Origin of the sequence: Candidatus Vagococcus giribetii (assembly GCF_017316185.1) — a bacterium.
Lineage (GTDB): Bacteria > Bacillota > Bacilli > Lactobacillales > Vagococcaceae > Vagococcus > Vagococcus giribetii.
Map to the genome: position 1 here is coordinate 57672 of NZ_JAFLVX010000018.1, position 57671 is coordinate 115342.

60 protein-coding genes and 1 riboswitch (1 of these 61 only partly in view) are annotated in these 57671 nt (G+C 34.5%); of the genes, 48 read left to right on the plus strand and 12 right to left on the minus strand.

Translation table 11 applies throughout. The features are described from left to right. Positions 1-35: 35 nt before the first annotated feature. Together DOK76_RS06905 and DOK76_RS06910 are read left to right on the plus strand one after the other, a co-directional pair. Positions 36-938: a DUF4238 domain-containing protein gene (locus DOK76_RS06905; RefSeq protein WP_206966139.1), complete on the plus strand. Its 903-nt coding sequence runs from the start codon at positions 36-38 to the stop codon at positions 936-938. 127 nt (positions 939-1065) lie between these two features. After that, entirely contained in the window at positions 1066-1521 is a 456-nt protein-coding gene (locus DOK76_RS06910) for a GNAT family N-acetyltransferase (RefSeq protein ID WP_206966141.1), read from the plus strand. 436 nt (positions 1522-1957) lie between these two features. Here DOK76_RS06910 and DOK76_RS06915 read toward each other — a convergent pair whose 3' ends face one another. From DOK76_RS06915 to DOK76_RS06925, 3 genes are read right to left on the minus strand one after another with little or no spacing between them, the layout of a single operon-like run. Continuing rightward, the gene (locus DOK76_RS06915; protein ID WP_206966154.1) at positions 1958-3163 is read right to left on the minus strand and encodes a hypothetical protein; all 1206 of its coding nucleotides are present in this window, start codon (positions 3161-3163) and stop codon (positions 1958-1960) included. Positions 3164-3177: 14 nt separating this feature from the next. Next, a complete protein-coding gene (locus DOK76_RS06920; protein ID WP_206966156.1) occupies positions 3178-4065 on the minus strand; it encodes an ATP-binding cassette domain-containing protein in 888 nt (295 codons plus the stop codon). After that, entirely contained in the window at positions 4062-4442 is a 381-nt protein-coding gene (locus DOK76_RS06925) for a GntR family transcriptional regulator (RefSeq protein ID WP_206966158.1), read from the minus strand. Before DOK76_RS06925 ends, DOK76_RS06920 begins: the two co-directional genes overlap by 4 nt. Positions 4443-4621: 179 nt before the next feature. On the opposite strand from DOK76_RS06925, the gene DOK76_RS06930 reads away from it, so the two are divergent. The 3 genes from DOK76_RS06930 (at position 4622) to DOK76_RS06940 (ending at position 7589) form a co-directional block, all read left to right on the plus strand. After that, positions 4622-6058, plus strand: coding sequence for an NCS2 family permease (locus DOK76_RS06930; protein WP_206966160.1), 1437 nt, complete (start codon positions 4622-4624; stop codon positions 6056-6058). A 112-nt stretch (positions 6059-6170) separates the two neighbouring features. Next, entirely contained in the window at positions 6171-6377 is a 207-nt protein-coding gene (locus DOK76_RS06935) for a hypothetical protein (RefSeq protein WP_206966162.1), read from the plus strand. A 3-nt stretch (positions 6378-6380) separates the two neighbouring features. Next, the gene (locus tag DOK76_RS06940) at positions 6381-7589 is read left to right on the plus strand and encodes a multidrug efflux MFS transporter (protein WP_206966164.1); all 1209 of its coding nucleotides are present in this window, start codon (positions 6381-6383) and stop codon (positions 7587-7589) included. Positions 7590-7626: 37 nt separating this feature from the next. On the opposite strand, the gene DOK76_RS06945 is transcribed toward DOK76_RS06940, so the two are convergent. Then, positions 7627-7815, minus strand: a complete 189-nt coding sequence (locus tag DOK76_RS06945; RefSeq protein ID WP_206966166.1) for a YjzD family protein — start codon at positions 7813-7815, stop codon at positions 7627-7629. A gap of 136 nt (positions 7816-7951) precedes the next feature. Here DOK76_RS06945 and dnaE point away from each other — a divergent pair, with 136 nt between their 5' ends. The 8 genes from dnaE to fur all read left to right on the plus strand — a co-directional run bounded on the left by dnaE (position 7952) and on the right by fur (position 18164). Continuing rightward, positions 7952-11281: a DNA polymerase III subunit alpha gene (gene dnaE, locus DOK76_RS06950; protein WP_206966168.1), complete on the plus strand. Its 3330-nt coding sequence runs from the start codon at positions 7952-7954 to the stop codon at positions 11279-11281. A gap of 203 nt (positions 11282-11484) precedes the next feature. Further along, complete coding sequence (gene pfkA / locus DOK76_RS06955; protein WP_206966170.1) at positions 11485-12447, plus strand: 6-phosphofructokinase; 963 nt, start codon at positions 11485-11487, stop codon at positions 12445-12447. A gap of 53 nt (positions 12448-12500) precedes the next feature. Next, a complete protein-coding gene (pyk, locus tag DOK76_RS06960; protein ID WP_206966172.1) occupies positions 12501-14255 on the plus strand; it encodes a pyruvate kinase in 1755 nt (584 codons plus the stop codon). Positions 14256-14380: 125 nt separating this feature from the next. Then, the gene (locus DOK76_RS06965) at positions 14381-15565 is read left to right on the plus strand and encodes an MFS transporter (protein WP_206966174.1); all 1185 of its coding nucleotides are present in this window, start codon (positions 14381-14383) and stop codon (positions 15563-15565) included. A gap of 38 nt (positions 15566-15603) precedes the next feature. Then, a complete protein-coding gene (locus tag DOK76_RS06970; RefSeq protein WP_206966176.1) occupies positions 15604-16320 on the plus strand; it encodes an AzlC family ABC transporter permease in 717 nt (238 codons plus the stop codon). Next, positions 16307-16642, plus strand: coding sequence for an AzlD domain-containing protein (locus DOK76_RS06975; RefSeq protein WP_242542238.1), 336 nt, complete (start codon positions 16307-16309; stop codon positions 16640-16642). The genes DOK76_RS06970 and DOK76_RS06975 overlap by 14 nt, the downstream gene beginning before the upstream one ends. Positions 16643-16735: 93 nt before the next feature. Further along, the gene (locus DOK76_RS06980; RefSeq protein WP_206966179.1) at positions 16736-17596 is read left to right on the plus strand and encodes a CvfB family protein; all 861 of its coding nucleotides are present in this window, start codon (positions 16736-16738) and stop codon (positions 17594-17596) included. Between the two features lie 118 nt (positions 17597-17714). Further along, positions 17715-18164, plus strand: a complete 450-nt coding sequence (gene fur / locus DOK76_RS06985; RefSeq protein ID WP_206966181.1) for a ferric iron uptake transcriptional regulator — start codon at positions 17715-17717, stop codon at positions 18162-18164. Positions 18165-18172: 8 nt separating this feature from the next. Here fur and DOK76_RS06990 read toward each other — a convergent pair whose 3' ends face one another. Both DOK76_RS06990 and DOK76_RS06995 read right to left on the minus strand, forming a co-directional pair. Next, positions 18173-18745, minus strand: a complete 573-nt coding sequence (locus DOK76_RS06990; protein ID WP_206966183.1) for a DNA-3-methyladenine glycosylase I — start codon at positions 18743-18745, stop codon at positions 18173-18175. A 12-nt stretch (positions 18746-18757) separates the two neighbouring features. After that, positions 18758-19471: a hypothetical protein gene (locus tag DOK76_RS06995; protein WP_206966185.1), complete on the minus strand. Its 714-nt coding sequence runs from the start codon at positions 19469-19471 to the stop codon at positions 18758-18760. 193 nt (positions 19472-19664) lie between these two features. Here DOK76_RS06995 and xerD point away from each other — a divergent pair, with 193 nt between their 5' ends. From xerD to DOK76_RS07025, 6 genes are all read left to right on the plus strand, one after another. After that, on the plus strand, positions 19665-20561 hold the full coding sequence (xerD, locus tag DOK76_RS07000; RefSeq protein WP_206966187.1) for a site-specific tyrosine recombinase XerD: 897 nt from the start codon (positions 19665-19667) through the stop codon (positions 20559-20561). 20 nt (positions 20562-20581) lie between these two features. Next, on the plus strand, positions 20582-21325 hold the full coding sequence (locus tag DOK76_RS07005) for a segregation/condensation protein A (protein ID WP_206966189.1): 744 nt from the start codon (positions 20582-20584) through the stop codon (positions 21323-21325). A 15-nt stretch (positions 21326-21340) separates the two neighbouring features. Beyond that, positions 21341-21943: an SMC-Scp complex subunit ScpB gene (gene scpB, locus DOK76_RS07010; protein WP_206966191.1), complete on the plus strand. Its 603-nt coding sequence runs from the start codon at positions 21341-21343 to the stop codon at positions 21941-21943. Beyond that, positions 21944-22663, plus strand: coding sequence for a pseudouridine synthase (locus DOK76_RS07015; RefSeq protein WP_206966193.1), 720 nt, complete (start codon positions 21944-21946; stop codon positions 22661-22663). 59 nt (positions 22664-22722) lie between these two features. After that, positions 22723-22849: riboswitch (FMN riboswitch) on the plus strand. A 129-nt stretch (positions 22850-22978) separates the two neighbouring features. Further along, on the plus strand, positions 22979-23548 hold the full coding sequence (locus tag DOK76_RS07020; RefSeq protein WP_206966195.1) for an ECF transporter S component: 570 nt from the start codon (positions 22979-22981) through the stop codon (positions 23546-23548). Positions 23549-23812: 264 nt separating this feature from the next. Beyond that, positions 23813-25681: an acyltransferase family protein gene (locus DOK76_RS07025; protein ID WP_206966197.1), complete on the plus strand. Its 1869-nt coding sequence runs from the start codon at positions 23813-23815 to the stop codon at positions 25679-25681. Between the two features lie 79 nt (positions 25682-25760). Here DOK76_RS07025 and DOK76_RS07030 read toward each other — a convergent pair whose 3' ends face one another. Continuing rightward, positions 25761-25967, minus strand: a complete 207-nt coding sequence (locus DOK76_RS07030; protein ID WP_206966199.1) for a ferredoxin — start codon at positions 25965-25967, stop codon at positions 25761-25763. A 78-nt stretch (positions 25968-26045) separates the two neighbouring features. Here DOK76_RS07030 and DOK76_RS07035 point away from each other — a divergent pair, with 78 nt between their 5' ends. The 11 genes from DOK76_RS07035 (at position 26046) to DOK76_RS07085 (ending at position 36469) form a co-directional block, all read left to right on the plus strand. Continuing rightward, complete coding sequence (locus tag DOK76_RS07035) at positions 26046-27047, plus strand: helix-turn-helix domain-containing protein (protein WP_206966202.1); 1002 nt, start codon at positions 26046-26048, stop codon at positions 27045-27047. Further along, positions 27040-28479, plus strand: a complete 1440-nt coding sequence (locus DOK76_RS07040) for a RecQ family ATP-dependent DNA helicase (RefSeq protein WP_206966204.1) — start codon at positions 27040-27042, stop codon at positions 28477-28479. Before DOK76_RS07035 ends, DOK76_RS07040 begins: the two co-directional genes overlap by 8 nt. 59 nt (positions 28480-28538) lie before the next feature. After that, positions 28539-29180, plus strand: a complete 642-nt coding sequence (locus DOK76_RS07045) for a LysM peptidoglycan-binding domain-containing protein (protein WP_206966206.1) — start codon at positions 28539-28541, stop codon at positions 29178-29180. Positions 29181-29233: 53 nt separating this feature from the next. Beyond that, on the plus strand, positions 29234-29905 hold the full coding sequence (gene cmk / locus DOK76_RS07050; protein WP_206966208.1) for a (d)CMP kinase: 672 nt from the start codon (positions 29234-29236) through the stop codon (positions 29903-29905). 102 nt (positions 29906-30007) lie between these two features. Then, entirely contained in the window at positions 30008-31189 is a 1182-nt protein-coding gene (gene rpsA / locus DOK76_RS07055; protein WP_206966209.1) for a 30S ribosomal protein S1, read from the plus strand. 132 nt (positions 31190-31321) lie between these two features. Then, entirely contained in the window at positions 31322-32632 is a 1311-nt protein-coding gene (gene der, locus DOK76_RS07060) for a ribosome biogenesis GTPase Der (RefSeq protein ID WP_206966211.1), read from the plus strand. A 240-nt stretch (positions 32633-32872) separates the two neighbouring features. After that, entirely contained in the window at positions 32873-33148 is a 276-nt protein-coding gene (gene hbs, locus DOK76_RS07065; protein ID WP_086343077.1) for a non-specific DNA-binding protein Hbs, read from the plus strand. Between the two features lie 154 nt (positions 33149-33302). Next, positions 33303-33545 (plus strand): GlsB/YeaQ/YmgE family stress response membrane protein, encoded by a 243-nt coding sequence (locus DOK76_RS07070; RefSeq protein ID WP_206966213.1) that lies wholly within the window; start codon positions 33303-33305, stop codon positions 33543-33545. 56 nt (positions 33546-33601) lie between these two features. Continuing rightward, on the plus strand, positions 33602-34648 hold the full coding sequence (locus DOK76_RS07075; RefSeq protein ID WP_206966215.1) for a hypothetical protein: 1047 nt from the start codon (positions 33602-33604) through the stop codon (positions 34646-34648). 14 nt (positions 34649-34662) lie between these two features. Further along, the gene (locus tag DOK76_RS07080) at positions 34663-35916 is read left to right on the plus strand and encodes a tetratricopeptide repeat protein (RefSeq protein WP_206966217.1); all 1254 of its coding nucleotides are present in this window, start codon (positions 34663-34665) and stop codon (positions 35914-35916) included. Between the two features lie 4 nt (positions 35917-35920). Then, complete coding sequence (locus DOK76_RS07085) at positions 35921-36469, plus strand: YpiB family protein (protein WP_206966219.1); 549 nt, start codon at positions 35921-35923, stop codon at positions 36467-36469. Positions 36470-36491: 22 nt separating this feature from the next. Here DOK76_RS07085 and DOK76_RS07090 read toward each other — a convergent pair whose 3' ends face one another. Continuing rightward, entirely contained in the window at positions 36492-37490 is a 999-nt protein-coding gene (locus tag DOK76_RS07090; RefSeq protein WP_242542239.1) for a D-2-hydroxyacid dehydrogenase, read from the minus strand. A 99-nt stretch (positions 37491-37589) separates the two neighbouring features. Continuing rightward, entirely contained in the window at positions 37590-38489 is a 900-nt protein-coding gene (locus DOK76_RS07095) for a LysR family transcriptional regulator (RefSeq protein ID WP_206966221.1), read from the minus strand. A gap of 203 nt (positions 38490-38692) precedes the next feature. Here DOK76_RS07095 and lpdA point away from each other — a divergent pair, with 203 nt between their 5' ends. The 8 genes from lpdA to DOK76_RS07135 are packed head-to-tail and all read left to right on the plus strand — an operon-like array spanning position 38693 to position 47233. Beyond that, positions 38693-40099, plus strand: coding sequence for a dihydrolipoyl dehydrogenase (gene lpdA / locus DOK76_RS07100; RefSeq protein ID WP_206966223.1), 1407 nt, complete (start codon positions 38693-38695; stop codon positions 40097-40099). A 28-nt stretch (positions 40100-40127) separates the two neighbouring features. Continuing rightward, the gene (locus DOK76_RS07105) at positions 40128-41171 is read left to right on the plus strand and encodes a PTS sugar transporter subunit IIC (RefSeq protein WP_206966225.1); all 1044 of its coding nucleotides are present in this window, start codon (positions 40128-40130) and stop codon (positions 41169-41171) included. Between the two features lie 19 nt (positions 41172-41190). Continuing rightward, positions 41191-42294 carry a pyruvate dehydrogenase (acetyl-transferring) E1 component subunit alpha gene (gene pdhA / locus DOK76_RS07110; protein ID WP_206966227.1) on the plus strand — a complete coding sequence of 368 codons (1104 nt, stop codon included), beginning with the start codon at positions 41191-41193 and terminating at the stop codon, positions 42292-42294. A 2-nt stretch (positions 42295-42296) separates the two neighbouring features. Continuing rightward, the gene (locus DOK76_RS07115; protein ID WP_206966229.1) at positions 42297-43274 is read left to right on the plus strand and encodes an alpha-ketoacid dehydrogenase subunit beta; all 978 of its coding nucleotides are present in this window, start codon (positions 42297-42299) and stop codon (positions 43272-43274) included. Between the two features lie 19 nt (positions 43275-43293). Beyond that, positions 43294-44880, plus strand: coding sequence for a 2-oxo acid dehydrogenase subunit E2 (locus DOK76_RS07120; RefSeq protein ID WP_206966231.1), 1587 nt, complete (start codon positions 43294-43296; stop codon positions 44878-44880). A gap of 17 nt (positions 44881-44897) precedes the next feature. After that, positions 44898-45809, plus strand: coding sequence for a phosphate acyltransferase (locus DOK76_RS07125; protein ID WP_206966233.1), 912 nt, complete (start codon positions 44898-44900; stop codon positions 45807-45809). 12 nt (positions 45810-45821) lie between these two features. Then, positions 45822-46883, plus strand: coding sequence for a butyrate kinase (buk, locus tag DOK76_RS07130; protein ID WP_206966235.1), 1062 nt, complete (start codon positions 45822-45824; stop codon positions 46881-46883). A gap of 29 nt (positions 46884-46912) precedes the next feature. Continuing rightward, a complete protein-coding gene (locus DOK76_RS07135; RefSeq protein WP_206966237.1) occupies positions 46913-47233 on the plus strand; it encodes a hypothetical protein in 321 nt (106 codons plus the stop codon). A gap of 1 nt (position 47234) precedes the next feature. Here the strand turns inward: DOK76_RS07135 and DOK76_RS07140 are convergent, their stop codons facing one another. Then, the gene (locus tag DOK76_RS07140; protein WP_206966239.1) at positions 47235-48125 is read right to left on the minus strand and encodes a YitT family protein; all 891 of its coding nucleotides are present in this window, start codon (positions 48123-48125) and stop codon (positions 47235-47237) included. Positions 48126-48247: 122 nt separating this feature from the next. Here DOK76_RS07140 and DOK76_RS07145 point away from each other — a divergent pair, with 122 nt between their 5' ends. The 8 genes from DOK76_RS07145 (at position 48248) to DOK76_RS07180 (ending at position 55005) form a co-directional block, all read left to right on the plus strand. After that, positions 48248-48595, plus strand: coding sequence for a nucleotide pyrophosphohydrolase (locus DOK76_RS07145; protein ID WP_206966241.1), 348 nt, complete (start codon positions 48248-48250; stop codon positions 48593-48595). After that, positions 48588-49379, plus strand: a complete 792-nt coding sequence (gene dapB, locus DOK76_RS07150) for a 4-hydroxy-tetrahydrodipicolinate reductase (protein ID WP_206966243.1) — start codon at positions 48588-48590, stop codon at positions 49377-49379. The genes DOK76_RS07145 and dapB overlap by 8 nt, the downstream gene beginning before the upstream one ends. Further along, complete coding sequence (locus DOK76_RS07155) at positions 49376-50584, plus strand: CCA tRNA nucleotidyltransferase (protein WP_206966245.1); 1209 nt, start codon at positions 49376-49378, stop codon at positions 50582-50584. The genes dapB and DOK76_RS07155 overlap by 4 nt, the downstream gene beginning before the upstream one ends. A gap of 1 nt (position 50585) precedes the next feature. Further along, the gene (locus tag DOK76_RS07160) at positions 50586-50945 is read left to right on the plus strand and encodes a thioesterase family protein (protein ID WP_206966247.1); all 360 of its coding nucleotides are present in this window, start codon (positions 50586-50588) and stop codon (positions 50943-50945) included. A gap of 97 nt (positions 50946-51042) precedes the next feature. Further along, complete coding sequence (locus DOK76_RS07165) at positions 51043-51501, plus strand: hypothetical protein (protein WP_206966249.1); 459 nt, start codon at positions 51043-51045, stop codon at positions 51499-51501. A gap of 120 nt (positions 51502-51621) precedes the next feature. Next, entirely contained in the window at positions 51622-53508 is a 1887-nt protein-coding gene (locus tag DOK76_RS07170) for an ABC-F family ATP-binding cassette domain-containing protein (RefSeq protein WP_206966251.1), read from the plus strand. A gap of 18 nt (positions 53509-53526) precedes the next feature. After that, a complete protein-coding gene (locus tag DOK76_RS07175; protein ID WP_242542240.1) occupies positions 53527-54474 on the plus strand; it encodes a thymidylate synthase in 948 nt (315 codons plus the stop codon). Between the two features lie 39 nt (positions 54475-54513). Further along, positions 54514-55005 (plus strand): dihydrofolate reductase, encoded by a 492-nt coding sequence (locus DOK76_RS07180; protein ID WP_206966255.1) that lies wholly within the window; start codon positions 54514-54516, stop codon positions 55003-55005. A 39-nt stretch (positions 55006-55044) separates the two neighbouring features. Here the strand turns inward: DOK76_RS07180 and DOK76_RS07185 are convergent, their stop codons facing one another. Beyond that, entirely contained in the window at positions 55045-55599 is a 555-nt protein-coding gene (locus DOK76_RS07185; RefSeq protein ID WP_206966257.1) for a hypothetical protein, read from the minus strand. A 115-nt stretch (positions 55600-55714) separates the two neighbouring features. Then, complete coding sequence (trhA, locus tag DOK76_RS07190; RefSeq protein WP_206966265.1) at positions 55715-56359, minus strand: PAQR family membrane homeostasis protein TrhA; 645 nt, start codon at positions 56357-56359, stop codon at positions 55715-55717. A gap of 114 nt (positions 56360-56473) precedes the next feature. Between trhA and DOK76_RS07195 the strand changes: the two genes are divergently transcribed. Then, a complete protein-coding gene (locus tag DOK76_RS07195; RefSeq protein WP_206966267.1) occupies positions 56474-57313 on the plus strand; it encodes a DegV family protein in 840 nt (279 codons plus the stop codon). Positions 57314-57365: 52 nt separating this feature from the next. Further along, a protein-coding gene (locus DOK76_RS07200; RefSeq protein WP_206966270.1) for an SGNH/GDSL hydrolase family protein crosses the window boundary here: on the plus strand, positions 57366-57671 show its 5' portion. It continues 561 nt past the right edge of the window; the window shows 306 of its 867 coding nt (coding positions 1-306); its start codon is at positions 57366-57368; its stop codon lies beyond the right edge, outside the window.

Consider the following 57671-nt stretch of genomic DNA (forward strand, 5'->3'; position numbering starts at 1 on the left):
AAAAGCTATTCATTTGATAAGAAAGAGGAAGTTATATGAAGAAAGAGTATGTGAGGAAACAACATTATATTCCTCAATATGCTTTAAAAGCATTTCAAACTGGGAAAAAAGGGATTCCTTTTATTAATTTACATCATGAACCTATTAAATTAAGATATTCGCAATCTCGCGATTTGATGCAAGAAAAAGATTTTTATGAAATAAAAAATGAAGATGGAAACTACATATTTCGTAATTATATTGAAGATAGTTATGCAATTTTGGAGAATAAAATTAGCTCTGATTTTAATAAGTTTGTCACATTGTCTTTAAATAATAATTTTCAAGAGGAATTCAAGAAGATGGTGGATACAGGTGAATGGTTTTCGATCGAGGCCTCCTTACTTTTGCATATAATATCAACGATGGTTAGAGGTATTGGAATTAAACACATTTTTAAAGAAAAATCAGATTTGCCAACTAACTTTAAAAAGCTTTATTATTTAATGTTTACAACAAGTAAGGAAGTAGCCACTCAATTTGCCAATGAGATTTTTTACAAAGACGAATTAGAATTAGCATTACACATTATTAAAGAAGATGAACTAGGCTCGCCACAATCACTATTAAGTCATCATATTTTTGAGAATTATCAGATAAGAGTCTGTTCAACTGAAGAAGGTAAAGAGTTATTTTTGTCTGACAATCCAGTTATTGTTCAAAAATTTGAAGGTGAAGACTATATTTTTCCGATATCGCCAAATATTTGCTTAATACTTGTTCCTTTGAACGTCAAAGATGATAATATTATGGTAAATCCTAATATCTATCCATTAACAAGTAAACAGGTTGATAGTATTAATGAGGAGTCTATCCTTAATACAGAGCGATTACTAATTGTTTCATCTAATGTTGATATAGGGTTTATTGAAAATGTAATGAAGAGACATCTCAAGTAAACGAATACACAGATTTAATAGTGAAGCATACTCACTTCCCAGTTGCTTTAAAACCAATTTTAGGTAATAATGTTGTGACAAAAACAAATTTTTGTCTTTAGAAATGTAATATTGGAGGAGTATTAGATTGATAAAAAAATTGGAGACGTTACAAGAAAATGAATTAAACGCTATTATGGCGATTTGGCTCGCTGCAAATAAAGAAGCTCATTCCTTTGTTGATTCAAACTACTGGGAAGAAAATACGAGTTTAGTTAGATCAATGATGCCTGAAGCCACAATTTATGTGGTTGAAAAAGATGAAAAGATTGTTGGTTTTGCAGGTATGATGGAAGATTATCTTGCTGGTATTTTTATTACTAATGAATATCGCAGTCACGGATTAGGTAAAGCTTTATTAGATGAAATCAAAAAAGAACACAATCAATTGAGTTTATCAGTTTTTGAAAAAAATAAAGGGGCTTATCAGTTTTATTTCAGAGAAGGTTTTCAAGTAAAGAATACCCAATTAGATGAAGAGGTCAATCAAATTGATGTCACCATGACGTGGCAAGAGAATAAAGAAAGAGCGCTAAAGGATTAACCTTTGCGCTCTTTTTAACTATTTGCTTGTTGTTTCACCCATGATGAAACTTAAGCTATAATCTAATTTTAAAAATGAAATTAGTTTGGAAAAAGTAATGTTTTTCTTTTCCATGAGACTGATACCTCCCTGAATTAAAATGGACCTTATTCTCGAGAGTTTAAAAAAGTATTTCTAAACTGCTTTTGGTAAATAAGACTCACAATTTTTTATTGTAAAGGTCAAATCCCTATTAGTCAATAAATTTACAAAAAAAGACTGACGATTTTCACGTCAGCCTTAGATTTGTAAAGAGAGTTAATTGATATTATTTATCCCCATTCCCTCATAGAAGAAGTCTTCCCTCAATAAACTCAAAAATCCTCTCATTACAATACGTTTCTATAAATACAGTATATTATTTATAAAAGATTAAATCAAGAGATATGACTTTATATTAATTGAAAATGTTTATTTTATTGATAATTCTTGATTTTTTGTTAAATAATAAAAATTCGCTTGCTAGGAAGAAAACAATAAACATTAGTAAAATGTATGACACATTAAAGAATAATTCACTCTTAGTTAAAGGCGTATCAGGTAATAGTGTCGTTAAAATAGTCGTTGTTGTTGTAATTGTCATACCGTAAATAATCATAATAACTTGGAACAATCGGTTAAATTGAGGAACCATTAAAAAGTCTCCTGTTTGTTCAAGTGAAATCTTTTTGAAAATACTATTCCCTAAAACTAATGCCAGAATAGCCAAAACAATAATAGTGACTAATGACAAAACATTTATGCCTAAAGTAGTCGTTTGAGCAACTGGTAGGTATCTAGTCAATGCGTTAGCTGATACTGTGTAAGTTATATCAGATTCATTAACGAAAAAGTTCGAATAAACCATGTCTACGTTAGATAAAAATGTTGAAAAAGTGAAAAATAAGACGATGATTGTCGCAATACCATAGAGCCATTCCCCGAATAATAATCCGATAAAGCTACTCAATACAAAGACAGAGATTAGTGTTAACCAACCAGATAGGGTGGAGATTAAATGTTGATACAGAGTAATGTTTAAAAAATCATTGGGAATGAAAAATTGGTAGGCGAGTAGTGAGCCGAGTTTTCCAATTAATAAACTAGCTGCTATTGTTAATCCCACAATTGATAATTTATGCCAGTATATTTCTGAGCGTTTGAAGCGACTTGAGAAAAGGGCAGCAGTAAAGTTGCTTTTTAAGTCAAATAAAAATAGTAAAACACCTGACGAAACAACAATGATTAACATGATTAAAAAATGTTCATTGTAATAGGAATAAGCATTAAAAGCTTGTTGATTTGAATCAGTCTTCGAGTTAAAGACAGTTAGCGTGTAGTCCTTATAATCATCAAAACTATCCGTATAAACAGCGTGCTCTTTTGCCAAATCATAATACAGGAAAATTTTCCCACCTTGACCGTCATCAAAGGAATAAGAGTCCTGTATTTGTTTATCAAAATCAACTGTAGCTGCTTTTGAATGAAGATATTTATAATCATTTTTCCATGAGGTGACACCAGCAACTGTTTGGAAAAAGTAAATGCCTAAAATCAACGATACAAGTAAGATGAGTGCTGGTTTATACCTTAAAATCAACACTCTTTTTAAAGACGGGTTCATAAGATCTCTCCTTTTTAATGAAACAATTGATAGTCTGATTCGTTAGTAAACTGAGAAGCAAAAATATCTTCTAGTGTTAGTGGAACTTCATCGAACAAGACTGGATCAAGTGCTAAAATCTCTTCATATAAGTCATCCGTCATTTTATCAAAAATACCAATCAAGACACGTCCCTGTACCTGAATAATCTGACAATTTTGTTTAATAAGCCCAGGAACTTCTTTTTTCTGAAAGACCATTTGATATTTTTTTGAGACTTCTTTTACTTGGTCTAAATCAAAGTCTTTATAGATTTTACCTTGATGCAAGATAATCGCGTGATCAATCAAACTCTCTAGCTCAATCAGGTTATGAGAGGATATCATAACACCGCATTGGTTAAAGCTAACTTCATGTAGAAGTAAGCTTAAGACTTTTTTCTTCACAATCATATCTAGACCATCAAAGGGTTCATCGAATAAATAATAAGTCGCACGACAAGAGAAGGCTAAAATCATCTTATACAAGGCTTGATTCCCTTTAGAGTACTGGCTAATTTTGAAGTCTTGATTAAGCTCATACTTTGTCATTAAACTAATGTATTTTTCCATATCAAAATTTGAGTAGAACTCTTGATAGTAACGAGCGATTCTTTTAGGTTTTTGATTAGACAAGAAGTGAAAATTTTCATCTAAATAGAAGATTTTTTCTCTTAATTTTGGGTATTTGTAGAGAGATTGCTCTTCTATAAAGACATCACCTTGCTCTTTTTGATACAAATGAGTCATAGTTCTAAAAAGAGTGGTCTTTCCAGAGCCGTTTCTTCCTATTAGTCCGGTGATTTCACCTAAGTTTATTTCAATAGAAATGCCGTCTAAAATGGGCTTTTTATGAAGATGTTTTGTTAAATCCACAACTCTCATTTTTTCTCTCCTACTTTTTCAAAGAATTCTGTTACCCAATTTTGAATCGTTTCTTCTTTAATCGCGTGATAGTGCATATCGAGTAATAGCAAGCCTAACTCTTTTTTTAGTTCTTTTTCCTTCATGATAGAAGGTGGCATTGTTCGGATGTTTTTAATAAAGATTCCTTTTCCTGGCAATATCACGATAAGTTCTTCTTTTTCTAGGTTTTTATAAGCACGATTAACTGTGTTTGGATTAATGTTTAAGTTTATCGCAAATTCCCTAACAGATAACAAACGATCTCCAGGAGAAAGGACGCCATTAATCAATTGGTTTTTGATATTTAACTCAATTTGAGTGTGTAAAGGGGAGCTGCTAATGTTATTTAGTTGCATGTCAATTCCTCCTATTCTCTTTCAATTTTAAATTAGATAGCCTATTTGTCAATAATAACCTGTTTTATGAGAGAAAGTCATCTTTTTTCAGAAAAGTATTGCTTAATTTTTAAGAGATAGCTATAATAATAATCGTAAACACGAACGTATAAATAATTAAAAGGGTGGATTATTAAGAAATGGAAAAGTTTTTTAAGTTAAAAGAAAATGGGACAACAGTTTCAACTGAAATTATAGCGGGATTAACAACATTTTTTGCTATGAGTTATATTTTATTCGTGAATCCGTCAATTCTTTCTTTATCAGGAATGCCATTTCAAGCAGTATTCTTGGCGACTATCTTGAGTTCTGTAGTAGGAACATTGGTGATGGGATTATTTGCGAACGTTCCTTATGCCCAAGCACCAGGAATGGGATTAAATGCCTTCTTTACTTTTACAGTGGTATTTGGTTTAGGTTATTCATGGGAACAAGCTTTAGCAATGGTGTTTCTATGTGGGATGATTAATATTGTTATTACAGTGACTAAATTAAGAAAACTGATTATTAAATCAATTCCTGAGAGTTTACAACATGCTATTGGTGGAGGAATCGGAATATTTGTCGCTTATGTAGGAATTAAAAATGCAGGCTTTCTACAATTTACCTCAGATGCTAATGCGATTGTGTCATCGAATGTAGAAGATGGTGCTGTAACGAATGTTGTTTCTAATGGTGGGATTGTTCCGGCATTAGCTAACTTTAATAACCCAGCTATTTTACTAGCTGTTATTGGATTAGTCTTAACAACAATTTTAGTGATTAAACAAGTTCGCGGAGCTATTTTAATTGGGATTGTCGTGACGTCTTTTATCTCAATTCCTATGGGAGTTGTTGATTTATCAAGTATTAACTTTGCAGAAAATTCATTATCAAACTCATTTAAAGAGTTAGGAACAACTTTTGGAGCAGCTTTTGGACCTAATGGGATGCCGTCTTTATTTGCAGATGCTTCAAAAATTCCTCAAGTATTATTAACTGTTTTGGCATTTAGTTTATCGGATATTTTCGATACGATTGGAACATTTATCGGAACAGGTCGTCGTACTGGTATTTTCTCTAAAGAAGATGAAGAAGCAGTTGAAAATAGTAGTGGAATCCATTCGAAAATGGATAAAGCGTTATTCTCTGACGCGATTGCAACAAGTGTCGGAGCAGTTTTAGGAACAAGTAATGTAACCACTTATGTGGAAAGTGCAGCAGGTATCGGAGCAGGTGGACGTACAGGCTTAACTTCAGTTGTTGTGGCAGGTCTATTTTTATTAAGTAGTTTCTTATCACCGATTGTTGCAGTTGTGCCACCACAAGCGACAGCACCAGCCTTAATCTTAGTTGGTGTTATGATGATGGCGTCATTCAAGGAAATCAATTGGACAGATTTAGATGATGCTGTGCCAGCTTTCTTCACGTCAATTTTCATGGGGCTATGCTATAGTATTTCATACGGAATTGCAGCAGGTTTCATTTTTTACGTAATTATCAAAGTGATTAAAGGAAAAATGAAAGAAATTTCTCCTGTTCTTTGGATTGTGACAGGTCTTTTCCTAATCAATTTTATTGTCTTAGCTATTCTATAAGTCTTAAAACAAACAAGTTGAAACTGGCTTGTTTGTTTTTTTATGCAATTTAATAGAAAATAGACGTAAAAAGGAGTAGAATGGATGTTAACTATTTATAGGGAGTGGTTGAATGGAAGAATTGGAAAGAACTGCTTTATTACGAGATCTTGATGCAATTCTCACTAGAATAGAGGATTTTGATTGGGAGTATCGTTTAGATCGGTTCACAGAAAAAGTTGAGACTGAAAGAGTATCAGCTACGAACGTATTAAATGAAATGGAATTATCTGAAAATAGTCATTTTTTAGAAAATATTGCTAAGGAGATGACGAACTAATTAATGAAGATTGACTGGAAAAAGAATTTATACATCGCGTGGGTTGGATGTTTCTTTACGGGAGCCAGTTTTAGCTTAGTTATGCCGTTTATCCCTATTTACATCGAGCAATTAGGGGCTCCAGCAGATAAAATTGAGTTTTATGCCGGTTTATCAATTAGTGTCACCGCTTTTGCAGCTGCTATTGTGTCTCCACTCTGGGGTAGCTTGGCAGATAGGCGAGGAAGAAAGTTGATGATGATTCGAGCAGCAGCCGGAATGACCCTTACAATGGGATCTTTAGCATTTGTTCCTAATGTGACGTGGTTGTTAATCATGCGTTTTTTAAATGGTATTTTAGCAGGCTATATTCCAAACGCCACAGCGATGATTGCTTCACAAGCACCAAGAGATAAAAATGGTTGGGCTTTAGGGACCTTAGCAACTGGTGCAGTCGCAGGTAATCTAATAGGTCCGTCATTAGGAGGTTTTCTAGCGCAAACAGTAGGGATTCAAAACGTCTTTATTGTGACTGGAACGATTCTCTTAATCAATACCTTACTAACTGCTTTTTTTGTTAAAGAAGATTTTAAACCTATACCAAAGAAAAATATGATGTCGACAAAAGAGGTTTTCCAATCAGTTAAAAACCCATCTGTTTTAATTGGTTTATTTGTAACCACTTTGATTTTACAAATTGGTATTACAAGTATTAGTCCGATTTTGACCTTATATATTCGTCAACTAGGTGGAGACATGGATAATATTTTATTTGTGAGTGGACTGATTGTCTCTGTTGCGGGAGTATCTACTTTTATTTCATCACCTATCCTTGGTAAAATTGGTGATCGAATTGGGAGTCAACGTGTTTTGTTTAGTGGATTGATACTTTCTTTCTTATGTATCTTACCTATGGCTTTTGTGGAGACGCCTTTTCAATTAGGGGTTCTACGCTTTTTAATGGGCTTTTCGACAGGGGCGTTAATGCCATCTATCAATGCACTAATTAGTCAATCAACACCAGCCGCTGGAGTGAGTCGTATTTTTAGTTTTAATACGATGTTTACTAACTTTGGTCAAGTGGCAGGACCTTTAGTTGGTTCAACTGTGGCTAATGGGTTTGGTTACTCAGCTGTTTTTGTGGCAACAAGCCTTTTAATTGTGGCTAATATCACTTTAACATTCTTTAACTTTAGGGGGAGTTTATCGTTTAAACATCCATTTAGATCATAAAAAAATAAGCTAAACTCAAACGAGTCTAGCTTATTTTTTATTTTGAATCAGCTTTATTTTTTTTAGGTACAGCCACTTCACCGATAATCATGATAATGATGGCCATGATAACAGAAACGATTGCAACTTGCATGAAGTCATATGTTCCGTTTGTCAAGGCTAGGCCGATGTATCCAACAACCTGTCCTAAAACAAGTGTCCAAAAAAGAACAATTAGTTTACTCATAGTAGTAGGCACCTCTTTTCCCCAATAGTTTACCAAGCTTGAAGAAAAATGTAAAGTTAAGATAGAAATTAATAAGATAAAGATTAAAAAGAATTATGTTATACTATTACTAAAATAAGTGACGTGGAGGAACGAGATGAATTTAGGGCAATTACAAGTATTAACTTCCTATTCTTTATTAAAAAGTACGAATGACATTCCTAATTTAGTCTCAACAAGTAAAGAATTAGGTTATCAGTCTCTTGCTATTACAGATATTAATGCCATGCATGGTGTTATTGAATTTTATAAAACATGTCTAAAAGAAGGTATCAAGCCAATCATAGGATTGACACTCACCTATCATAGTAAACAAGCTCAGAATCAGGAGTTTGAACTGATACTTTTAGCAAAAAACTTAACAGGATACGAACAACTACTGCAGATTTCTACCCTACGAATGGAAAGAGAAGAATCTGCGTATTTTTACTTAGAAGAGGTTGAACACTATTTAGAAGGGATTATTGGTATTTCTCCTTCAAGTGCTGAAAAAAGTGAGCTGTTATATTGTCAACAACAAGATCAAGCTCTTTTTGAAAAAGAGGTCAAATACTTACAAGCTCTTTTTGCAGCAGGTGACTTTTATCAAGGTTTAGTCATCCATCAAAGAGATGAGCTAACTAACAAGGCCTTTTTTGAGCGATGCCAAGCAGTTAATTTAGAAATAGTAGCTTTATCAGATGTACGCTACTTAGTGCCAAGTGATCACTTTTCTGTTAGTGTGTTAAGACATATTGACTCAGGTGAAAAAATCCAAGTCGATGTTAACCAAACTTCAGGTCCTTACTTCCTTCCAAGTAAAGAAGGTTTTGAACAATCATTTAAAGAAGCTAGTTTAAATCAAGCCTTAGCTAATAATGAGGCAATCGTATCTAAGTGTCAGCTAACTATTCCATTAAATCAAACCTTACTACCTAGTTTTCCAATTGAAAATGGCGCTAGCGCCAAAGAGTTATTAGAAGAATTGTGTTTAACAGGTTTAGGTATACGTCACGTTAAAGAAGATCCCATTTATTTAGATCGCTTAAAAATGGAGCTATCGGTAATTCATGACATGGGCTTTGATGATTATTTCTTAATTGTTTGGGACGTGATGAAATACGCTAGAGACCACGAAATTGTTACGGCTTGTCGTGGTTCAGCAGCTGGTTCTTTAGTGTCATATGCTCTTCAAATTACTAATGTGGATCCAATTGCTTATGGCCTCCTGTTTGAGCGTTTTTTAAATAAAGAACGTTACACCATGCCAGATATCGATATGGATATTCCTGATAACAGGCGAGAAGAGCTACTTCAATACGTGAATAAAAAGTATGGCTATCATAAAGTTGCTCAAATTGCTACTTTTGGTACTTTAGCAGCCAAAATGGCTTTAAGAGACGTGAGTCGTGTGTTTGGTCTCAATCAAAATGAAGCTAGTGCATGGGCTAACGCTGTTCCAAATGTCCTTAAAATCACACTAGAGCAAGCATTTAACCAATCTGCTAAGCTAAGAGAATTAGTGGGGCACTCAGAAAAAAACACCTTATTATTTGAAACAGCTAAAAAAATTGAGGGGTTACCTCGTCACGTATCGACTCATGCGGCAGGTGTTGTGATTAGTGATCAAGAGCTAACGGAATTTATCCCGCTGCAAACAGGGACGAATAATATCCCGTTAACTCAACTCGCAATGGGTGAAGTAGAAGAAATCGGCTTATTGAAAATGGATTTTCTAGGACTTAGAAATCTATCCATTATCGGTAATACCTTAGAGTCAATAAAATATCTTTATAACAAAACCATTGATTTAGAAAAAATCCCGTTAGATGACGAGGAAACTTTAAAGTTATTCCGACAAGGAGCAACTATCGGGGTCTTCCAATTTGAATCAGAAGGCATTAAAAAAGTATTGAGAAAATTAGGCCCTACTTCTATAGAAGATATTGCATCAGTTAATGCCTTATATCGTCCAGGTCCAATGGAAAATATTGATTTATTTGTTAATAGAAAAAAAGGGAAAGAGCCAATTGTTTATCCTCATAAAAATCTTGAGCCTATTTTAGGCTATACCTACGGCGTTATTGTTTACCAAGAGCAAATCATGCAAATTGCGTCACTTATGGCAGGATTTAGCTTAGGACAAGCTGATATTTTAAGACGAGCTATTAGTAAAAAGAAAAAAGACGTCTTAGATACTGAGAGAGATCACTTTGTTAAAGGGTCCATTGAACAAGGCTATACGAAAGAAGTTGCTGAAGAAGTCTATCAATACATTGAAAGATTTGCTAATTACGGGTTCAACCGTTCTCATGCTGTTGTCTATGCAGTGTTAGCTTACCAAATGACCTACTTAAAAGTTCACTATCCTGAATGTTTCTTTTCATCTTTACTTCATTCCGTTAGAAATAACCCTGCAAAAATTAAAGAATACATGAATGAAGCGAAGAAATTTGATGTGAAAATCTTACCTCCTGACATTAATAAAAGTGATTATAGTTTTAAATTATATAAAGGAAATATTTTATTCGGCTTTTCAAGTCTAAAAGGAATCAGAAAAGATTTTATTCAGCACATTGTAACCGTGAGAAAAGAAGGTGGGACCTTTAGCTCTCTCGAAAACTTTTTAATCCGAATAAATGGTAAGTGGTTAAAAGAAGGTAATATCTTACCTCTGATTTATATTGGAGCATTCGATAGTTTGCACGGAAACCGAAAACAACTGGTTATGGATTTAGATAGTTTAATTCGTAACATCGAGTACAGTGGTGGCAGTATGGATTTATTAGATGTTCTGAGTTTGAAAAAAGACCAAGTGGCAGACTTCACTCTTGAAGAAAAACTAAATCAAGAAGCTGAATATCTAGGTAGTTATGTATCAGGTCATCCGGTTGATGGTTTTAGTCGACTAAAAAAAGGAAGACAAATACGTGAATTAGTTGATACAGAGATTGGGGATTCTGGGCAATTTTTAGTTTATGTGACGCAAGTCAAAAAGATTAGGACTAAAAAAGGGGAATCCATGGCTTTTCTATCTGTGAATGATGGAACAAAAGAGATGGATGTGACTATTTTTCCTAAATTATTCAGGCAAATAAACCAGGATATTTCAGAAAATAAAGTCTACCTCATTTCTGGTAAAGTTACTGAAAGTCAATACAATAAAATGCCACAATTATTAGCAGATAAATTAGAATTTGCAGAAAATGTGCCTAGTTTTGAGGGCCAAAAAAAATGCTATATCAAGATAAGCAAAGAGAATGATCAATTATCTATCTTGAATCAATTAAAGCAAACACTTATGCTTCACAAAGGTGATTGTCCAGTTATCTTAGTTTTTGATACTAAGAATAGATTGCTTGACGATACTTTTTGGGTGGAAGAAAAAGAAGAAGTTATTTCATCTGTTTTCAAAATTCTTGGAAACAACACTATCATTTTTCAGTAAAAAAGTTGGGCAAATCGCTCAAAATAAACCCTAGTTTTATGTCAAAGTGAATAAAATAACTATTTTCATATTTTTTTCATTAAATTTTACGATTAATGAAAGACTTTTTTCTCAAACAATGGTAAAATGATTTTTGGATTTAAGTATTTTATACATAATCAATTTAAGTATTATCAAATTAGTTAAAGTGAGGGAATACGCTTATGAAACGCATCGCTATTTTAACAAGTGGAGGAGACGCTCCAGGGATGAACGCTGCTGTTCGTGCAGTAACAAGAAGAGCTATCTACGAAGGAATGGAAGTCTACGGAATTAACTACGGTTACGCTGGATTAGTAGCTGGAGATATTCGTAAATTAGATGTGCCAGATGTTGGTGATATTATTCAAAAGGGTGGAACTTGTCTATATTCAGCTCGTTACCCTGAATTCGCAACTGAAGAAGGCCAATTAAAGGGAATCGAACAATTGAAAAAATTCGGTATTGAAGGTTTAGTCGTTATTGGAGGAGATGGTTCTTATCATGGAGCATTAGCCTTAACTAAACGTGGTTTCCCAGCTGTTGGTATTCCAGGAACGATTGATAATGACATTCCAGGAACTGACTATACAATTGGTTTTGATACTGCTATTAACACAGTATTAGATGCTATCGATAGAATTAGAGATACAGCAACATCACATGTTCGTACATTTATTATTGAAGTAATGGGTCGTGACGCAGGAGACATCGCTTTATGGGCTGGTGTAGCAGGTGGAGCGGACGATATTATTATTCCAGAGCATGATTTTGATATGGCTCAAGTAGCTGAAAAAATCCGTGCCGGTCGTGACCGTGGAAAAAAACATTGTTTAATTATTTTAGCTGAAGGTGTTATGCCTGGTAGTGAATTCGCTAAACAACTTGAAGTTTATGGTGATTTCCATGCGCGCGTGTCTGTATTAGGACATATTGTACGTGGTGGTTCTCCGACAGCTCGAGATAGAGTTTTAGCAAGTAAATTTGGTTCATACGCAGTAGAGCTTCTTAAAGAAGGCCGCGGTGGTTTATGTATTGGTAGTTTAAACAACCAATTAGTAGCTGCTGATATCGTTGAAACTTTAGAACAGAAAAAACATCAACCAGATTTAAGCTTATATGATTTAAACCACCAAATTTCTTTCTAAAAATTTGTGGATCTAAATAGATGATTTAAAATAATAAATAGGGAGCGTTTTTGATGAAAAAAACAAAAATTGTTTGTACGATTGGTCCAGCTAGTGAATCAGTTGAGACGTTAGTTAAATTGATGAATGCTGGGATGAACGTTGCACGTTTAAACTTCTCGCATGGAGATTTTGAAGAACACGGTGCTAGAATTAGAAATATTCGTGAGGCAGCAGAAATTACAGGCAAAACGATTGCTCTTTTACTAGATACAAAAGGTCCTGAAATCAGAACTAACAACATGAAAGATGGTCTTGTTGAATTATCAACTGGAGATGTTGTTCGTATTTCAATGACTGAAGTTGAAGGAACAAAAGAAAAATTCTCAATTACTTATCCTGAATTAATCAATGATGTTGTTGTTGGAAGCCACATTCTTTTAGACGACGGCTTGATTGATTTAGAAGTTATCGAATTAGATAAAGCTAATAACGAAATCGTTACAAAAGTATTAAACGAAGGTGTTCTTAAAAATAAAAAAGGTGTGAACGTTCCTAACGTAAGCATTAACTTACCTGGTATTACTGAAAAAGATGAAGCTGATATTCGTTTTGGTATTGAAAATGATGTTGACTTTATCGCAGCAAGTTTCGTACGTCGTCCAAGTGACGTCTTGGAAATTACTCGTATTTTAGAAGAACAAAATGCGACACATATCCAAATTATTTCAAAAATAGAAAACCAAGAAGGTATTGATAACTTAGATGATATCTTAACTGTTTCTGATGGTTTAATGGTTGCCCGTGGAGATTTAGGAGTTGAAATTCCAACTGAAGATGTTCCTGTGGTTCAAAAAGAAATGATTAAAAAATGTAACGCTTTAGGTAAACCAGTTATTACTGCGACTCAAATGTTAGATTCTATGCAACATAACCCACGTCCAACACGTGCAGAAGCAAGTGACGTAGCTAACGCTATTTACGACGGAACTGATGCAATCATGTTATCAGGTGAAACTGCTGCAGGGGATTACCCAGTAGAAGCGGTACAAACAATGCATAACATTGCTGTCCGTACAGAAGGTGTATTAGTTGATAGAGATGCTTACACACTTAAATTATACAAAAAAGCTGATATGACTGAATCAATCGGTCAAGCAGTTGGACATACAGCTAAAAACTTAGGTATCCAAACAATCGTTGCAGCAACTGACTCAGGTCATACAGCTCGCATGATTTCTAAATACCGTCCAAAATCACATATCGTTGCTGTTACTTTCTCTGATAGAGCAGCAAGAAGCTTAGCATTAAACTGGGGTGTATTCCCACAAGTTGCTGAAAAACCATCATCAACAGATGAAATGTTTGTATTAGCAACAGAAGTGGCAAAAGAAACTGGTTTTGCTAAAGAAGGTGACTTCATCTTAATCACAGCTGGAGCTCCTATTGGACGTAAAGGTTCAACTAACTTAATGAAAATCCAATTAATTGGTGCAGAATTAGGTAATGGTCAAGGAATTGGTCACGCATCTGTATCAGGTAAAGCAATTGTAGCTTCATCAAGTGAAGAAGCTTTAAATACTATGGTTGAAGGAGCTATTTTAGTTCTTAAAACAACTAATAAAGATTACATGCCAGCAATTGAAAAAGCAGCAGCTTTAGTTGTTGAAGAAGGTGGTTTAACTTCTCACGCAGCAGTTGTAGCAATTGCTCAAGGTATTCCAGTAATCGTTGGTGCTGAAAAAGTGACTGAAAGAATTGAAAACGACATGATGATCACAATTGATCCTCGTCGTGGAAACATCTACAAAGGCGAATCAGCATTCTAATTAAGTAAAAACCTTAGAAGAAAAGGGGGGATTTTCCCTCTTTTTCTTTTTTTAGATAAAAATAATAGCTTTTATCTATTGAAGTAGTGTAAACTAATCTGGATTGATCTAAAGGGAGGTAACATATGAAAAATAGAAATAGGATGCTCTATTTGGCAATAATGAACTTGTTCATTGTTTTTCTCGGGACAGGATTAGTTATTCCTGTTATGCCAATGTTACAAGAGTCAATGCATTTAACAGGTACAACAATGGGTTTGTTAGTGTCTGTCTTTGCTATTTTCCAATTAGTAGCGTCACCAATAACAGGTATTATTTCTGATAAATTTGGCCGAAAGAAACTAATCGCAATCGGTATGGCGATCTTTTCTATTTCAGAATTAATATTTGGTTTAGGACACACAGTTAGTTGGCTATACTTTTCAAGAGCTTTAGGTGGGATTGCAGCTGCACTTATTATGCCATCTGTTACAGCTTATGTAGCTGACGTTACAACAATTGAAGAAAGACCTAAGTCAATGGGCTTGGTTTCAGCAGCCATTAGTGGTGGCTTTATCATTGGACCTGGATTAGGTGGATTTATTGCTAATTTTGGAATGAGAGTTCCTTTTTTTGTGGCTTCATTTATTGGATTAGTAGGATGTATACTAGCCATTCTAATCTTAAAAGAGCCAGAGAAAAAAGTTGTTCATGGGCAATCCGTGGAGAAAGGCTCATTCATGGAAGTTATTAAAAATCCAGCCTTCACTTTTCCATTTGTAGTCATTTTGATTTCGTCATTTGGCTTACAAGCCTTTGAGTCAATATATAGCATTATGGCCGTTATAAATTTTGGCTTCTCAACAACAGAGATTGCCATGATTATCACAGTGAGTGGTTCCTTAGCTTTAGTATTCCAAATTGTTTTCTTTGATGGCATCATTAAATTACTCGGCGAGGTAGGACTAATTAGAATTTCCTTTTTCGCAAGCGCTATTTTTGTTGGTGTTATTGCTATTACAGAAAGCAACTGGGTTGTTATTCTATCGACTTTCATCGTTTTCTTAGCTTTTGACTTATTACGCCCAGCAATTACAACGTATTTATCTAAGCGAGCAGGAACTATGCAAGGAACAGTGAATGGCTTGAATTCAACATTTACTAGTTTTGGTAATATTTTTGGACCAATGGTAGCAGGATCATTATTTGATATTAATCATTTTTATCCTTACTATGTCTCTGCCATTATTTTACTGATTACTGCCTTTTTATCCCTTTTATGGAAGAAAGATGTTATAGTATCAGAAACAGTTTTACAAGAAGAAGGTTAATTCCTTCTTTTTTTATTATCTAGAAATGAGGGAGTTGTATGGAAAAGAGTTATACGAAAGGGTATGAAACCTTTAAAGAAGGAGTTATTGCCTGTATTCCAACTATTTTAGGCTATTTTGGAATCGGGATCGCTGCGGGAATTTTAGGGAAAAATGCTGGTTTATCTGTTTTTTCTATCGTGTTGATGGCGGGAATCATCTACGGTGGAAGTTCTCAATTTATTATTATTGGTATGTTAATGACGAACAGTCCGATTTCAGCTATTATTTTTACTACGTTTTTGGTAAATGCACGCCACTTTTTGATGAGTCTATCTGTTTCTGAGTATTTTAGAGACTTTTCAATGGGGAAATCAATTGGTATTGGCTCTCTTTTAACAGATGAATCATATGGTGTTTTAATGACACAAATCATGACAGGGAAACAAGTGTCCTTTAATTGGATTAACGGCTTGAACATTACAGCTTATGTGGTTTGGATTGCCTCTAACTTCCTAGGAGCGCTATTAGGAAACTTAATCCCTAATCCAGAACAATTAGGTTTAGATTTTGCTTTAGTAGCCATGTTTATTGGTTTAGTAGTACTGCAAATTCAAGGAGAATTAAAGGTAAGAAGAACGAAAACCTTACTAATTCTCTTAAGTGTGGTTATGAGTGTGTATGTGTTGTCTAACTTAATAAGTCTTGAAATTAGTGTCTTAATAGCAACATTAATTGGATGTGGAATCGGGGTGTTTTTAGATGATGCCAAGTAAGTTAGCGTTATTTCTTTTGATAATTGGTTGTGGTATTGTCACGTGGCTTCCTCGAATCATTCCTTTTATCTTGAGTAAAAAAATGAGCTTTTCACCTTTTTGGAAAAAATTCTTAACGTACATACCTATGTGTATCCTTACTGCTCTTTTAACACAGAGTTTAATCGTTGTAGAAAAAGGGGCACTTACTCAAATTAATACAGAGAATTTAGTTGTAGCTATTCCAACTATTATCGTGGCTTTTTTAACAAAGAGTCTTATGTGGACAGTCGTTTTTGGTATGCTAGGAATGACATTGGTACGGTACTTAGGTCTCTTTTAAAACCTAGAGTAGAAGAGCGTTTAAAAGCGATTAAAATGCTTTTTTTCTGTTTCTGATATGTTATACTAAATTGAATTTGAAAGGATGATTGAAATGAATGAATTACTAGGAAATGTTTGGCACGGTATGATTTTTGATGAAAATGATCATAGTTACTTTGTGCAAAAAAACGGAATAACCTTTCTATTGGATAAAGAAGAAGGGGAGCAAACTATTGGTAATATGGTAGAGGGCTTCGCTTACCAAAATCAAAAACAACAAAATCGTTTTACAACAACAATCCCAACTATTAGAAAAGGCCACCAAGGCTTTGCTGAAGTGATTGCGTCACGTAAAGATTTAGGGGTGTTTGTTGATATTGGTTTATCTGATAAGGAAATAGTTGTATCAATGGATGAATTGCCTGAAATGCGCCAATTATGGCCTAAAAAAGGGGATAAATTACTAGTTAGTTTAAAAACAGATGAAAAAGATCGTATTTGGGCGACATTAGCAGATGATGTTGACTTTTTAGCTATGTCAAAACCAGGTATTAAAGAAGAAATGCATAATAAAAATGTGACTGGAACAGTGTATCGCTTAAAATTAGTAGGTACATTTATGATCACGGAAGAAAATTATATTGGATTTATTCACCCGTCAGAGCGATTTGAAGAGCCTAGATTAGGGGAAGTAGTTAGTGGTCGCGTAATTGGTGTCCGTCCAGATGGTTTGCTTAATGTGTCGCTAAAACCAAGAGGCTACGAAGTTATCTCTTCAGATGCTCAAATGATTCTAACGTTTTTAGAGCGTTCTGAAGAAGGAAAGATTCCATTTTCAGATAAATCAACACCAGAAGAAATCAGTAACACTTTTGCTATTAGTAAAGGACAATTTAAACGTGCATTAGGTTCATTAATGAAAGAAAAATTAGTGACTCAAGAAGATGGTTGGACAATTTTAGTGAAAAAATAGTCTTTCTAATTGAGAATGATTGCATTTCTTATTTATATAAATTATAATCTATATACAGTGTTATTCAAGAACACATGAACCTAGATTATAATTATTATAAAAGGAGTGCTTTACTCCCATGGAGAACACAATTGATTCTTTAAAGAAAATTAAAAAGAAATTGCATGATGCTAGTTATAAGCTAACACCACAAAGGGAAACGACTGTTTTGGTCTTGTTAGAAAATGAGAAAGACCATCTATCTGCTGAGGAAATCTATATGCTAGCCAAACTAAAATCACCTGATATTGGATTAGCTACTGTTTACAGAACCTTAGAAATGTTAACAGAGTTAAAAATATTAGATAAAATTAGTTTTACCGACGGACTTGCGCGTTATGACATGCGTAAAGAAGGGGCAAAGCATTTCCATCACCATCTTCTTTGTTTGGAATGTGGGGATATTGAAGAAATCGAAGAGGATCTTCTATTAGATGTAGAAGAATTAGTTGAAGAGAGATTCTCGTTCCAAGTCAGTGATCACCGACTAACTTTCCACGGTGTTTGTAAAAAATGTCAAAAAAAATAAGCAGGGACTCAATGAGTCGCTGCTTTTTGGTATATTGGACATGTTTTTAAATGATCATTGACCATACCAATACTTTGCATAAAGGCATAAACAGTTGTCGGTCCTATAAATTTGAATCCTTTTTTCTTTAAATCTTTTGATATAGTCTCAGCGAGTGGTGTGAAATTTGGTACATCTTTAAGGAGTTGATAATCCCCTTGAATAGGCTTGTGATTAACGTAAGACCAAATAAAGTCATCAAAACTACCGTATTCTTTTTGAATCTCTAAAAATGCTTTAGCATTTGAAACAGTTGCTTTTATTTTTAATTTATTACGGATAATACGTTCATCTAATTGAAGAGCGGCTAATTTGTCGTCTGAGTAATGTTGAATAAGATGCGGATCAAAGTCGTCAAAGGCAGCTTTCATGCCTTCTCGTTTGGCTAAAATGGTTGTCCAGCTTAAACCTGCTTGCATGGTTTCTAGAATAAGCATTTCAAATAGAAGCGTGTCATCATGTAAAGGGAATCCCCAATGTGTATCGTGATACTCTAATTCTAAGTCGCTTCGGTATGCCCATGGGCATTTTGTTTTTTCCAAGTAACTCACTCCTTAATGTGCTTGATATAAGTCATTAAAATGATAACGATCAATATAAACAGTTGGGTTAACAATGTAGTCTGTTTTATCAAAGTAAATTAATTGCTCACTGACAAGACCATTAACTAACTCGTATTCAATAGGTATCTGAGCTTGAATCGAAAAAGCTTTATCCTCTCCAAGAAAGTTAACAGTTGCTAATGCGATTGGTTTTAGTGGTTGTTGTTCGTAAAAACAAGTGATGTTTTTTTTGACTTCAGATGTTTGTTTATCATAAAAATCAATGGCTTGTGTTGCTAAGGATTGATTTTCTAGTATTAAGTTGATTTTTCGTGACGATAAAGGTTGTAGCTTGATTAATTCAAATTCTTGATTTAATAAGCGTTTAGCTTTAGCATCTTTTGAAAAAAAGTTTTGAGTGGCTAACTCAGATAGATGTTCATCTACTTCTTGACATAACAAGTCTTCATTTTGTTTGATTGATTTACTAATTGAGTGGTAAACAGGGAGACAAATAATGAAGAAACTGAAGAAAAAGATAATCAAAAAATACATAAAAAAAGCCCACCATGGATTTTTAAAGTGAATCGTACTAAACATGGCTAAGACAAAAACAATTGGCACATCAATAGCAATTGCCATTTTAAAGAGTAGTTTTTTTTCTTCATAATAATCAGCTAATCTTTTATAATAATTGTCGTTATTTACATTGATTAATTCAAACAAATGAAGGTTCTCATAATCCTTCAGATTTGGTAACAAGTTGTCTCACACCCTTTATTTTGGCAATATATCTATTGTATATTCTCTATAAAAAAAAGTCCATCGGAAAAATTAAAAATAAAGAAACTTGAATGAATAAAGATAGTATTCATTTATAAAAACTGATAGAATGAAAAGGCTAAGCGAGGTGCGTTGTATGAAGAGTGATTTAGAAGATTACTTACATTTTTTAAAAATTGAGCGTGGACTATCAGAAAATACCATTAAAAGCTATCACCGAGATTTGACTCGTTATTTTAGTTTCTTAGAGTCTCGTGACATAACACAGTGGGATAAGATTGACCGCTATATCGTTTTGGATTTTTTAGAGGAGCTAAGAGAAGAAGGTAAATCCTCTACAACAATCATTCGAATGGTATCATCTTTACGAAAATTCCATCAATTTTTAAGACAAGAAAGAAAAACAGATAATGATCCGATGCAGTACATTGATACGCCTAAAAAAGCGCAGAAATTACCTAAAACTCTTTCCATTAAAGAAGTGGAAAAAATAATTGAAGCCCCAGATACTAGTGATGTATTAGGTATTAGAGACCGGGCCATTTTAGAAGTCATGTATGCAACTGGTTTACGGGTAACTGAATTGATTTCTCTTAAGCTAGATGATTTGCACTTATCATTAGGCTTACTGCAGACATTAGGTAAAGGGGATAAAGAGAGAATTATTCCATTGGGAGATGTAGCTATCAAGTGGTTAGAAATCTATCTAGAAAATTCACGTCAAGAGTTGTTATATAAGAATAAAAAAGAAAAGCCAACGATTTTATTTTTAAACTATAAAGGAGAAGGTTTTTCTCGTCAGGGAATATGGAAAAATTTAAAAGTGTATGTCACAGAAGCAGGTATCGAAAAAGATGTCACGCCTCATACACTTAGACATAGTTTTGCCACACATTTACTTGAAAATGGAGCAGATTTGAGAGTAGTTCAAGAATTGTTAGGTCATGCTGATATTTCTACGACTCAAATTTATACTCATATTAGTAAGAATCGAATGGCAGATGTCTACAAAGCCCATTTCCCAAGAGCATAGAATAAGGAATGAGCAGCTTAATGAAAGAATTAAATGTAAAATTAGAAATTTTTGAAGGCCCACTTGATTTACTCCTTCACTTAATTAAGACTTTAGAGATTGATATTTATGATATTCCTATTTCAGAAATCACTGAACAATATATGTACTACATTCGTTCAATGAAAGAGCTAGATCTAGAATTAGCAGGGGAATACATTGTTATGGCAGCTACATTAATGTCGATTAAAAGTAAGACCCTATTACCAAAAGTTGAGGTTGAGTATAACGATAGTGACTACGAAGAAGAAAATGATCCAAGAGAGCAATTAGTTGCTCAGTTATTGGAGTATCGTAAGTTTAAATACGCAGCTGGTGTCCTTAAAGAAAAAGAAACAGAACGTGGTAAGTATTACACGAAAGAGGCAACTAATTTAGATGAGTATAGAGATTCAATTGAACCACTTGCTCCAAATCAAGTGACAACCATTGATTTGTTTCTTGCATTCAGTGATGTCCTTAATAGAAGACAAGAACTCATGCCAAGGGAAACTAGTATCATTTCAGAAGAATTTAGTATTGAAGACAAGATATCTGAAATATTAGGTAGATTAACGCCTTTAGCTACAAAGCAAGGCCTGTCTTTTAATTCACTTTTTTACGTATTTACTCGTAATGAAATCGTGACAACCTTTATGGCATTACTAGAGCTGATTAAATCTGGAGAAATTGTTGCTAAACAAGCGACATCAATCGATCCAATTGTGTTGTACAAGAAATACTAAGTAAAGAGGGTTATTATGGAAATTAGCAGTAAAATCGAAGCCCTGTTATTTGTTGCAGGAAACGAAGGATTATCTTTAACGGAAATAGGACATATGCTTCATCTGCCAACAGGAACAGTCTATGATTTGTTGATGGATTTGAAAAAGGACTATGAGGAATCAGCAACAAGTTCTCTAACAATTCTTGAAGTTGGAGAAAGTTTTATGCTGAGTACCAAAAAAGAATTTGCGCCGTTATTAGAGCAATACGCCCGCTCATCAGTTAATCAATCACTTTCTCAAGCTGCGTTAGAGTGTTTATCTATTGTTGCCTACAAACAACCGATTACGCGAGTTGAAATCGAAGATTTAAGAGGTGTGCAATCTTCTGGTTCTGTGCAAAAGCTAGTCTCAAGACATTTGATTGAAGAAAAATCACGTGTAGACGGTCCAGGTAGAGCTATTCTTTACGGTACAACATCTTATTTTTTAGACTACTTTGGTTTAAAAGATGTTTCAGAATTGCCACCAATCGATGAGTTAGAAATTGATGCTGAAAAAGAAATACCAAATGATTTGTTTTTTGATCGCTTCAAAGAACAATTTGACAAAATAGAAGAGGAACAAGGAGAAGTTTAAATGGAAAGATTACAAAAAGTTATGGCTCATTGCGGAGTCGCTTCAAGACGAAAGTCAGAACAATTAATCATTGATGGTCGTGTGACTGTTAATGGAAAAAGAATTACGGAATTAGGATATAAAGTTGGAAATAAGGATCAAATCGAAGTAGATGGGGTTCCTGTCTATCAAGAAGAACCTGTTTATTTTGCCTTTTATAAACCACGTGGTGTGATTTCAGCTGTTAGTGATGATAAAAATAGAAAAGTGGTAACAGATTTCTTCCACGGTGTATCAGAGCGTATCTTCCCAGTGGGACGTCTAGATTATGATACATCTGGTCTAATTATTATGACGAATGATGGTGAATTTGCTAATGCTTTAACCCATCCAAAGCATGAAGTCAATAAAACTTACGTAGCAAAAATTAAAGGAACACCTACAAATGATGAGTTAAGACCATTGGCTCGTGGTGTTAAAATTGATGGCAGAAAAACTGCTCCTGCTCGTTTTAAAGTCCTTTCAAGTGATCGCACAAAAAATACGAGTATTGTTGAATTAATTATTCATGAAGGACGTAATCATCAAGTTAAGAAAATGTTTGAGGCTGTTGGTTTTCCTGTAATCAAATTAAAAAGAGAAAAAATCGGTCAACTAGATTTAATCGGATTAAGTTCTGGTAAGTACCGTGAGTTAAGCAAAAAAGAAGTTAGTCAATTGTTAGTCGAAGCTAAGGGATAAAAAAACTTGAAAAACTTTTTCACTGATGTATAATTGAGTTGTAAAAAAAAATAAAAAAAGGTCGTCTTCACGGGCAGGGTGTAATTCCCGACCGGTGGTAATAGTCCACGAGCTGAGTAGCAATACTTGGCCGAACTGGTGTAATTCCAGTACCGACAGTTAGAGTCTGGAGTAAAGAAGATAGGGCTTATTTGAGAATAATATCAGATAATGCACTGTTTCTTTGTCATGCTCTTTTGGAGGTATGATGTAAGAGGCAGTTTTTTATTTATTCTTAAACATGTCTGAAGATGGTCCTAATAGGAGGATTTTCTCATGAGAAAAAGAAAAACAGAAAAAATGGTTGTCACAGCGTTACTTGCGTCGTTTTCGTACTTATTGTTATTTTTAGAAATACCAATTTTACCGACGTTCGGTTGGCTAAAACTCGATTTTAGCGATATTCCTATATTGATTGGTTCATTTATTCTTGGACCCTTAGCAGGAATTACCATTGCATTTATCAGATCACTGCTTAATTTTATGATGAGTGGTGGCGATGTTTTAAGCTTAATTGGTAACGCAACAGGCTTTATCGCATCAGTTATCTTTATGCTACCAATCTATTTTATGGTTAAAAAAGAAAATACGAATAAAAACTTGTTTATGGGGATGATTATTAGTTCCATTTCATTGATTGTCTTTATGTCTATAGCGAACTACTTTGTTATAACCCCGCTCTATATATCTATTTTAGGAATGGACTTTGGTATGCCAATAGCCAAAATGGTGTTGTACGGTATTGTGCCATTTAATATTATAAAAAGTATCGCAGTTAGTATAGTATTCTATGTGTCATACAAAAAATTGGTACCTAGTATTGAGAAAAAAATGAGTTTAGTGTAATACATATTAGAAAAAGACGTCTTTCAACAAGAAGACGTCTTTTTTTGTTACAAACTATTTCTCGTAAAAGTGTTTTTGTAATATAAATGACATAAAAATAACTTGTATTATTAATTTTAACAAATTTTATGGTCAAAGTTCACAAAAAATTCACATTTATCGTGTTAAATAAGTAATATAGTAATGTTTTTGTAACATTAGATGAAATTTTTGTAAAAATAAATTAATATATGACATGTATTTTATGATAAATGAGGTTTTTATATGGACAATAAAAGAAAGTATATAACAGGGATAGATGGTCTGCGTTCTATTGCTGTAGTTGGTGTTATTTTATATCATTTAACTCCTAGGATTATGCCAGGAGGTTTTTTAGGTGTTACGTTTTTCTTTGTTATTTCAGGCTATTTAATGACTGATATTATCCTGAGTGAGTGGAATAGGCGGAAGAAAATAAGTTTGAAGCAATTCTACTATAAAAGAGCCAAGCGGATATATCCATCTCTGATAATAATGTTTGTTGTATCAGGTAGTGCCTTCTTATTATTGTCAAAAGATTTACTAATCAACTTTAAGCAAATTGTTTCGAGTAGTTTACTTAACGTTAACAACTTTTGGCAAATGTTAAATGGCTCCTCCTATTTTGATCGTTTTGGTAATGAATCTGCATTTACTCATCTTTGGTCTTTATCCATTGAGGGACAATTTTATATTATTTGGCCTATTTTAGTTGCCTTTTTACTTTATAAGCAAGATGATTACAAAAGACTAAAAACTTTTGTACTTGTTAGTGGGGGATTATCCAGTGTGTTGATGATTGCTTTTTATAATCCTAATGCACTAGACCGTATTTATTATGGGACTGACACACGTATTTTTTCCATTTTAATTGGGGCTTACTTAGCTATTTATTTGAAAGAACATGGAGAAAGATTAGCAAACATCAGTCGAAATTGGCAAATGACGGCGTTAGTGACTTCTGTTATTAGTATGATTTTATGTTTTATTTTTATCAGTGATAACCAATCCTTTGTTTACCAAGGAGGAATGCTAATTTTTAGTTTGATTAGTATGGTCTTACTTGGAACTATTATCACATCAGAAACAAGCAATAGCTTATTAACTAATCCAATTTTTAAATGGATTGGCACAAGAAGTTATGAAATCTATTTATGGCAATTCCCTGTAATGATTACTTACGAAAAAATAATTAAATGGGATGGGACTAATAGTTTTTATCATTTACTCATTCAAATTATCTTAATACTAGGCTTATCTGAATTAACATATCGTTTAGTTAAGTATTTAGTTTCTCATGTGAAGTTCAGTAAAGAATGGCTACAAGAAACCGTACAAACTCATAAAGGTAAAGTCAGTGTAGCTGTTTGTCTACTTTTTGCAGGCACATTCATTACCAGTTTAGCGATTGCTCCTAGTGGACGTAGTTCTGCTAGTGTGGAATTGGAAGAAAAATTAAAGAAAAATCAAGAGATTATTGCTAGTAAAGAAACAACACCTTCAACAACTGATTCTAAAACAAAAGAAAGTAGTACAAAAGAATCCACTACAACATCAAGTTCTAGTGAAGCAGATGTCAAAAAAGAAGAGGCAGCTAATCAATTAGTTGAATTATCAACTAAAGAAAAAGACTACTTAAAGGGAATAAATTTAAGCGCGATTGGTGATTCTTTACTTTTAAGTGCTGCGCCTGAAGTCAAAGAGATTTTTCCAAAAAGTACGATTGATGCAGAGGTTGGTCGCCAATTGATGGATAGTGAACCTATCTTTAAAAAAGCTAGTGATGACAAAAAACTAGGCGATGTGGTGTTGGTTGTTCTGGGGACAAATGGTAGTTTCACAACTAAAGAAATGGAAGATATTTTAGCACATATGCCAGATAAAGAGATTTTCTTTGTCAATACAATGGTCCAACGACCTTGGCAAAAAGCGGTGAACGATGAACTCGTTAAAACAGAGAAAAATCATAAAAATACTCATGTCATTGATTGGAAAACTCATTCAGATGGACATCGTGATTGGTTTGATGTAGATGATGTTCATTTAACACCTGACGGGGCACAACAATTTTCTGCTTATATTGGGAAAGAGATTTACAATCAGTTAAATAAATAAAAAAATCCTTATCTTTATAGAAGGCTCACTTGATACATAAACAAGGTATTATCAGTGAGGCTCTCTAAAAGATAAGGGTTTATTTTTTTAGTTCAATGGCACGTGTGGGACAGGCTCTGTAGGCTTCTAGTAAATCAGTGGGTAAATCATCTGAAACAAGAAACTCTTTTTCTTCAGAATCAACTAATTTAACGATCCCATCATCGTAATAATCAAATATTTCAGGGGCTTTGATTTGGCAAAGTCCACATGCAATACATTTTTTTGGTATAATTTTACATAGCATCAATAAAACTCCTAACTGAGGTGACTTATGACTTTTTTTCATTACTTCATTCTTTCTTGCTTTAACAGTAAAAAAGCAATGAGGACAACCACATTATATCACTTATTAAAAGGGAAAAGAACCTCCTCTATCTTATCCTATAGCTATTTCTATGAGGTACTACCTTTTTTTAGTCTATTTCCTAAATTAAACGAAACTCAATATAATCAGGTCATTAGTTCTCTAATTAATGAGAACTATTTAATTCAAACAGAGCCAAACTATGTGGAAATAAGCTCAACAGGGATTAATGCCCTAGAGAATATAACTCTGCCAGAAATTGCTAATTTAAATCAATTAGCTTATTACAAATGGGACATGGCCTTTTTTGAGCGTGTTGTTTTTACAACGCAAGTGTTATCAGAAAAAGCCTATAGTAATTCCCATTATTTACCCATTGAAACCAATCTCTTTCGCCAACAACGTTTGAAGCAGTGGTTAAATAAACAAAGTGAGTCTGTTGCGATGGCTTTTTATAAAGAGTGGGATGCATTAATCAATTCCCTACCACAACCTTCTCATGAGCTTATTTTAGGTCAATTGGTTGGTAACAATCATAGGGGAAGAACGCTTCAACAATTGGCTGATAGTTATGAGGAAGACGTCATTTTTACGTATGTTGAGTTTAAAAATTACTGGCATGCATTAATCACGCTAGTGCTTGAAGCTACAGGTGAATTTCCTCTGTTCAACTCACTAATCAATGAAGAACGTTTATTAGTAAAAGAAGATAGTTACAAACAATCTGCTGACTTGTTTCATCAAGGTTATGATGTTGACGGGATAAGTCGAATCAGACAATTAAAGAATAGTACTGTTACGGATCATCTTATTGAGGAGTTTATCGTGACTCACGAATTAGCCAATATCCCTGATTTTTCTGAAGAAGTCAGGAATGGTCTGAATCAATTATTGAGTCAAAAGTCTGAATATGTGAGATGGTCCTATAAAGAAGCTACGGAGTTCGTTCCTTCTTTAAGTTTTTATGAATTTAAATTTTATCAATTCTATTTAGTAGAGAAGGAGAGAGCTAATGACTGATTTGCATGATATTTTAAAGCGTCAATTTAACTTTTCTTCTTTTAAAGAAGGGCAAGAAGAAACAATAGAGTCCCTTCTATCTGGTCACGATACCTTTACTGTATTGCCTACTGGGACAGGGAAATCCTTATGCTATCAACTGCCTAGTTACTTATTAGATGGTCAAACATTAATTGTGTCACCTTTAATTTCTTTGATGGAAGATCAAGTCAGCCAATTAAGAAAAATGGGAGAACGATCCGTTGTTGCTATTAATTCAACCCTTGATTTTTCTTCAAAACAGTATGTGTTAACTCATTTATCTGCCTTTAAATTTATCTTTATTAGTCCAGAAACATTGACTCAAGAAGACGTCTTAAATCGAGTGAAGCAACTACGTATTTCACTTTTTGTAATTGATGAAGCTCATTGTATTTCTGAATGGGGCCATGATTTTAGACCAAGTTATCTAGCGTTAAAAGACACGTTAAAAAAATTAGGACACCCTTTAACATTAGCACTCACAGCAACGGCAACTAGCACAGTCAAAGAAGACATCAAGAAGGAACTGTTTACACAAAAACCAGTCAATGAGTTTATTTATTCTGTTAATCGCCCTAATATTTTTTACCAAGTTCAATATTGTGAGGATAAGACTGATTATCTATTGGATTTTCTATCAAAGAATGAGTTACCAGGGATTATTTATTTTTCTAGTAAAAAAGAGACTGAAAGAGTGGCTCATTTATTAAATGCAAGTCTACCTGTTAATGTCGCTGTCTACCATGGTGATGTCTCACCCAGTGATCGTATTAGGATTCAACAACAGTTTATACACGATGAAATTAGAATTTTATGTGCCACAAGTGCTTTTGGCATGGGAGTCAATAAAGAAAATATTCGTTTTGTTATTCATTATCATTTACCTGATAGTTTAGAAAATTACGTTCAAGAATCTGGTCGAGCAGGTAGAGATGGTAAGCAAAGTCTATCTCTTATTTTATATCAATCAGGTGATGAGCGAATTCATCGTTTTTTACAGGAAGATAGTTTTAATCAAAAAAAGGATTTATTATTTTTTAAAGATAAAACTCAAGAAGAAATGAAGCAATACAACCGAGTACTAACAGATACACAACAAAAATGGCTTGTCCAACTGGAGAAAAGTGATTGGGATTGGGAATTATTTGAACAGAATATTCGAGTCAAACAATTCGAAAAAAGCAACAAAATGAACTCTATGACAGACTTTGTTAATAGTGATTTTTGCTTAAGACAATTCATCATGAACTATTTTAGTCACGAGTTTATTTCTGTTAAACAAGAGCCTTGTTGCAGTATTTGTCAGCCAGAAGGAACTGTCCTAGAGGAAGAAATTATAAGTGAGACAAATGAACAAGCAGTGTTTGATGGTCCAAAACTATTAAAAAAGCTATTTTTAACTAATTTTTAAAGCTTTATCAAATATTTTGTGATAGAATAAATTCAGAAGTTTTTGAGGAGGTATATTTAGTGAGCAGAAAAGACAAAGATCAATTAAACGAGCAAGAGCCATGGGATCAACCAATATATGAAGATCAAGCAGAAAATGAAGAAGGCGATTTCTCAAGAGCAGACAAACGATACAAAGAGGAAGGTAAAAACTGGTATGTTATCATTCTAGTTATTTTATTATTCTTGATTGTATTAGTTCCTGTATCAGCTATTCTTTATTTAAACATGGGAAATAAAATGAATGAAGGAACAGCTAAACAAGATAAAATTGTGGTTGAAAGTAGTTCAACTGAAAAAGCAACTAAATCTTCATCTAAAGAAAAAACAACTACTTCTTCAAGCAAAACAGGTGATTCATCATCTTCAAGTAGCAGTAGTTCATCAACATCAGCATCATCTTCAAGTAGCTCAACAACATCTTCAACGTTTAAAGATGTAGAAGTAAGCCCAGAAGAAGCTCAAAATCAACAAAATAATACACAACAAAACAATGCAACTAATCCAGCAGGTGGTTCTGCCGTTACTTTCGGTGAAGGCGACAACATCAGTGTTTGGAGAATTGCTCAAAACAATGGCATTACTGAAGAACAAATTTATCAGTTGAATCCAGGTTTGACATCACAAAATATTCAACCAGGTCAACAAATTAGAATCAAATAAAAAAAGTCGTCCTATGGCGACTTTTTAATTTATAAATAAAGGTGTTATTAAAGATGAAAAAAACGGTTCAAATTGCAATTGATGGTCCAGCTTCAGCTGGGAAAAGTACAGTAGCTAAAATTTTAGCTAAGAAAAATGGTTTTATTTATTGTGACACAGGCGCAATGTATCGCGCTATAACATTGGCAGCTTTAGAAAACAATGTAGATATGGATTCAGAAGAAGCTCTAACAAGCTTACTAAAACGTCTGACAATTGATTTTTCTCAAGAAGAAGATGGTCAACATGTTTTCTTAAATGAAAAAGATGTCACAAATGAGATTAGAACAAACGATGTGACAAATTCTGTTTCAAAAGTTTCAGCTTATAAATCTATTCGGGAAGAAATGGTTCACAGACAACAAGTTATTGCAGAGTCTAGTTCAATTGTTATGGATGGACGAGATATTGGTACAGTTGTCTTACCTAAAGCTGATTTAAAAATTTTCTTAGTGGCAAGCGTTATTGAACGAGCTGAACGTCGCTATAAAGAGAATATAGCTAAAGGCATTGAAACTGATTTTGATGTGTTGAAACAAGAAATTGCTGATCGCGATCATTATGACTCAAATAGAAAAAATTCACCTTTGGTTCAGGCTGAAGATGCGATTTTAGTCGACACAACTGGTTTAAACATAGAAGAAGTTGTAGAAAGTATCGAAAAACACATGAAAACACTTTTTTAATGCGTGAAAAAAACATTTTACTCTAGTAAAGTGTTTTTATTTTAGGTAGAATAGAGATAAGCATTACAAGATGAAGAATTGTTGTTGAGGAGGAAGTCAATCATGACAGAGCAAACTAACGAAGAAATGTTAAATGCTATGGCAAGTGTTCAAGAAGTAAAAGTTGGAGATTTAGTACAAGGGGAAGTTTTAACGATTGATGATAACAAACAAGCAATCGTTGGAATTATCGGTGCTGGAGTTGAGGGAGTTATCCCATTAAAAGAATTATCAACTATTGCGGTTCAAAACGTAACTGATGTTGTTAACATTGGTGATGTAATAGATGTTGTTGTTATTTCTGAAATCGGCAAAGATAAAGAAAACGGTAGCTACCTTTTATCTAAACGCCGTGTAGATGCTAAAAAAGTCTGGGAAGACATTGAAAAAGCATTCGAAGCAGGTGAAACAATCGAAGCCCCTGTAACTGATGTTGTTAAAGGTGGTTTAGTCGTTGACGCAGGTGTACGTGGATTCGTACCAGCATCTATGGTTGATGTTCAATTTGTTTCTGATTTTTCAGAATACAAAGGTCAAACATTAACTTACAAGATCGTTGAAATCGAACCTTCTGAAAACCGTTTGATTTTATCTCGCCGTGCAGTTCTTGAAGCTGAAAAAGAAGTAGCTAAAAAAGAAATCATGGAAAAAATCTTAGCAGGTGATGTAGTTGAAGGAACTGTGGCACGTTTAACCAACTTTGGTGCCTTTATCGATTTAGGTGGCGTGGATGGTTTAGTCCATGTATCTGAAATCTCTTATAGCCACGTTGTTAAACCAGAAGACGTTTTAAGCGTTGGTGACAAAGTGACTGTAAAAGTATTAAGCATCGATCCTGAAAAAGAAAGAATCTCATTATCTATCAAAGAAACATTACCTGGACCTTGGGATAATGTTGAATCTGAAGCTGCTATTGGGACTGTTCTTGAAGGTAAAGTTAATCGCTTGACTTCATTTGGTGCATTTGTTGAAATTTTACCAGGAGTTGAAGGATTAGTTCACATCTCTCAAATTTCACACAAACACATTGCAACACCACATGAAGCTTTAGAAGAAGGCCAAACAGTAACTGTTAAAGTCTTAGACGTGAGTAAAGAAAACAAACGTATTGGTTTAAGTATCAAAGCTTTAGAAGAAAAAGAAGAAGAAGTTGTTGTTGAAGAAGAAACTTATGTAATGCCTGAAGAATCAACTGGATTTACTTTAGGAGATATGGTTAATTTAGAAACAACTGACGAAGACTAATAAAACCTTAAGAAAAGTCGGCTAATTGCCGGCTTTTTCTTTCTTTTATCATCTTTTACTTGCAAGAGAATAAAGTATCGTTTAAACTTTATAAGGATATGAAAGAACGTATTATTATAGGAGGTGACCATAATGGCAAAACCTACATTAGCCATAGTTGGTAGACCAAATGTTGGGAAGTCAACATTATTCAACCGAATCGCTGGAGAAAGAATTTCAATTGTAGAAGATATTCCTGGCGTGACAAGAGACCGTATTTATGCCCACGGAGAGTGGTTAGGTCGTGAGTTTAGTATTATCGATACAGGTGGTATCGAAATGAGTGATGAGCCATTCATGGATCAAATTAAGCACCAAGCAGAAATCGCAATGGAAGAAGCAGATGTGATTATGCTTGTTGTAAGTGGTCGTGAAGGTATTACAGATGCAGATGAATATGTATCAAAAATTTTATATAAGAGTAAGAAGCCTGTTATTTTAGCAGTTAACAAGGTAGACAACCCTGAAATGAGAAACGATGTGTATGAATTTTATTCATTAGGCTTAGGAGATCCAATTCCTGTCTCAGGAAGTCATGGACTTGGTCTAGGAGATGTGTTAGATAAAGCCTGTGAATACTTCGCTATGGTGCCTGAAACAGAAGAAGACGATGTGATTCGTTTTAGTTTAATCGGAAGACCAAACGTTGGTAAATCATCTTTAATCAACGCTATCTTAGGAGAAGACCGAGTGATTGTATCTGACGTTGCTGGAACAACACGTGACGCGATTGATACTTCATTTGTCTCACCAGAGGGTCAAAAATTTGAAATGATTGATACAGCTGGTATGAGAAAGAAAGGGAAAGTTTACGAAACAACTGAAAAATATAGTGTAATGCGCTCAATGCGTGCTATTGACCGTTCTGACGTTGTTTTAGTGGTCTTAAATGCCGAAGAAGGAATTCGTGAGTATGACAAGCGTATCGCCGGATTTGCTCATGAGGCAGGTAAAGGAGTTATTATTGTTGTCAATAAATGGGATACATTAGAAAAAGACAATCATACAATGAAAAACTTTGAAGAAGATATCCGAAGTGAATTTAGATATTTAGATTATGCTCCAATTGCTTATGTATCAGCTAAGACAAAACAAAGGTTACATACATTGCCAGACATGATTGAAACAGTTAGTGAAAATCAAACATTACGTATTCCTTCAGCAGTCTTAAATGACGTCATCATGGATGCTGTTGCGATTAATCCAACACCAACTGATAAAGGAAAACGACTTAAAATTTTCTATGCAACTCAAGTGGCCATTAAACCGCCGACTTTTGTTATTTTTGTTAACGAAGTGGAACTAATGCATTTTTCTTATGAAAGATTTTTAGAGAATCAAATTAGACGTGCTTTTGAATTTGAAGGAACTCCAATTCGCATTATTACAAGACGTCGAAAGTAAAAATCGTATTTTAGCACAGTTAGTTTTGTTTTTCAATCATTATCAGTTTAAATGAAAAAAAGAATATAAAAAACGCTAAAAGCATTGCTATCACTTGATTCTTGTGTTATCTTTGTTTAAGAAATATTAATATTAAAAAAATATTTCCACTTATCATTTTTGGACCACTCAAAAATGATCGCCTAAATATGATGTCACTTATAAACATCAATTTCCTTTTCGAGGAGGTGAAAAATAAACATGGCTAACAAAGCAGAATTAATCGAAAAAGTTGCTGAAGCAACTGGTTTAACTAAAAAAGACGCTACTTCATCTGTTGATGCAGTATTTGCTTCAATCCAAGAATTTTTAGCTGAAGGCGAAAAAGTTCAATTAATCGGTTTTGGTAACTTCGAAGTACGTGAAAGAGCTGCCCGTAAAGGACGCAACCCACAAACTGGAGAAGAAATCCAAATCGCTGCAAGCAAAGTACCTGCATTCAAACCAGGTAAAGCTTTAAAAGACGCAGTAAAATAATGCGAACATGAAAACCCTTGTTTATCAAGGGTTTTTTTCTTTTTATAACAGTAATTTGGTGATAAGGGGCAAAAACCAAACAACTTTATGACTAAATTGACAGCATGCATAGTTTCGTTTTACAATAAAAGAGAAAATGATAGGAGGAACAAACATGAGTTGGATATGGACACTAGTAGTTGGAGCTGTTATTGGAGCGATTGCCAGCAGTTTAGTGAGTAAAAAAGACTCTAAAGGTTGCGTGTTTAACATCATTGCAGGGCTTTTAGGCTCATCTTTAGGTCATAAGCTATTTGGCGCTGATTGGGGCGGTCACTTAGCAGGAATGGCTCTTGTGCCTTCTATTTTAGGAGCAGTTATCGTTGTAGCCGTAGTTTCAGTATTTACTAGACGTTAAAAGATCCTTTTTGGGTCTTTTTTTTATGCTAAAATAGAGAAGAAGAGGTGATTGTAATGAAAAAAACAGTTATAAAGCAACAACAGTCATGTGACATTACTTATAATAAAGCACTCAATCGTCTCATGACCCAAGATTACTTTGCTTATTTAAACGATACGCCTTGCGTCTTATTCATTAGCACTCAATCATTTTATGAACTGTATTACGATAAGTTTGCTTCACTTATCAAAGAGAGTGACAAATTTTATTGGTACCTTTGTCCAGATAATGAGTCGATAAATTTTGTTAAAACATACAACAAAATTCTTGTATATATTGAAGAAATGAAGCTACCAGTTGATACATCGATTGTTAGTGCTGGAAATGATCATCTTTATCATCTGTGTGGAGCTTTAAAGCAGACGTCTCCTTATATAAGTGATTTTACTTATTTGCCAACAAGCATAACTGGATTTATCGCTTCTCTTCAAGGCAAAGCTTATTTGTTAAATCAATCATTAACCATTAGTGTAGAACAATATGTTTTGCCAGATCGTCTTGTTTACGATACAATGTTGAATGAATTAGAGACTAAAAACACATGGTCAGATGATTTATTCAATGTAGCAAAATTAGGAGTTTTGACTAATAAAGACCTATTAAAACTACTTAGTCGAGAAGTTATAGAAACATCTAATCGTTCTTGGGCGCCATTTCTTGAACTTATTATTGAAAGTTTAGAACAAGAAACAACACCCCCAGTGTTTATGTTATCTAATATATCAAAAAGTTTTTATCAACTACATGAAGCTCATTATTTATTACCATCAGAAAAGGAGCAAATTTCTTTTTTATTGTTCTTACTATGGAATTTAAAAAAAGCAGAGATTACCTTTGATTTTGAGGGATTCATGAAGTGGTTGTACCGAAACGGAACCTTTAATTTCCGGTTACCAATCCAAATGACTACTTATGATATTGCTAAGGTTTTTGTTGATGAATTACATCGATTAGATCAAATACCTTATTTAACAAAAATAGGCGATTTAGGTGTTTCGAAAGCACCTAGTATTGAAGAAATGTACCATGTAGTAGAAAGTTATAGAAAAATAAAATTGTAATTGAGGGATGGACAATGTCAAATAGTAAAGAAATGTTAGAAGCCTTATCAAAGGGCGATTTAATCGAAGCTCAAGTTGCTTTTGAGAAAGCACAAAAAGAAGACTTACCTGAAGAGAGATTCCAATTAGCAGATAATTTATTCCAATTAGGCTTTATTGAAGAAGCAGAGACCTTATATGTGAGATTGTTTGAAGAATTTCCTCAAGATGAAACCCTAAAAATTTCGTTAGCTGAAATTGCAATCGAAAATGACGAATTAGACAAAGCCTTTGAATATCTTGAGTCTATTGAAGAAACGAGTGACTTGTATCCGCAAAGTTTAATCACTCAAGCAGATATCTATCAAGTACTTAATATTCCAGAAGTTAGTGAAAGTAAATTACTTCAAGCTAAAACTTATTTACCAAATGAGCCACTACTTGATTTATCTTTAGCCGAGCTTTACTTTGCTAATGAAGACTACACAAGAGCAATTGAAAGTTTTACTGCCTTAAAAGATGCTTTTTCTCAACAAGAATCACCTATTAACCTTGATGAGCGTATTGGTGTTGCTTATTCACGTATTGGTAATTTTGAAGAAGCTGTCGTAGCACTGGAGAAGGCTATCGAAGAAGAAGAAACAGTAGAGCGTTTATTCCAATTAGCCCTAACGTACTATCAATTAGAGCAAAATGAGCGTGGTATCGAGTTATTGAACCAAGTTAGACTGATGGATAGTGATTTCAATCAAGTTTATTACCCATTAGCGCAAATTCTTTATGATGAAGGTCGCCACGAAGAAGCTTTAGAAGTGATTGAAGAAGGTATCGCCTTAAACCCTTACGAAACAGCTTTATATCACTTAGCTTCAGAAACGGCTTACCAATTAGGTAGCAAAGACCAAGCAAAAGAATATTTAGAAGAGGTTATTTCTCTTGAATTAGATGCGGACTTATCAAAAATAAGATTAAGTGAGCTCTTATTAAAAGAAGAAGACTACGAAGAAGTATTAACTTTGATGAATAGCTTAGAAACAGAAGAACAACCATTGGCTGGTTGGATGATTGCTCAAGCCTATAATGGCTTAGAAGCCTTTGATCAAGCAAACGAAGCTTATGATAAAGTTAAAGATGTTTTAATCGAAGAACCTGACTTTATGAAAGACTATGGTTTGTTTCTACGAGAAGAAGGTAGAAGAGAAGAAGCCAATACATGGCTAACACGATATCTTGCCTCAGTTCCAGGAGATTTAGAAGTAGCTTCACTTATCGACAACGAAGGGTGGTAGACAAATGATTGAATTATCAGCGAAGAAAAAATTTTTAAGTTGGTTAATTCAGTATGCCCATTTAAAAAAAAGAGAGTCTTACTGGATTATTAATTACTTGATTAATCACGAGGCTTTGTTATCACGTGTCATTTTTGTAGAAGGTGCTTTAGAAACCCCTAGAGGAATCTTGATTACAGATCAAACCATTCCAGGTATTGGACTTGAAATGAAAACAGAACAAAAAAGATTAACAGATGCTCAGTCCATTTTTGCTGACATTAGAAATAATCGAAAAGAAGACCTTTATTTAGAAATTAACTTTTCTGAAAAAGAGGCGTCTCCTTTGTACCAACTAATTTTAGAAGAAAATGCATATCAAGTAATTAATACCGAAGAGCAAATTGATTTTTTACAAGACTTTGACGCATTTTTACTAAAAGAAGAAAAAGAACTTAAACTGAGACATCTTCAAGAGGAAATAGATCAGGCTTTACTTACCCAAAACGAAGAAGATTTCCTGCGACTCAGTCAAGAATATCTAGCATTAAAAAAAGAATCGACTTTCAGCTAAGGCTAAGTCGATTCTTTTTTTATTATGGATTCACAATAGTTTTGGCAGTTCCTTTAGTTAAAATAGATAGACAGGCATCTAATCCACCGTAAACTAAGTTCTCTACTGAAGTTTCAGTATAAAAAGCAATATGAGGTGTGTAAAGAACATCGTCACGTTCAAGAAGAGCTTTAAATACATCATCTTCTAAGAGTTTGTCTTTCCAGTTTTTTGTCACATATTGCATTTCTTTTTCGTAAGTATCTAAGGCACAAGCAGTTATTTGACCAGAATCAAGAGCTTTGATGAGAGCCTCTGTATCAACAATGCCTCCTCTTGCTGCGTTAATAAGGTAAGCACCAGGTTTCATTTTATTGAATGTCTCTTCGTTGAACAAATGATGGTTATCTTCTGTCAAAGGCATATGAATGGTAATCAGATCAGATTGTGCTAAAAAGTCATCAAAGTCATCAACATAAGTGAGGACTTTTTCAGCCGCAGCGTTTTTATACAAGTCGTAACCAATGACATTTGCTCCAAAGGCATGCAAAATCTCAGCTGTAATGTGACCAATTCGGCCAGTTCCTAAGACACCTATTGTTAAAGAACGAATTTCTTTTGACATAATAGAGCCGTCCCAACTGAAATCATGGTTAGAGACTCTCTTTTGAATAGCTTGTGTGTGTCTTAACACATTTAAAATACTACCAACTGTAAACTCTGCTACAGAGTTTGGAGAATAGGCTGGGACGTTTGTGATAGCAATACCGCTTTTTTTAGCTTCTGCTAGATCATACATATCCACACCTGCTGAGCGTTGCGCGATTTGTTTAAACCCATCTGCCTGTAATCGCTGATACATCTCAGTAGGAATACCCATAGTTTGTTGTAAACTTAATCCATCAAATCCTTCTAATAAATGGTACGTTGACTCATCTAAGATGTCACTAGAAACCGTTACTTCCACATCATTTGCTTCAGCCCACTTAGTTGAAAATACTTTTTCATCTTCTCTAGCGCCCATCATTAAAATCTTAGTCATACAATCTTCTCCTCTGTTATTTATTTGGTGTACAAGTTAAGTATAGGAGATAGATAATAATTTCACTAATTAGTAATTTTTATAAGGCTATAGATTTTGTTAAATGGACTTAATTTCATGATTCGTAATAAATTCTAAACACAAAGCTGCAGCAGGAGATAAGGGCTTATCTTTTTTATGGACTACTACAATGTCAAAAGGTTTGATTTTATCTGTTAAAGTTACCCAAGCTAGAGGGTAATCTGCGTACAGTTCTTTTAATTGGATAGGAATAATGGCTACTAAATTTTTTTTTATGATGTGATTAATCAAAACTTCATGGCTATTACTCATGAAATCAATGTCTGGTCTAAAGCCGTACTCACGGGATTTACTTTTCAATACATGGTAAAGAACATAATCTTTACTCATTGAGCCAAATCTTTCATTCTTAAGGTCTTTAATACTTAACTTTTCCTCACCTGCTAAGGGATGGTCGTCTCTCATTAAGACAAAAGCATCGTATTGAAAGGTATGAGAGGTGTTACTTTCAATTTCAAGTTCAGGCTCTACAATAGGAAAAGACACAATTCCGATTTCAAGCTCTTCATTGGCTACTTTTTTCTGAGTTTTAACAGAACCATTTTCTTCTATTGTAATAGAAAAATTGGGATATACAGACATGAATTCTTGGATTAAAGGCATATATACTGGGGAAATAACGGAATTTGAACCAATTGTTAATTCTTTTTTCTTATAAATATGATCTTCCTCAATAATCTCAGTTAAGTCATCTAATTCCTCTAAAATCTTTTTTCCTTTTTCAAAAAGAATACTGCCCGCAGTTGTTGGCATGACTTTGTTTCCAACTTGATAAAGCAACTTAGCTCCAAGTTCTTCTTGGAGTTTATTCATGTTCCAAGAGAGCGTGGGCTGTGTGACAAATAAATTTTTTGCAGCATTTGAATAGTTTTGTACTTTAATTATTTCAATGAAATAGCGCAGTTGCCTAAATTCCATTTTTATAATCCCCATTTCTATAAAGATTTTTATTCAGCTATAGAATCTATCAATTTCCAATTTGTGAAAATACATCCTACAATGTGTTCATACCAACAAGTAAAGCGGTTACACCAAAAGATAATTAATGTCATTTAATGAAATACCTTTATTATAACTTATGGCAAACGCTTTATAAAGTGGAAAAGAAAGGAAGTGTCAAAATGGTTGTTGGTGATTTTGAATCTAGCTTAGGAACTGTCGTCATTGGTTCTGGTCCTGGAGGATATGTTGCAGCCATAAGAGCAGCGCAATTGGGGCAAAAAGTAACACTAATTGAAAAGGAAAACATTGGGGGAACGTGTTTAAATGTGGGATGTATTCCATCTAAAGCACTCATTCAAGCGAGTCATCATTATCAAAGTATGATGGATTCTCCATTTCCTGGTATTGAAGCAAAAGAAGCATCACTTGATTTTACAGCTATCCAAGATTGGAAAGACAATCAAGTTGTAAAAAAACTAACAGACGGGATCAAGTTTCTTCTTAAGAAAAATAAAGTAGATGTATTAGAAGGAACAGGTTACTTTATGGACAATCACCGAGTTCGTGTGATGGGAGAATTTGGTGGGGACACATACACCTTTGAAAATGTCATCATCGCAACAGGTAGTACACCTATTGAAATCCCAGGTTTCAAATTTAAAAAACGCGTGATTGATTCTACAGGGTTACTTAACTTAACAGAAGTACCTAAAAAACTAGTTGTTATCGGTGGCGGTTATATAGGTAGTGAACTAGCGGGCGTGTACGCTAACTTAGGCACAGAAGTAACTATCTTAGAAGGTCAATCATCAATCCTTCCAAACTTTGATAAAAAGTTAGTTAAATACGTTGAAAAATCATTCAAGAAAATGAATGTAACGATTGAAACGAATGCTTTAGCTAAAAAGTCAGAACAATCAGATAAAGACGTAAAAGTCGTGTATGAAGTTAACGGAAAAGAAAAAGAAATTATTTGTGATTATGTATTAGTCTCTGTTGGCCGTAAACCAAATACAAAAGAATTAGGCTTAGAACGTATTGGGGTTGAAATGGATGAGCGTGGCTTAATCAAAGTTGACGAACACTGTCAAACAACTTTAAAACATGTTTATGCCATTGGCGATATAGTTCCAGGTTTAGCTTTAGCTCATAAAGCAAGCTATGAAGGAAAAGTAGCCGCTGAATCTATTAGTGGTCAAGATGTATCCGTTGATTATCGCGCAATGCCAGCTGTGTGTTTCACAGAACCTGAATTAGCTTCAACAGGATTAACTTTAGCAGAAGCTAAAGAAGCAGGAATTGATGCAAAAGTATCAGAGTTTCCATTCCAAGGAAACGGACGAGCTTTATCAATGGGTAAAGCAGAAGGTTTGGTTCAAATCGTTAGTGACAAAGAAACAGGTGAAGTTCTTGGTGGACAAATTGCAGGAGTTAATGCAAGTGACCTTATTTCTGAAATCACGCTAGCAATTGAAACAAGTGCCTCAATAGAAGACATCTCACTAACAGTTCATCCTCACCCAACGATTAGTGAAACAATCATGGAAGCAGCAGAAGTTGGCTTAGGTTTACCTATTCATATATAAAAATCACTTTAAATAGGAGAAGAAGATTATGTCGATAAAAAGTGTTAAACCAAAAGAATTTACAATGAATATTTTAAATGGTGTTGCTTTGGGAGTGGTTGTTTCTCTAATCCCTGGCGCGTTGCTAAGTGAGTTATCAAAAGCATTAGGTTGGTCTTTTGGCCTTTATGCAACTGGTATTGCTTCTTCATTAATGCCGATTGTTGTAGGGGTTGCAGTAGCAATCAATTTCAAGTTCACACCGATTCAAATTGGTTCACTTGGAATGGCGTGTGTGGTTGGTTCAGGTGTAGCTCGTGTCAATCCTGATGGTGGATTTATCTTCCAAGGATCTGGAGATGTTATTAACACTGGATTAACAGCTGCCATTGCCGTTTTCCTTATTTTACTTTTAGGTGAAAAATTAGCAGCCTTCACTATTTTAGTTATTCCAACCATTGTAACTGTAATAGGTGGGGGACTAGGATTTCTCTTACTACCTTACGTTAAACAAATCACTTCTATGTTAGGTCAATTTGTTGCTACTTTAACAGAACTTCAACCAGTACCAATGACAATGGCGATAGCAGTTATGTTTGCCATGATGATTGTTTCTCCAATCGCAACAGTAGGAATTGCAACAGCTATTTCTCTATCTGGTATCGCTTCTGGAGCAGCTAACTTAGGTATTTGTGCTGCTGGATTCGGACTATGTATTGCTGGTTGGAAATCAAATGCAATTCCAACGTCACTTGCTCATTTCATTGGGTCACCAAAAATGCAAATGGCAAACGTTGTTAAAAAGCCGAAAATCATGTTGCCAATGGTGTGTAGCGCAGCTATTACAGGTTCTCTTGCAGCTTTCTTAGACTTACAAGGAACGCCATTTAGTGCAGGTTTTGGTTTCAGTGGATTAATTGGACCAATCAACGCTTTAGCATTAAAACCTGAAGGATGGACTGCAGGCAATATTATCACTACTTTCATTGCCTTCTTAGTAGTACCAATTTGTTTAGGCTTTGCTTTTAATTATTTATTCAATACAAAACTAGGTATTGCAAGTTCAGATGATTATAAATTAGATTTCAACTAAAGAAAGGGAGCGACAGAATATGAGTAAGCACGAATTTAAATTATTTACAGATATGGTTAAGAAAAGCCAAGAAGCAATTCCATATGTTCAAATTTTAGATGAAGAAGGAAAAATCGTTAACAAAGGAATGAAGAGTTCTTTAACAGACGAACAATTAGTTGAGTTAATGAAAACTTTAGTTTGGGGTAGAACAACAAATGAACGTCTGATCTTAGCTGGTCGTCAAGGGCGTATTGGTAACTTACCTCCATCTGAAGGACAAGAAGCATCACAATTAGCTACACTTTTTGCCATGAACAAAACAGACTTTGTGTTACCAACTTACCGTGACATGATTCCTTTAGTTAATCATGGTATGCCAATGAAGAATGCAGTTCTTTGGTACAGAGGTCATATGGCAGCAAACATTTACCCTGAAGGTGTTCACGGCTTACCTCCTCAAACAATTATTGGTTCTCAAATTATTCAAGCAGCTGGCCTTGGATATGCGTATAAACGTGACGAAAAAGATCAAGTATCATTCACTTACATTGGTGATGGCGGATCATCTCAAGGAGACTTCTATGAAGGTATTAACTTTGCAGGTGTCTTTAACTCTCAAACTGTCTTTATCGTTCAAAATAATAAATATGGTATCTCAGTTCCTCGTGAATTACAAAGTAAAGCTGGCACACTAGCTCAAAAAGCAGCAGCAGCTGGTATCCCTGGTATTCAAGTAGACGGAATGGATCCACTTGCATTATATGAAGCAACTAAAATGGCTCGTGAATACACAATGGCTGGAAATGGACCTGTTGTTATTGAAACATTAACATACCGTTTTGGAGCTCATACCTTATCAGATGATCCAACAAGATACCGTTCTCAAGAAGAAGTAGATGCATGGTTAGCTAAAGACTTCTTAATCCGTATGCGTTCATACTTAGGTGAAAAAGGTCTTTGGAATGAAGATATGGAACAAGAAGTGATTGATGCAACAACTCAAGAAGTAAACGAAGCACTTGATTTAGCAGATAAAGAACCAAAAATGAAAGTATCTCAATTACTGAAAAATGTGTACGAAGTGCCAACACCTCGTATTGAAAAAGAAATTGCGATGTATGAAGCGAAGGAGGAAAACTAAAGATGGCAGTTAAAAATATGGTACAGGCGATTAATGAAGCCTTAACACAAGAAATGAAACGTGATGAAAGAATCTTAGTTTTTGGAGAAGACGTAGGAACTAACGGAGGCGTTTTCCGTGTAACTGATGGTATGCGCGCTGAATTAGGCGAAGACCGTGTTTTTGATACACCTTTAGCAGAATCAGGCATCATGGGTATGGCAATGGGTATGGCGATGGGCGGATTCCGTCCAGTACCAGAAATCCAATTCTCTGGATTTACTATGGAAGCGATTGATGGTCTTTTAGGACAATTATCTCGTCACCGCTACCGTATGGCAGGACGAGAAGGTGTTCCAGTGACTGTTCGTTCAACTTTTGGTGGAGGAGTTGGAACACCAGAACTTCACTCAGATAACTTAGAAGGTTTATTTGCTCAATCACCAGGGTTACGTATTGTTATTCCAAGCGGCCCGTATGATGCAAAAGGTTTATTAACAGCATCTATCAGAAATAATGACCCAGTTTATTTCTTAGAGCATTTAAAACTATATCGCTCAATTACAGAAGAAGTGCCAGAAGAGTCTTATGAAATTCCTTTAGATAAAGCACACGTGATTCAAGAAGGATCTGATATTACTATCGTTACTTACGGCGCTATGGTTCATGAATCTAAAAAAGCCATTGAAGCACTTAAAAAAGACGGTGTCTCAGTTGAGTTAATCGATCTTAGAACAGTTGCACCATTTGATATTGATACTATTTTAGACTCAGTTAAGAAAACTGGACGTGTTGTTGTGGTTCAAGAAGCGCAACGTTTAACTGGTATTGGTAACCACATTATGGCTGAAATCGCAGAAGGTGCTATGTATGACCTTGAAGCAGCAGTTGGACGTGTGGCAGCACCAGACAGTCACTTCCCATTTGGTCAAGCAGAATCAATCTGGTTACCAAACGCTTCAATCATTGAAGAACAAGTAAGAAAAACATTAGCTGAATAATAAACAAGGAGGAGTACTCATGGCTTATATTTTTAAATTACCTGATGTAGGTGAAGGATTAGTCGAAGCTGACATTATCCAATGGTTAGTAAAAGAAGGCGACGTAATTAAAGCAGATGACGCTTTAGTTGAAATTCAAAATGATAAATCATCAATGGAAATCCCATCTCCTGTTTCAGGAGTTGTTACAAAAATTTTAGTACCTAGTGGTGTCGCAAAAGTTGACGAAGGTATTATTGAAATCAATACAGGTGAAGAAGTAGTATCAGAACCTGCTCCTGTTAAAGAAGAAGCAGTAGTTGCTGAAAGCTCAACAACTACTGGCAACTATGTCTTTGAATTACCTGATGTGGGAGAAGGACTAGTTGAAGCTGAAATTATTCAGTGGTTAGTAAAAGAAGGCGACGTGATTAAGGCAGATGACGCTTTAGTTGAAATTCAAAATGATAAATCATCAATGGAAATCCCATCTCCTGTTTCAGGAACAGTGGTTAAAATCTTAGTTCCTCAAGGTATGGCTAAAGTTGATGAAGGTATTATTGAAATTGATACAGGTGTTGATGGTCCAAGTAATCAAGTAGCTAAAGTAGAAGAGTCACCAGCAGTTGAAGTAAAAGCAGCAACTCCTGGCGTAGCAACAGGTAAACCATCTACAAAAGTTCGTGCCTTACCATCAGTTAGACGTTACGCAAGACAACAACAAGTTGACTTGTCTCAAGTAACACCAACTGGCCCTAATGGCAAGATTTTAAAAGTTGACGTAGATGCATTCCTATCTGGCGGAGGCGAAGTAGTAGCAGTAACAGAAACGCCAATCGTTGAAACAGCTGTCGAAACAGTAGCAGCACCTGCACCAAAAGCAGCTACTAAACCAACTCCAGTTTTAGCAGCAAATGAAGATTGGGTTGAAAAAATGACACCAACTCGTCGTGCTATTGCTAAAGCTATGGTAACTAGCCGCACTGAAATTCCTCATGTAACTGTCTTTGACAAATTACGTGCAGAAAAATTAATTGAACACCGCAATACTTATAAAGATATTGCTAAAGAAGATAACGTGAGATTAACATACTTACCTTATGTGGTTAAAGCAATGGTAGCAATGCTTAAAGCTTATCCATCATTAAATGCGTCAGTTAATATGGAAAAATCTGAAATCATTCACCGTGGCAACATCAATATTGGTATTGCTACAAACACAGATCATGGTTTATTTGTTCCAGTTATTAAAAACGCAGATCGTAAGAGTGTCTTTGAAATTGCTGAGGACATTGATCGTTTAGCTAAAAAAGCGTTAGCTAATGAATTGACAAGAGAAGATATGAGTGGCTCATCAGCAACTATCACTAATATTGGTGGAATGCCTGAAGCTGGCGGTGTTTGGTCAACGCCAATCATTAACTATCCAGAATCAATGATTATGGGAATTTCTCGTATTGCTGATGAAGTTGTGGTTAATGCCGATCGTGAAATGGAAGTTGCTTCAATCATGCGTTTATCATTTGCTTTTGACCACCGTTTAGTTGACGGTGTGGAAGCTCAAAGTGCTTTAGCTGAATTCAAAAAAGCTTTAGCAGATCCAAACTTAATGTTACTTAAAAACTAATTAATGGAGGTGTACTTATGGTGTTAGAATCATTTGATGCATTAAAAAAACAACTCTCAAGTACAAAGAGTACACCTAAGCGAGTAGTTGTTGCTAATGCAAGCGATGAACACACACTTGGTGCTGTGCTAAGTTTATGTGAAGAAGGACTTCTTTTTCCAATCCTTGTTGGAGAAAAAGAAAGGATTATCGCCTTACTAAGAAAAATGGAAGTTCCTGAAAAAATGATTGAACGATTACAAATTATCGATGTAGCTGGAGACACAGAAATTGCTGAAAAAGCAGTTTCTGTGATTAAAGAAGGTCTTGGAGATGTTCTAATGAAAGGACATATTCAAACAAGAGACCTATTAAAAGCAGTTGTTAATAAAGAAACAGGTATTCGTGAATCAAAAGCCTTGTCTCATGTAGCAATTAACGAAATCCCGTATTACCATAAACTGTTATTTTTAACAGATGGGGGTATGATGTTAACTCCTGATGTGGATACGAAGGAAGATATTTTATTGAATGCTTTATCCCTAACTAAAAAGCTAGGATATGTTCATACAAATGTAGCTGTCTTAGATGCAAGCGAGAATGTAAACCCTAAATTACAAGCTTCAACAGACGCAGTTATTTTAAAAGAGCGTTTTGAAGCCAATGATTTTGGTGATGTAACAGTTGAAGGGCCTATTTCTTTAGATCTTTCTTTAAGTAAAGAAATTGCTAAAGAAAAAGATTACGAAAGCCCAGTTGCAGGTGAAGCAGATATTTTATTAGTTCCTGATATTGTAGCAGGTAATCTCTTAGGTAAGAGCATGGTAACTTTTGGTAAAGGTAAAATGGCTGGTCTTGTATTAGGGGCTAAGGTACCTATTATCATTACTTCAAGAGGCTCAACAACTGAAGAGAAAATGAATTCATTAATGATTGCATGTGCGATGTAGGGAGGAACTTCTTTGAAGAAAGTATTAGTTATTAACCCAGGTTCTACTTCAACGAAAGTAGCGTATTACGAAGATAAAAAAGAATTATTAAATAAAAATGTCTTTCATGAGACAAGTGAATTAGCAACTTACGCAACAATCGCTGATCAATATGATTACCGTTTAAACTTAATTCAGTCATTTTTAGAAGATGAAGGAATTGATTACACACAAATCGATGCAGCAGTGGGTCGTGGTGGGGCACTACCACCAGTTGAAGCAGGTGCCTATATGGTCAATGAAGAGATGATTGATTGGCTTACTAATGGGACAAAAACACATCATGCTTCTAACTTAGGTGCTATGTTAGCAAATGGGTTTAAAGAAAAAAGCGCTAAAGAATGTATCGCTATGATTTATGACCCAATTACAGTTGATCAATACCATGAATTAGCTCGTGTATCAGGTCTTAAAGGTGTTAAACGTACAAGTATTGGACACGCTCTAAACATGAGAGCAATCGCCTTAAAAACAGCTCAAGATATGGGTAAACCATACGAAGAGTCTAACTTGATTGTTGCTCATTTAGGTAGTGGCTCAACAATTAGTGCTCATGAAAAGGGACGTATGATTGATTATTCACTAGATGATGAAGGCCCATTCTCTGTTGAGAGAACGGGAAGCTTAAGTCTAAAAGAGTTTATTCCTTTCTGTTATCAAATGACTCAAGCAGAAATCACTGCTTGGACTCGTAAAGAAGGTGGAATGATTTCTTATCTTGGAACAAATAGTGGTATTGAAGTAGAAGAGCGAATTCTTCAAGGAGATGACGAAGCACGACTTATTCTTGAAGCCATGGCCTACCAAGTGGCTAAAGGCATTGGTGAGCTTGCGACAGTCTTAAAAGGGAACGTGGACAAAATTGTTATCACAGGTGGACTTGCTTACTCAGATCGTTTAGTCGACTGGGTAAAAGAGAGAGTTGAATTTATCGCACCTGTATCAAGTGTTCCAGGTGAATTTGAGATGGAAGCTTTAAGAAATGGAGCTTTAAGAGTTCTCTCAGGTGAAGAACAAGCAAAAGAATTTAAGTAATAAAGCTCATTAGAGAGGTGTGTTGACCTATGATGAATATTCTTGGTTTTCACGACTATATTGTTGAACAATATGGAGATTTTAAACAAGTCTTACTGACAATTGAGATACCTGAAAAAGAGCTGATTTTCAATCAAGTTCCTGTTTCTTTCCTTAGTGATTATAGTGGTTTATCTCTAAGTATGCTTTGGGAAGATGCGGGGATTGAGAATCCTTTAGAGTCAGGTTTATACTATCAGTATTTTACAACAGGAGAGAACATGACTTATGTTGAAGACGATCATCGTCTCATAATGGTTGATCCTGAAGGTAAACAAGTTATTGTCTATGGAAAAAAAGAACAAACCTAAATCAGGCTTGTTCTTTTTTCTTTTTGGCTTTATTATGTTTGATGGTTTCCTTTGAAAAACCTTCCCCAATAACCTCATTAACTGTTAAGATTGATACAAAGGCTGACTTGTCAATCTCATGAGCCATTTCTTTAATTCGGTTGATTTCAGGATGTGTCGCTACACAAAAAATAATATTTCGTTCTGCATGAGAGTAGGCTCCCTCAGACTTCAAATAAGTAACGCCTCGTTCTAGTTCCTCCATGATACAAGCTGCGATCAACTCATTTTTATCAGATATCACTAAAATGCCTTTTGCGCTATAACTTGCTTCTTGGACAAAATCCACAACAATACTAAAAACAAAAACAGCAATTAATGTATACATCATTTGTTTTAATGATAAGTAAGAAAGCGAAAGTAATAGAACGACGATATCTAGCATTAAGAGAGATCTACCAATTGTTAAACCAAAATTTTTCTCTAAAATCCTAGCAATAATGTCAGTACCGCCTGTTGTACCACCAACTCGGTAAATTAAGCCACTACCAATCCCGCCAATTAAACCTGCTAAAAGGGCTGCGATTAATAGATCGTGCTCCACAGAGACACTAATATTCATTTGTTGCCAAAATAAAATGTTAAAAGACAAAGAAAATGTCCCTATAAGTGTATAGATTAACGCTTTAAATCCAAAAATTCTTAAACCAATTAAAATTAAGGGAATATTAAGAAGTAGGGTTGTGTATGCAGGATTCAACCCAAATAAGTTGTAAATAATTAAGGTAATCCCTGTAATACCGCCTTCTGCTAGTTGGTTAGGCATATTAAATGTTACCAAACCAAAACTATAAATGCTTGCCCCTAGAAAAATAAAAATAATATCTGTAACCATTTGCTTTGTCTTTTTCATGTACAACACCTCGCCTGTTATTTTATCACTTAGAATATCCCGTAACAAGACTTGTGGTTGAAATATCCCGTAATCTTTTATAAGATTAGTACAGAATTAATTCATGAACGGGAGAAGCCACTATGACGTCAGAATATAAGACATTAACAAGTATTCAACAAGAAATCGATGATTACATCAATCAATACAAAGTTGGCTATTTTGGTCCATTAACACAAATGGCAAGACTCACTGAAGAGCTAGGTGAACTAGCCAGGGAAGTTACTCATCATTATGGTGAAAAAGAAAAGAAATCTACTGAGGCTTCAGCTAGTGTTGAAGAGGAACTTGGTGATTTAGTCATAGCTGCGATTATCATGGCTAATTCTTTAAATATTGATTTATCTCAAGTCATTGAAACCAATATGATAAAATTTAGACAACGAGACAAATACCGTTTTGAAAGAAAGGATGGGATGACAAATGATTAAAGTTGCAATAGCAGGATTTAGAGGGAAGATGGGTAGTAGTGCCACTAATATGGTTTTAGAAGATGCTCGTTTTCAGTTAGTTGCTCTTCTCTCTTATAAAAAGGACATCACTAATCTCAATCAACTAAGTCAATATCAAGGAGAAAATGTTCCAGTCTTCTCATCAAAAGAAGAATTAGTTGAGACAGTAAAACCCGATATTTGGATTGATTTCACCTCACCGGATATTATTTTTGATACTTTATCTTTTTTAATAGAACATGACATTCATCCAGTCGTAGGAACAACAGGATTGTCTAAAGAAGAGCTTAGTGACTTACAAAAAAGAGCTAGTGATAAACAACTTGGAGGCTTAATCGCGCCTAATTTTTCTGTTGGAGCAATTTTGATGATGCGATTTGCAAAAGAAGCAGCTAACTATTTTCCAGATGTTGAAATTATTGAGCTTCACCACGATCAAAAACTTGACGCTCCAAGTGGTACAGCTTTAAGAACTGCTGAAGAAATAGCTACTGTTAGAGAATCTAAAAAACAAGGTCATCCAGACGAAGTTGAACTTTTACCAGGTGCTCGTGGTGCTGATGTCGACGGGATTAAAATACATAGCGTTAGACTTCCTGGTTTAATCGCTCATCAGCAAGTTCAGTTTGGTGCCAAAGGAGAAGGTCTTATTTTACGACACGATAGCTATGACCGTAGCTCTTTCATGGCAGGTGTTGCACTGGGCTGTGTTAAAGTGATGAATGAACAAGAATTAATTTATGGATTGGAATACTTACTATGAAAATGAAACAATTACCTGAAGAATTTTTAAAAGCTACCCCTATTATGGAAGCAATCGAAGCTGCTGGTTTTGAAGCTTATTTCGTTGGCGGGAGTGTCCGTGATATTATATTAAATCATCATATTCATGATGTAGACATTGCAACTAGCGCTTTTCCTGAAGAAATCAAACAAATTTTTCCACGAACTGTTGATGTAGGTATTGAGCATGGCACCGTCTTAGTTTTACATGGAGATGAAGAATATGAAATAACTACTTTTAGAACAGAATCAACCTATCAAGATTATAGAAGACCAGATGAGGTTACTTTTGTCCGATCACTTAGTGAAGATTTGAAACGACGTGATTTTACAATGAATGCTTTAGCCATGACAAAAGAAGGGGAACTAATTGATTTATTCTCAGGCATTGAAGCTATTCATCAAAAGCAAATCATCGCAGTCGGCAATGCTTCAGAGCGTTTTCATGAAGATGCTTTACGAATGATGAGAGGCCTTCGTTTTACAAGTCAGCTTGATTTTGACATCGAAGAGCAAACCAAGCAAGCTATTATGGAACACCATGCGTTACTTGAAAAAATATCTGTTGAGCGCATTTACATTGAATTTATTAAATTATTAACCGCTGAATACAGAAATAAGGGGTTAGTTTCTTTTGTGGAGACAGGTTGCTTCAACTATTGTCCAGGGCTAAAAGGGCAGCAAGAGGGACTAGAGAAACTTCTTACAATTCCTAATGAAGCTATTTTTGAAACAGATACAATTGCATGGATTACACTTATTTATATGTTACATATTAATGAAGTTACATCATTTTTGAGACAATGGAAATGCTCTAATAAGTTAATTCATCATGTAGATAAAAGTGTTACTCAGTTAATCCGAAGAGATACTGAAGAATGGGATATTTTATCTTTATATGAAAGTGGAGAAGAAGTTATTTCAGATGTAGAAATTGTTCGTGAATTAATTGGTTTATCTAGTCAAAAAGATGAAGCCTTAAATATATATAAAGAACTTCCAATTAAATCTATTAGAGAGTTAGCTGTCTCTGGAAAAGATATTTTAAACGTATTAGAGGAGTCTCCTGGTCCATGGTTAGGTCAACTATTAGGACACCTAGAAAAGTCAGTTGTATTAGCTCAATTACCAAATGAAAAAGAAGCTTTATTAATAGAAGGAAAAAAATGGAAGGAGAGCCATTAACATGACATTTACCAAAGAGTTTGTAGTAGAGCAAACCCAATCAGCTAAGGCAATGGGCTCAGGGACTTTAGATGTTTTAGCTACACCAAGTGCAGTTGCCATGGCAGAAAACACATGTATGCAGATGTGTGATACTTTAATCAGTGAGGAAGAAACAACCGTTGGAACTCAGATTGATTTTAACCATCTGAAAGCATCAAGTATTGGGGCTAAGATTTTAGTAACGGCTGAATTAAGTCGTCAAGAGGGTAGAAAAATCGAATTTAACTTCTCATTATATGACAAAGAAAATTTGGTTGCTGAAGGAAAACATACTCGTTTTATCGTCAATAAAAAGAAATTTATGTCTCACATTGAATAATAGTTTTTATTTGTGAAAAATTTAATAAAGTTGTTTGTTTTTTAATAAACTCATGCTATAATTGTTTTGTAACCTAATAGGAAAGAGGAGATTATACATGACAAAAGAAATGACAAGCTTCAAATTCTATTTTAGAAATGGTGAAACATGGACAATTGATCGCGAATTTATTGGCGATTTATGGATTAGTAAAGTAACAACAAGTTACGGTAGAATCAACGGAAGTGACTTCCAAAAAATTCGCCCTTGTGAAGGCTTAAAAATTGAAATCTTCCAAGAAGCAGATCATGTACAAACTGACGACATCAATTTAGGTGGGCTAGAATTAGGCATGTTCGCTCGTGCTATTAAATATCAAGATATCGAAAAAATGGGAATTCATTTTGACAATGGAACAGATGATTTAATCTACTTCCCATATAAAGACAAAGCAACACCAGGTCAAGAAGGATTAGACAACATTCACCAAACAAGTAAAATTTCAGCTGACAATAAATTATATATTGTTATTGATGATGCTAAAACGGTTGAAGAAGTTTACGCTGACAAATTTTAATTACTAAAGAGACAAATCTAACAGGGTTTGTCTCTTTTTTTGACCTCTTTTTCAGAGAACTTGTTTCACTTCTTTAAATTTGGTAGAATAAATTGGACTATTTTGAGAGTAGGTAAAAATATGAAAATTCTTCGCGGGGATAATTTAGAAAAATCCTATGGCATAAAAAATTTATTAAATGATGTTTCCTTTTTTATCCGGACGGGAGATTTAATTGGTTTAATCGGTATTAATGGAACAGGTAAATCAACCTTGATGAATATATTAGCTGGAAAAGATACAGCTGAAAAGGGGAGTTTAGATTACCCACATGATTACCGTATCGGCTATTTGTCGCAACAAGTGGACTTTGATGAAGAGTTAACGGTTTTAGATACTGTTTTTCAAGGGGACACCCCGATTATCAAAGCTGTGAAACAATACGAGTTAGCATTGAATCATTTGGAGCGTTTTGGTGATGACCCTAAAGCTCAAAAAATGTATCAACAAGCTGAAGAGTTAATGAATCAAGAAGATGCTTGGTTAGCTGACACAAACGCCAAAACAATTTTAAGTAAACTAGGTATTTTATTTCTAGATAAAAAAGTGAGCGAGCTTTCTGGTGGACAAAAAAAACGTCTTGGCTTAGCTCAGGTCTTGATTGAAGCTCCAGATTTACTTCTTTTAGATGAGCCAACTAACCATTTAGACTACCAAAGTATTCGTTGGTTGGAAAACTATTTAAAAGATTATAAAGGAGCACTAGTTGTAACAACTCATGATCGCTACTTTTTAGACCGAGTGACTAATCGTATCTTTGAACTCTCTAGAGGAAATCTTCACGAATACCCTGGAAATTATCAAACTTATTTATCTACAAGAGCTGAGAGAGAAGAAACAGAGATAAAGCAATCTCATAAAAAGAAACAATTATTTAAACAAGAATTAGCATGGATGCGTGCAGGGATTAAAGCCAGAGGAACGAGACAACAAGCTAGAATTGACCGCTTTAATGACCTTAAAGAAGAAGTTAGTCAAAGTTCTTCAACAGATACCATGGAAATTAACGTTAATACCAAGCGTTTAGGTAAAAAAGTACTAGAAATTAAGCAAGCTTCTTATCGTATCAAAGAAAAACCTATTCTAAATGAGTTTGATTTATTGATTCAATCTCGTGAAAGATTAGGAATAACTGGTGAAAATGGAGCAGGGAAATCAACCTTACTTAACTTAATTGCTGGCAAATTAGAACTTCAATCAGGACAAATTGATATTGGTGAGACAGTTAGAATTGGTTATTACACCCAAGAAAACGAAGGATTAGATGAATCCAAGCGTATGATTCAGTATCTACAAGAACAAGCTGAATTAGTCGAACAAAAAGACGGTAGTACGATTTCCGTTACAGAACTATTAGAAAGATTCTTATTCCCAAGAAACATGCATGGGACTCTGATAAGTAATTTATCTGGTGGAGAAAAACGTCGCTTGTACTTATTAAATATTTTAATCAAACAACCAAACGTCTTATTACTAGATGAGCCGACAAATGATTTAGATATTGAAACCTTAACTATTTTAGAAGATTATATTGAAAGTTTCCAAGGAGCTGTCATTTCAGTCAGCCATGATCGCTACTTCTTAGATAAGACTATGGATAAATTACTAGTCTTTCAAGGAAACACTCAAATCGAAACCTTTTTTGGAACAATGAGTGAGTACTTAGAAAAAGTACAAACACAAAAAGCAGATAAACAAGTGTCAAAAGAAAAAGCTGTAATGAGTGAAACACCTGTTAAAGAAGAAAAAGAAAAGCAAAAACTAACGTACATGGAACAAAAAGAGTGGGATACCATTGAAGACGAAATTGATACAATGGAGACTACCATGGAAACCATTCAAGAAGATATGTTAAAACATGCTAGTGATGCAGGAAAATTACAAGACTTGCAAAAAGAGTTAACCAATCTTGAAATAGCACTAGATGAGAAAATGGAAAGATGGGAATACTTAAGTCAATTTATTTAAAATAAAGAGGTGTTTATCTTGGAAAAAGATTACTTAGATTTAGCAAAAAAAATCCTTGAAGAAGGAACTGAAAAGCACGACCGTACAGGTACTGGAACAAAAAGTATCTTCGGGGCACAAATTCGATTTGATTTAAGTCAAGGTTTTCCACTATTGACTACAAAGAGAGTCCCTTTTTCCCTTATCAAAAGTGAATTACTCTGGTTTTTACAAGGAAATACTAACATCAAGTTCCTTTTAGAGCATAACAATCATATCTGGGATGAGTGGGCATTTGAAAGATACATTAAAAGTGAGGACTATACAGGACCTGATATGACTGATTTTGGTCGTCGAGCTGTGACAGATCCTGATTTTAATGAACTTTATAAAGTCGAAATGACACAATTTTGTGATAAGATACTAACTGATGATACTTTTGCCGCTAAGTACGGTGAATTAGGTAATATCTATGGTTCTCAGTGGCGTGCATGGAAAACATCACAGGGAGATACGATTGATCAATTGCAAGATGTGATTGATATGATAAAAACGAATCCAGATTCAAGACGCTTGATTGTTTCTGCTTGGAATCCAGAAGATGTGCCTTCAATGGCCTTACCGCCATGTCACACACTATTCCAATTCTATGTAGCAGAAGGGAAATTAAGTTGTCAATTGTATCAAAGAAGTGCAGATATCTTTTTAGGTGTGCCATTTAATATTGCAAGCTATGCTTTATTAACGCATCTAATCGCACATGAAACTGGTTTAGAAGTTGGAGATTTTGTTCATACTTTTGGAGATGCTCATCTATACATCAATCATTTTGATCAGATTAACGAGCAACTTTCAAGAGATATTAAATCATTTCCAACATTAGAATTAAATGAAGAAAAACGTTCTATCTTTGACTTTGACATGGAAGACATTAAAATTAAAGGATACGAACCACATGCAACAATTAAAGCACCTATTGCAGTTTAAAAAAGTTTTAGGGAAGTATTTTGGGGAGGATATTAATAAATGATAGCAGCTATATGGGCTCAGGACGAAAATGGTTTGATAGGGAAAGAAGATGTGTTGCCTTGGCATTTGCCAGACGACTTACAATTCTTTAAACACATGACTGAAAATAATGTGATTGTTATGGGGAGAAAAACGTTTGAAGGAATGGGTAAAAGATTATTACCAAATAGACAAACTATTGTATTAACATCTAATCAAGATTATGTTGCTGAAGGTGCAACTGTTATGCATTCAGTAGATGAGGTTTTAGCTTTTTCTGAAACCTTTGAAGGCATTACCTTTATTACTGGTGGTGGAGAGATTTATAAATCATTCTTGCCACATATTGATGTTTTATATCGAACACTGATTAAAGAAAAATTTGAGGGAGATACTTATTTCCCATACCTTGATTGGGAAGAATGGAATATCGTCAGTACAAGTGAAGGTACTGTAGATGATAAAAACATTTACCCTCATGATTTTGAAACATATCAACGAAATAAATAGTAAAAAGAGCAGATTAAAGCTAATCTGCTCTTTTTTGTATTATATTGCAGAAGCGTTCAAGGTTTCTCTCATATTTTCTTTTGTTAGATAATGAAACATATCTCCTTCATAAATTTTTTCTAAACCATGAAGTTCTAACAAATCTTGAGGCGTTATAAATTGATTTTCTTTATCAAACGAGGTGACGTCACTCTCTGAAAGAAGGGTAGCAATAAATTCAGAACAAAAATAAGCGTTTTCTCTTTCTAAATTATATTGTAAAGATAGCGCTAATAAACCGATGAAATTATACTTAAACAAAGCCTTATTTTTCTCGAAGAACTCGATTAATGAGAGTAATTTGTTATATTCTTTTTCAGTGATGTCTAAAGAATAGATAGCGCATTCACTTGTTAGAAAAAAAGGATCCCAAAAATCTTCTTGGACAAAACCACCAATTAACGGGTTACTCATTTTCTTTCTGCCAAAGCTATACGTACTAACTAACTCTTTATCTAAAGAAATCGATACATGATTATAAGTTTCTTTTGTGTAAAACTGAATCATTTTCGATAACAAACTTTTATTTGCTGAGTAGACTAAAAAAACTTCCATACCAAACTTCCTTTTCTTTAATTCTCTTACCAACATATTTATTATATCGAAAGCCTGATTGAAAACCATCGTCCTTAAGTCGTAAAAAAAACACTAGCTACTCAAGAGCTAGTGTTTAAGTAAATAGGTAGACTGAGAAAAATATGAATAGCGCACCTAACATGACAAACAAATGCCAAACAACATGCATGAATTTGATGTGGGTTTTACTATAGAAATAAGCACCAATTGTATAAGATAAACCACCTAAGAATAAGAGTAAAAAGCCTGTTGATCCCAAACCAACATAAAGAGGTTTGATAGCGATTAAACATAACCACCCCATAATGATATACAAGATTACATCAGTTTTCCCTCGTTTGTTCAACCAAATAGCTTTAAACACAACACCTGCAATGGCGATGGTCCAAATTACTCCAAAGAGAGTCCAACCTAGCCAACCTTTAATAGTTAGTAAGCAAAAAGGTGTATAGCTACCAGCAATCAACAAGTAAATGGAACTATGATCAAATACTTGGAAGACTTTTCTTGCTTTTGTGAAAATCAAACTGTGAAATAGGGTTGAAAATAAAAAGAGAAGCACCATTGAGGCACCGAATATGGTATAGGATACAACATGAATGGCGGAGTGCATCTGAGCCCCTTTTATGATTAGTAAGACAAGTCCAGCAATACTAAGACCAGTAGCAATTCCATGAGTAATGGCATTAAAGACTTCATTGACAATTAAATATTTTTTAGAAAAACTAGCCTGTTCCATAAAAACATCCTTTCATGTTTTGAGTGAAAAAGAAATTATTATCTGTTATACTTATTTACAGATAGATTATTTTTATTCTACACGAATATGCTATTTTTTGAAAGAGGTTTAAGTATGACTAATATAAAAATTGTGACGGATTCTTCTTGTATTATTGATCCGGAAAGACTAAAAGAGATTGATATTCATACGATTAGTTTGTCAATCATGATTGATGGAACTATTTACGCAGATCAAAATGAACTTGATAAAAAAGAGTTTATGGATATGATGGAAAAATCACCAGCATTACCTAAAACAAGTCAACCTCCAATTGGCGAATTTGTTCATTTATATGATGAGTTAGGAAAAGATGGAAGTGAGATTATTTCCATTCATTTAACAGAAAAATTAAGTGGCACAGTCAATACGGCTAGACAAGCAGCTCAAATGAGCCAGTCTAACGTAACAGTTATTGATAGTGATTATATTGATCAAGCCCTTGGTTTCCAAGTCTATGAAGCTGCTAAGCTAGCTCAAAAAGGGGCAACAGTTGATCAAGTAGTTGCTCATGTAGAGAAAGTTAAAAGTAAAACCCAACTTTACATTGGCGTGGCTACTTTGGATAATCTAGTTAAAGGCGGACGTATTGGTAAATTAGTTGGTGTGGTGTCAGGTTTCTTAAACATGAAAATCCTTTGTCAATTGAACAAAGGAGAACTTGAAATTGTTTCTAAAGGTAGAGGAAACAAAACATTTACTAAGTGGGCCAAAGAATTAGAAAAGAATTTAACTAACTACTCTTTAAATTATCTAGGGATTTCGGAAGCAGATGGGAAATCTTTAGCTGAAGAATTAAAATCTATTTTATCTCCAGCGCTAGCTGATATTTCAATTCCAATTATTCATACAACACCACTAGTTGCAACTCATACAGGTAAAGGTGCCTTTGCCGTTATGTTCTATACAAATTAAAAAAACTTAAAGCAGATCACAGTGGTCTGCTTTTTTGGATAGAGGGATTTTTATGAAAACAATAAAAAAAATGCTTCCCTTTATCGGATGGTTCTTTTTGTTAACTTTAGTGACATTTGCAATTAGTTCCATGTTGATTCCAGAAGCAGAAAAAATAAAAAAGACAACAACAGATACTAAAGAAGAAGTTAAAATGGATATTTTACGTGTTAGTGCAGTAGGAGACTCTTTAACTGAAGGTATTGGAGATACAACCCATACTGGAGGTTACGTGCCCTTACTTCAAACAGATTTAAGTGAAAACTATCCCATTGATGTGGTTCAAGCAGAAAACTTTGGAAAATCAGGTGACAGAAGT

What these genes read in the sequence shown, in the direction of transcription:
- DOK76_RS07040 (WP_206966204.1), top strand. Translation starts at nt 27,040, where the DNA reads ATGACTGATTTGCATGATATTTTAAAGCGTCAATTTAACTTTTCTTCT.
- pfkA (WP_206966170.1), top strand. Translation starts at nt 11,485, where the DNA reads ATGAAACGCATCGCTATTTTAACAAGTGGAGGAGACGCTCCAGGGATG.
- DOK76_RS06940 (WP_206966164.1), top strand. Translation starts at nt 6,381, where the DNA reads ATGAAGATTGACTGGAAAAAGAATTTATACATCGCGTGGGTTGGATGT.
- DOK76_RS07090 (WP_242542239.1), bottom strand. Translation starts at nt 37,490, where the DNA reads ATGACTAAGATTTTAATGATGGGCGCTAGAGAAGATGAAAAAGTATTT.
- trhA (WP_206966265.1), bottom strand. Translation starts at nt 56,359, where the DNA reads ATGGAACAGGCTAGTTTTTCTAAAAAATATTTAATTGTCAATGAAGTC.
- DOK76_RS06935 (WP_206966162.1), top strand. Translation starts at nt 6,171, where the DNA reads ATGGAAGAATTGGAAAGAACTGCTTTATTACGAGATCTTGATGCAATT.
- DOK76_RS06945 (WP_206966166.1), bottom strand. Translation starts at nt 7,815, where the DNA reads ATGAGTAAACTAATTGTTCTTTTTTGGACACTTGTTTTAGGACAGGTT.
- DOK76_RS06980 (WP_206966179.1), top strand. Translation starts at nt 16,736, where the DNA reads ATGAATGAATTACTAGGAAATGTTTGGCACGGTATGATTTTTGATGAA.
- pyk (WP_206966172.1), top strand. Translation starts at nt 12,501, where the DNA reads ATGAAAAAAACAAAAATTGTTTGTACGATTGGTCCAGCTAGTGAATCA.
- DOK76_RS07085 (WP_206966219.1), top strand. Translation starts at nt 35,921, where the DNA reads ATGATTGAATTATCAGCGAAGAAAAAATTTTTAAGTTGGTTAATTCAG.
- hbs (WP_086343077.1), top strand. Translation starts at nt 32,873, where the DNA reads ATGGCTAACAAAGCAGAATTAATCGAAAAAGTTGCTGAAGCAACTGGT.
- cmk (WP_206966208.1), top strand. Translation starts at nt 29,234, where the DNA reads ATGAAAAAAACGGTTCAAATTGCAATTGATGGTCCAGCTTCAGCTGGG.
- DOK76_RS07035 (WP_206966202.1), top strand. Translation starts at nt 26,046, where the DNA reads ATGAGGACAACCACATTATATCACTTATTAAAAGGGAAAAGAACCTCC.
- DOK76_RS07180 (WP_206966255.1), top strand. Translation starts at nt 54,514, where the DNA reads ATGATAGCAGCTATATGGGCTCAGGACGAAAATGGTTTGATAGGGAAA.
- DOK76_RS07145 (WP_206966241.1), top strand. Translation starts at nt 48,248, where the DNA reads ATGACGTCAGAATATAAGACATTAACAAGTATTCAACAAGAAATCGAT.
- DOK76_RS07015 (WP_206966193.1), top strand. Translation starts at nt 21,944, where the DNA reads ATGGAAAGATTACAAAAAGTTATGGCTCATTGCGGAGTCGCTTCAAGA.
- DOK76_RS07170 (WP_206966251.1), top strand. Translation starts at nt 51,622, where the DNA reads ATGAAAATTCTTCGCGGGGATAATTTAGAAAAATCCTATGGCATAAAA.
- DOK76_RS07120 (WP_206966231.1), top strand. Translation starts at nt 43,294, where the DNA reads ATGGCTTATATTTTTAAATTACCTGATGTAGGTGAAGGATTAGTCGAA.
- DOK76_RS07105 (WP_206966225.1), top strand. Translation starts at nt 40,128, where the DNA reads ATGTCGATAAAAAGTGTTAAACCAAAAGAATTTACAATGAATATTTTA.
- DOK76_RS07140 (WP_206966239.1), bottom strand. Translation starts at nt 48,125, where the DNA reads ATGAAAAAGACAAAGCAAATGGTTACAGATATTATTTTTATTTTTCTA.
- DOK76_RS07125 (WP_206966233.1), top strand. Translation starts at nt 44,898, where the DNA reads ATGGTGTTAGAATCATTTGATGCATTAAAAAAACAACTCTCAAGTACA.
- dnaE (WP_206966168.1), top strand. Translation starts at nt 7,952, where the DNA reads ATGAATTTAGGGCAATTACAAGTATTAACTTCCTATTCTTTATTAAAA.
- xerD (WP_206966187.1), top strand. Translation starts at nt 19,665, where the DNA reads ATGAAGAGTGATTTAGAAGATTACTTACATTTTTTAAAAATTGAGCGT.
- DOK76_RS06925 (WP_206966158.1), bottom strand. Translation starts at nt 4,442, where the DNA reads ATGCAACTAAATAACATTAGCAGCTCCCCTTTACACACTCAAATTGAG.
- DOK76_RS06920 (WP_206966156.1), bottom strand. Translation starts at nt 4,065, where the DNA reads ATGAGAGTTGTGGATTTAACAAAACATCTTCATAAAAAGCCCATTTTA.
- fur (WP_206966181.1), top strand. Translation starts at nt 17,715, where the DNA reads ATGGAGAACACAATTGATTCTTTAAAGAAAATTAAAAAGAAATTGCAT.
- DOK76_RS06930 (WP_206966160.1), top strand. Translation starts at nt 4,622, where the DNA reads ATGGAAAAGTTTTTTAAGTTAAAAGAAAATGGGACAACAGTTTCAACT.
- DOK76_RS07080 (WP_206966217.1), top strand. Translation starts at nt 34,663, where the DNA reads ATGTCAAATAGTAAAGAAATGTTAGAAGCCTTATCAAAGGGCGATTTA.
- dapB (WP_206966243.1), top strand. Translation starts at nt 48,588, where the DNA reads ATGATTAAAGTTGCAATAGCAGGATTTAGAGGGAAGATGGGTAGTAGT.
- DOK76_RS07025 (WP_206966197.1), top strand. Translation starts at nt 23,813, where the DNA reads ATGGACAATAAAAGAAAGTATATAACAGGGATAGATGGTCTGCGTTCT.
- DOK76_RS07095 (WP_206966221.1), bottom strand. Translation starts at nt 38,489, where the DNA reads ATGGAATTTAGGCAACTGCGCTATTTCATTGAAATAATTAAAGTACAA.
- DOK76_RS07020 (WP_206966195.1), top strand. Translation starts at nt 22,979, where the DNA reads ATGAGAAAAAGAAAAACAGAAAAAATGGTTGTCACAGCGTTACTTGCG.
- der (WP_206966211.1), top strand. Translation starts at nt 31,322, where the DNA reads ATGGCAAAACCTACATTAGCCATAGTTGGTAGACCAAATGTTGGGAAG.
- DOK76_RS06905 (WP_206966139.1), top strand. Translation starts at nt 36, where the DNA reads ATGAAGAAAGAGTATGTGAGGAAACAACATTATATTCCTCAATATGCT.
- DOK76_RS07185 (WP_206966257.1), bottom strand. Translation starts at nt 55,599, where the DNA reads ATGGAAGTTTTTTTAGTCTACTCAGCAAATAAAAGTTTGTTATCGAAA.
- DOK76_RS07075 (WP_206966215.1), top strand. Translation starts at nt 33,602, where the DNA reads ATGAAAAAAACAGTTATAAAGCAACAACAGTCATGTGACATTACTTAT.
- DOK76_RS06970 (WP_206966176.1), top strand. Translation starts at nt 15,604, where the DNA reads ATGGAAAAGAGTTATACGAAAGGGTATGAAACCTTTAAAGAAGGAGTT.
- rpsA (WP_206966209.1), top strand. Translation starts at nt 30,008, where the DNA reads ATGACAGAGCAAACTAACGAAGAAATGTTAAATGCTATGGCAAGTGTT.
- pdhA (WP_206966227.1), top strand. Translation starts at nt 41,191, where the DNA reads ATGAGTAAGCACGAATTTAAATTATTTACAGATATGGTTAAGAAAAGC.
- DOK76_RS06965 (WP_206966174.1), top strand. Translation starts at nt 14,381, where the DNA reads ATGAAAAATAGAAATAGGATGCTCTATTTGGCAATAATGAACTTGTTC.
- DOK76_RS07135 (WP_206966237.1), top strand. Translation starts at nt 46,913, where the DNA reads ATGATGAATATTCTTGGTTTTCACGACTATATTGTTGAACAATATGGA.
- lpdA (WP_206966223.1), top strand. Translation starts at nt 38,693, where the DNA reads ATGGTTGTTGGTGATTTTGAATCTAGCTTAGGAACTGTCGTCATTGGT.
- DOK76_RS07030 (WP_206966199.1), bottom strand. Translation starts at nt 25,967, where the DNA reads ATGCTATGTAAAATTATACCAAAAAAATGTATTGCATGTGGACTTTGC.
- DOK76_RS07160 (WP_206966247.1), top strand. Translation starts at nt 50,586, where the DNA reads ATGACATTTACCAAAGAGTTTGTAGTAGAGCAAACCCAATCAGCTAAG.
- DOK76_RS07195 (WP_206966267.1), top strand. Translation starts at nt 56,474, where the DNA reads ATGACTAATATAAAAATTGTGACGGATTCTTCTTGTATTATTGATCCG.
- scpB (WP_206966191.1), top strand. Translation starts at nt 21,341, where the DNA reads ATGGAAATTAGCAGTAAAATCGAAGCCCTGTTATTTGTTGCAGGAAAC.
- DOK76_RS07070 (WP_206966213.1), top strand. Translation starts at nt 33,303, where the DNA reads ATGAGTTGGATATGGACACTAGTAGTTGGAGCTGTTATTGGAGCGATT.
- DOK76_RS07165 (WP_206966249.1), top strand. Translation starts at nt 51,043, where the DNA reads ATGACAAAAGAAATGACAAGCTTCAAATTCTATTTTAGAAATGGTGAA.
- DOK76_RS06975 (WP_242542238.1), top strand. Translation starts at nt 16,307, where the DNA reads ATGATGCCAAGTAAGTTAGCGTTATTTCTTTTGATAATTGGTTGTGGT.
- DOK76_RS07155 (WP_206966245.1), top strand. Translation starts at nt 49,376, where the DNA reads ATGAAAATGAAACAATTACCTGAAGAATTTTTAAAAGCTACCCCTATT.
- DOK76_RS06915 (WP_206966154.1), bottom strand. Translation starts at nt 3,163, where the DNA reads ATGAACCCGTCTTTAAAAAGAGTGTTGATTTTAAGGTATAAACCAGCA.
- DOK76_RS07115 (WP_206966229.1), top strand. Translation starts at nt 42,297, where the DNA reads ATGGCAGTTAAAAATATGGTACAGGCGATTAATGAAGCCTTAACACAA.
- DOK76_RS07005 (WP_206966189.1), top strand. Translation starts at nt 20,582, where the DNA reads ATGAAAGAATTAAATGTAAAATTAGAAATTTTTGAAGGCCCACTTGAT.